This is a genomic window from Streptomyces sp. CBMA291, assembly GCF_014596525.1.
In the GTDB taxonomy this organism is placed as follows: Bacteria; Actinomycetota; Actinomycetes; order Streptomycetales; family Streptomycetaceae; genus Streptomyces.
In genome coordinates, this window is sequence record NZ_MSJP01000110.1 from 1 (window position 1) to 57671 (window position 57671).

Annotated in this window: 53 protein-coding genes (1 of these 53 running past the window's edge); 39 read left to right on the forward strand and 14 right to left on the reverse strand. The window is 73.0% G+C overall.

The annotated features are described in order from the left end of the window. Window positions 1–938 precede the first annotated feature (938 nt). Window positions 939–2726 (forward strand): glyoxylate carboligase, encoded by a 1788-nt coding sequence (gcl, locus tag BU197_RS26770; RefSeq protein ID WP_188270882.1) that lies wholly within the window; start codon window positions 939–941, stop codon window positions 2724–2726. 128 nt (window positions 2727–2854) lie between these two features. Here the strand turns inward: gcl and BU197_RS26775 are convergent, their stop codons facing one another. Beyond that, on the reverse strand, window positions 2855–3841 hold the full coding sequence (locus tag BU197_RS26775) for an ArsR/SmtB family transcription factor (RefSeq protein ID WP_188270883.1): 987 nt from the start codon (window positions 3839–3841) through the stop codon (window positions 2855–2857). A 142-nt stretch (window positions 3842–3983) separates the two neighbouring features. Between BU197_RS26775 and BU197_RS26780 the strand changes: the two genes are divergently transcribed. Next, window positions 3984–5216 carry an MFS transporter gene (locus BU197_RS26780; RefSeq protein ID WP_188270884.1) on the forward strand — a complete coding sequence of 411 codons (1233 nt, stop codon included), beginning with the start codon at window positions 3984–3986 and terminating at the stop codon, window positions 5214–5216. A 418-nt stretch (window positions 5217–5634) separates the two neighbouring features. Here BU197_RS26780 and BU197_RS26785 read toward each other — a convergent pair whose 3' ends face one another. From BU197_RS26785 to BU197_RS26795, 3 genes are all read right to left on the reverse strand, one after another. Continuing rightward, window positions 5635–7092, reverse strand: coding sequence for a catalase (locus BU197_RS26785; RefSeq protein WP_188270885.1), 1458 nt, complete (start codon window positions 7090–7092; stop codon window positions 5635–5637). Between the two features lie 191 nt (window positions 7093–7283). Then, window positions 7284–8174 carry a 2-hydroxy-3-oxopropionate reductase gene (locus BU197_RS26790; protein ID WP_188270886.1) on the reverse strand — a complete coding sequence of 297 codons (891 nt, stop codon included), beginning with the start codon at window positions 8172–8174 and terminating at the stop codon, window positions 7284–7286. Between the two features lie 77 nt (window positions 8175–8251). Beyond that, window positions 8252–9103, reverse strand: coding sequence for a TIM barrel protein (locus BU197_RS26795; protein WP_188270887.1), 852 nt, complete (start codon window positions 9101–9103; stop codon window positions 8252–8254). Window positions 9104–9243: 140 nt separating this feature from the next. Between BU197_RS26795 and BU197_RS26800 the strand changes: the two genes are divergently transcribed. The 8 genes from BU197_RS26800 (at window position 9244) to BU197_RS26835 (ending at window position 16538) form a co-directional block, all read left to right on the forward strand. Beyond that, on the forward strand, window positions 9244–9513 hold the full coding sequence (locus tag BU197_RS26800) for a hypothetical protein (RefSeq protein ID WP_188271005.1): 270 nt from the start codon (window positions 9244–9246) through the stop codon (window positions 9511–9513). 44 nt (window positions 9514–9557) lie between these two features. Beyond that, on the forward strand, window positions 9558–9896 hold the full coding sequence (locus tag BU197_RS26805) for a helix-turn-helix domain-containing protein (protein WP_188271006.1): 339 nt from the start codon (window positions 9558–9560) through the stop codon (window positions 9894–9896). A gap of 155 nt (window positions 9897–10051) precedes the next feature. Continuing rightward, a complete protein-coding gene (gene uraD, locus BU197_RS26810) occupies window positions 10052–10567 on the forward strand; it encodes a 2-oxo-4-hydroxy-4-carboxy-5-ureidoimidazoline decarboxylase (RefSeq protein WP_188270888.1) in 516 nt (171 codons plus the stop codon). After that, the gene (uraH, locus tag BU197_RS26815; protein ID WP_188270889.1) at window positions 10564–10953 is read left to right on the forward strand and encodes a hydroxyisourate hydrolase; all 390 of its coding nucleotides are present in this window, start codon (window positions 10564–10566) and stop codon (window positions 10951–10953) included. The genes uraD and uraH overlap by 4 nt, the downstream gene beginning before the upstream one ends. Before the next feature lie 5 nt (window positions 10954–10958). Further along, window positions 10959–11882 carry a factor-independent urate hydroxylase gene (gene pucL, locus BU197_RS26820; RefSeq protein WP_188270890.1) on the forward strand — a complete coding sequence of 308 codons (924 nt, stop codon included), beginning with the start codon at window positions 10959–10961 and terminating at the stop codon, window positions 11880–11882. 72 nt (window positions 11883–11954) lie between these two features. Then, window positions 11955–13364: a nucleobase:cation symporter-2 family protein gene (locus BU197_RS26825; RefSeq protein WP_188270891.1), complete on the forward strand. Its 1410-nt coding sequence runs from the start codon at window positions 11955–11957 to the stop codon at window positions 13362–13364. Window positions 13365–13412: 48 nt separating this feature from the next. Beyond that, window positions 13413–14801, forward strand: coding sequence for an 8-oxoguanine deaminase (locus BU197_RS26830; protein ID WP_188270892.1), 1389 nt, complete (start codon window positions 13413–13415; stop codon window positions 14799–14801). A gap of 300 nt (window positions 14802–15101) precedes the next feature. Next, complete coding sequence (locus BU197_RS26835; protein ID WP_188271007.1) at window positions 15102–16538, forward strand: nucleobase:cation symporter-2 family protein; 1437 nt, start codon at window positions 15102–15104, stop codon at window positions 16536–16538. Window positions 16539–16657: 119 nt separating this feature from the next. Here BU197_RS26835 and BU197_RS26840 read toward each other — a convergent pair whose 3' ends face one another. Further along, the gene (locus BU197_RS26840; protein WP_188270893.1) at window positions 16658–17272 is read right to left on the reverse strand and encodes a hypothetical protein; all 615 of its coding nucleotides are present in this window, start codon (window positions 17270–17272) and stop codon (window positions 16658–16660) included. Window positions 17273–17662: 390 nt separating this feature from the next. On the opposite strand from BU197_RS26840, the gene BU197_RS26845 reads away from it, so the two are divergent. Then, the gene (locus tag BU197_RS26845) at window positions 17663–18628 is read left to right on the forward strand and encodes a fibronectin type III domain-containing protein (RefSeq protein ID WP_188270894.1); all 966 of its coding nucleotides are present in this window, start codon (window positions 17663–17665) and stop codon (window positions 18626–18628) included. A gap of 154 nt (window positions 18629–18782) precedes the next feature. Beyond that, on the forward strand, window positions 18783–20570 hold the full coding sequence (locus BU197_RS26850; RefSeq protein ID WP_188270895.1) for a hypothetical protein: 1788 nt from the start codon (window positions 18783–18785) through the stop codon (window positions 20568–20570). A 145-nt stretch (window positions 20571–20715) separates the two neighbouring features. Here BU197_RS26850 and aceB read toward each other — a convergent pair whose 3' ends face one another. Together aceB and BU197_RS26860 are read right to left on the reverse strand one after the other, a co-directional pair. Then, window positions 20716–22347, reverse strand: a complete 1632-nt coding sequence (gene aceB / locus BU197_RS26855; RefSeq protein ID WP_188270896.1) for a malate synthase A — start codon at window positions 22345–22347, stop codon at window positions 20716–20718. Window positions 22348–22575: 228 nt separating this feature from the next. After that, window positions 22576–23322, reverse strand: coding sequence for an NTP transferase domain-containing protein (locus BU197_RS26860; protein ID WP_188270897.1), 747 nt, complete (start codon window positions 23320–23322; stop codon window positions 22576–22578). Between the two features lie 250 nt (window positions 23323–23572). Between BU197_RS26860 and BU197_RS26865 the strand changes: the two genes are divergently transcribed. Further along, the gene (locus BU197_RS26865) at window positions 23573–23896 is read left to right on the forward strand and encodes a DUF5955 family protein (RefSeq protein ID WP_188270898.1); all 324 of its coding nucleotides are present in this window, start codon (window positions 23573–23575) and stop codon (window positions 23894–23896) included. Between the two features lie 80 nt (window positions 23897–23976). On the opposite strand, the gene BU197_RS26870 is transcribed toward BU197_RS26865, so the two are convergent. Next, window positions 23977–24603, reverse strand: coding sequence for a response regulator (locus BU197_RS26870; RefSeq protein WP_188270899.1), 627 nt, complete (start codon window positions 24601–24603; stop codon window positions 23977–23979). Next, window positions 24600–25931, reverse strand: coding sequence for a sensor histidine kinase (locus BU197_RS26875; protein WP_188270900.1), 1332 nt, complete (start codon window positions 25929–25931; stop codon window positions 24600–24602). Before BU197_RS26875 ends, BU197_RS26870 begins: the two co-directional genes overlap by 4 nt. A gap of 112 nt (window positions 25932–26043) precedes the next feature. Here BU197_RS26875 and BU197_RS26880 point away from each other — a divergent pair, with 112 nt between their 5' ends. Together BU197_RS26880 and BU197_RS26885 are read left to right on the forward strand one after the other, a co-directional pair. Continuing rightward, on the forward strand, window positions 26044–27123 hold the full coding sequence (locus tag BU197_RS26880; RefSeq protein WP_188270901.1) for an FtsX-like permease family protein: 1080 nt from the start codon (window positions 26044–26046) through the stop codon (window positions 27121–27123). Further along, a complete protein-coding gene (locus BU197_RS26885) occupies window positions 27120–27800 on the forward strand; it encodes an ABC transporter ATP-binding protein (protein ID WP_188270902.1) in 681 nt (226 codons plus the stop codon). Before BU197_RS26880 ends, BU197_RS26885 begins: the two co-directional genes overlap by 4 nt. 85 nt (window positions 27801–27885) lie before the next feature. On the opposite strand, the gene BU197_RS26890 is transcribed toward BU197_RS26885, so the two are convergent. After that, a complete protein-coding gene (locus BU197_RS26890) occupies window positions 27886–28689 on the reverse strand; it encodes an IclR family transcriptional regulator (protein ID WP_188270903.1) in 804 nt (267 codons plus the stop codon). A 340-nt stretch (window positions 28690–29029) separates the two neighbouring features. Between BU197_RS26890 and allB the strand changes: the two genes are divergently transcribed. Further along, the gene (gene allB, locus BU197_RS26895) at window positions 29030–30364 is read left to right on the forward strand and encodes an allantoinase AllB (RefSeq protein WP_188270904.1); all 1335 of its coding nucleotides are present in this window, start codon (window positions 29030–29032) and stop codon (window positions 30362–30364) included. Window positions 30365–30618: 254 nt separating this feature from the next. Here the strand turns inward: allB and BU197_RS26900 are convergent, their stop codons facing one another. Together BU197_RS26900 and BU197_RS26905 are read right to left on the reverse strand one after the other, a co-directional pair. Next, a complete protein-coding gene (locus tag BU197_RS26900) occupies window positions 30619–31359 on the reverse strand; it encodes an SDR family NAD(P)-dependent oxidoreductase (protein WP_188270905.1) in 741 nt (246 codons plus the stop codon). Between the two features lie 177 nt (window positions 31360–31536). Continuing rightward, the gene (locus BU197_RS26905) at window positions 31537–31758 is read right to left on the reverse strand and encodes a hypothetical protein (protein ID WP_188270906.1); all 222 of its coding nucleotides are present in this window, start codon (window positions 31756–31758) and stop codon (window positions 31537–31539) included. A gap of 145 nt (window positions 31759–31903) precedes the next feature. Here BU197_RS26905 and BU197_RS26910 point away from each other — a divergent pair, with 145 nt between their 5' ends. Both BU197_RS26910 and BU197_RS26915 read left to right on the forward strand, forming a co-directional pair. Continuing rightward, the gene (locus BU197_RS26910; protein WP_188270907.1) at window positions 31904–33112 is read left to right on the forward strand and encodes a sensor histidine kinase; all 1209 of its coding nucleotides are present in this window, start codon (window positions 31904–31906) and stop codon (window positions 33110–33112) included. Continuing rightward, window positions 33109–33807, forward strand: a complete 699-nt coding sequence (locus BU197_RS26915) for a response regulator (RefSeq protein WP_188270908.1) — start codon at window positions 33109–33111, stop codon at window positions 33805–33807. The genes BU197_RS26910 and BU197_RS26915 overlap by 4 nt, the downstream gene beginning before the upstream one ends. On the opposite strand, the gene BU197_RS26920 is transcribed toward BU197_RS26915, so the two are convergent. Next, on the reverse strand, window positions 33797–35494 hold the full coding sequence (locus BU197_RS26920; RefSeq protein ID WP_223182660.1) for an MFS transporter: 1698 nt from the start codon (window positions 35492–35494) through the stop codon (window positions 33797–33799). The two genes, BU197_RS26915 and BU197_RS26920, sit on opposite strands and share 11 nt — an antisense overlap. Before the next feature lie 89 nt (window positions 35495–35583). Between BU197_RS26920 and BU197_RS26925 the strand changes: the two genes are divergently transcribed. The 3 genes from BU197_RS26925 (at window position 35584) to BU197_RS26935 (ending at window position 37980) form a co-directional block, all read left to right on the forward strand. Further along, window positions 35584–36006 (forward strand): winged helix-turn-helix transcriptional regulator, encoded by a 423-nt coding sequence (locus BU197_RS26925; protein ID WP_188270909.1) that lies wholly within the window; start codon window positions 35584–35586, stop codon window positions 36004–36006. 23 nt (window positions 36007–36029) lie between these two features. Then, the gene (locus BU197_RS26930; protein ID WP_188270910.1) at window positions 36030–37208 is read left to right on the forward strand and encodes a cytochrome P450 family protein; all 1179 of its coding nucleotides are present in this window, start codon (window positions 36030–36032) and stop codon (window positions 37206–37208) included. 223 nt (window positions 37209–37431) lie between these two features. Continuing rightward, complete coding sequence (locus BU197_RS26935) at window positions 37432–37980, forward strand: hypothetical protein (RefSeq protein ID WP_188270911.1); 549 nt, start codon at window positions 37432–37434, stop codon at window positions 37978–37980. Window positions 37981–38097: 117 nt separating this feature from the next. Here the strand turns inward: BU197_RS26935 and BU197_RS26940 are convergent, their stop codons facing one another. Further along, window positions 38098–39090, reverse strand: a complete 993-nt coding sequence (locus BU197_RS26940) for a Gfo/Idh/MocA family oxidoreductase (protein WP_188270912.1) — start codon at window positions 39088–39090, stop codon at window positions 38098–38100. 101 nt (window positions 39091–39191) lie between these two features. Here BU197_RS26940 and BU197_RS26945 point away from each other — a divergent pair, with 101 nt between their 5' ends. The 18 genes from BU197_RS26945 to BU197_RS27030 form a co-directional block, all read left to right on the forward strand. Further along, entirely contained in the window at window positions 39192–39950 is a 759-nt protein-coding gene (locus BU197_RS26945) for a GntR family transcriptional regulator (RefSeq protein ID WP_188270913.1), read from the forward strand. A gap of 123 nt (window positions 39951–40073) precedes the next feature. Continuing rightward, complete coding sequence (locus BU197_RS26950) at window positions 40074–41093, forward strand: sugar ABC transporter substrate-binding protein (protein WP_188270914.1); 1020 nt, start codon at window positions 40074–40076, stop codon at window positions 41091–41093. Then, window positions 41090–42139 carry an ABC transporter permease gene (locus BU197_RS26955; RefSeq protein WP_188270915.1) on the forward strand — a complete coding sequence of 350 codons (1050 nt, stop codon included), beginning with the start codon at window positions 41090–41092 and terminating at the stop codon, window positions 42137–42139. Before BU197_RS26950 ends, BU197_RS26955 begins: the two co-directional genes overlap by 4 nt. Further along, window positions 42106–42939 (forward strand): ATP-binding cassette domain-containing protein, encoded by an 834-nt coding sequence (locus BU197_RS26960; RefSeq protein ID WP_188271009.1) that lies wholly within the window; start codon window positions 42106–42108, stop codon window positions 42937–42939. Before BU197_RS26955 ends, BU197_RS26960 begins: the two co-directional genes overlap by 34 nt. 37 nt (window positions 42940–42976) lie before the next feature. Next, window positions 42977–44155: an ROK family glucokinase gene (locus tag BU197_RS26965; protein ID WP_188270916.1), complete on the forward strand. Its 1179-nt coding sequence runs from the start codon at window positions 42977–42979 to the stop codon at window positions 44153–44155. Beyond that, window positions 44152–44730, forward strand: a complete 579-nt coding sequence (locus BU197_RS26970) for a hypothetical protein (RefSeq protein WP_188270917.1) — start codon at window positions 44152–44154, stop codon at window positions 44728–44730. The genes BU197_RS26965 and BU197_RS26970 overlap by 4 nt, the downstream gene beginning before the upstream one ends. A gap of 422 nt (window positions 44731–45152) precedes the next feature. Next, window positions 45153–45356 (forward strand): cold-shock protein, encoded by a 204-nt coding sequence (locus BU197_RS26975; protein WP_030939356.1) that lies wholly within the window; start codon window positions 45153–45155, stop codon window positions 45354–45356. Window positions 45357–45605: 249 nt separating this feature from the next. After that, window positions 45606–47117 (forward strand): DEAD/DEAH box helicase, encoded by a 1512-nt coding sequence (locus BU197_RS26980; protein ID WP_188270918.1) that lies wholly within the window; start codon window positions 45606–45608, stop codon window positions 47115–47117. A gap of 660 nt (window positions 47118–47777) precedes the next feature. Next, window positions 47778–48116, forward strand: coding sequence for a MerR family transcriptional regulator (locus tag BU197_RS26985; protein WP_188270919.1), 339 nt, complete (start codon window positions 47778–47780; stop codon window positions 48114–48116). Between the two features lie 740 nt (window positions 48117–48856). Further along, window positions 48857–49078, forward strand: a complete 222-nt coding sequence (locus BU197_RS26990; protein ID WP_188270920.1) for a hypothetical protein — start codon at window positions 48857–48859, stop codon at window positions 49076–49078. A gap of 1036 nt (window positions 49079–50114) precedes the next feature. Next, a complete protein-coding gene (locus BU197_RS26995; protein WP_188270921.1) occupies window positions 50115–50372 on the forward strand; it encodes a hypothetical protein in 258 nt (85 codons plus the stop codon). Between the two features lie 86 nt (window positions 50373–50458). Then, window positions 50459–51733, forward strand: a complete 1275-nt coding sequence (locus tag BU197_RS27000) for an NAD(P)/FAD-dependent oxidoreductase (RefSeq protein ID WP_188270922.1) — start codon at window positions 50459–50461, stop codon at window positions 51731–51733. A 73-nt stretch (window positions 51734–51806) separates the two neighbouring features. Continuing rightward, window positions 51807–52121, forward strand: a complete 315-nt coding sequence (locus tag BU197_RS27005) for a (2Fe-2S)-binding protein (protein ID WP_188270923.1) — start codon at window positions 51807–51809, stop codon at window positions 52119–52121. Then, window positions 52102–53748, forward strand: a complete 1647-nt coding sequence (locus BU197_RS27010) for an NAD(P)/FAD-dependent oxidoreductase (protein ID WP_188270924.1) — start codon at window positions 52102–52104, stop codon at window positions 53746–53748. Before BU197_RS27005 ends, BU197_RS27010 begins: the two co-directional genes overlap by 20 nt. Next, on the forward strand, window positions 53745–54653 hold the full coding sequence (locus BU197_RS27015) for a dihydrodipicolinate synthase family protein (RefSeq protein WP_188270925.1): 909 nt from the start codon (window positions 53745–53747) through the stop codon (window positions 54651–54653). Before BU197_RS27010 ends, BU197_RS27015 begins: the two co-directional genes overlap by 4 nt. A gap of 100 nt (window positions 54654–54753) precedes the next feature. After that, window positions 54754–55758, forward strand: a complete 1005-nt coding sequence (locus tag BU197_RS27020) for a proline racemase family protein (RefSeq protein WP_188270926.1) — start codon at window positions 54754–54756, stop codon at window positions 55756–55758. Window positions 55759–55867: 109 nt separating this feature from the next. Further along, window positions 55868–57253 carry an aldehyde dehydrogenase family protein gene (locus tag BU197_RS27025; protein ID WP_188270927.1) on the forward strand — a complete coding sequence of 462 codons (1386 nt, stop codon included), beginning with the start codon at window positions 55868–55870 and terminating at the stop codon, window positions 57251–57253. A 47-nt stretch (window positions 57254–57300) separates the two neighbouring features. Next, window positions 57301–57671: the 5' portion of a GntR family transcriptional regulator gene (locus BU197_RS27030; RefSeq protein ID WP_188270928.1), read on the forward strand. Its footprint extends 307 nt past the window's final position; the window shows 371 of its 678 coding nt (coding positions 1–371); its start codon is at window positions 57301–57303; its stop codon lies beyond the right edge, outside the window.

Below are 57671 nucleotides of genomic sequence, written 5' to 3' on the forward strand. Positions count from 1 at the left end.
CCTCCAGTCGACGCCCCCTGGTTCGCCTTCGAACGCGGGGTGGTACGCCGGGGACGGTAGGGAGACCGGGTGACGGGAAGGAGACCTGACGGGAGCATGACGGTGAACGTTGACGGGAACGCGCCGGGGCGGCGGACGAGGGCGGGGTCCGCGCCGAGGTCGAGCCCCGGCCCGGGATCCCCGGTCGGGGCACCTGGCGCCTCCCGGCCCGTACGGGGTTCCCCGGGGTCGCCCGGGGGCGTACCGGGCGTACCCGTAGGGGATCCGTCGGGTACGTACGGGCCCGTGCCCGGACTTGTAGGGGACCCGTTCGCCGGAACCTGACCCGTAGGGGATCCGTCCACCGGGCCCGGACCTGGGCCCTGACCCGTAGGGGATTCCCCCGCCGGAGCCGGACCCGGACCCGGGCCCGTAGGGGACCTGTCCCCCGGAGGCGGCCGTCGTACCGGAATCCGCAGGATCGTCCCGCAGGAACAGCCCAGTTCAGGGTGGGGCCAGTCGTCCTCGCGGCCGCAGGAGGAGCAGCGGACGGTGACCCATTCGTCCGACCAGTTCCGGCGGGTGATCGGTTCGGCCGGAGTGCCGGGCAGCAGGGGCGGCGCGACCGGGTTTCCGCACGGGCAGGGATAGGCGGGAGCCGCGTACGACTGCGTCCGCAGGCACGCGGGGCAGCGCACCGGTACCGAATCACTCACGGCCAACCCCCTGTCGTTCCGCCCCATCGTCCTCCCCGTGGGCCGTCGGAGGAGGGTGTTCGGCCACTTCCGTGACCCTGTCGGGGGTCGGAGTCGGGGCCTCTCTTGACGGCTCTTCGAAGCCCCACCTACATTGCTTCCGTATCGCAGAACAGTATTTCCGCATTACGGAAACAAGTCGTCCGGGGTTCTTCGAGCCGACCGGTGGGCTTGCATCCGCCCGGCCGAAGCAGGAGCACTCCCATGCCTCGTATGACCGCCGCCGCAGCGGCCGTTGAGATCCTCAAGCGCGAAGGCGTCACCCAGGCCTTCGGCGTCCCCGGCGCGGCCATCAACCCCTTCTACCGCGAGCTGAGGAACGTGGGCGGCGTCCGCCACACGCTCGCCCGGCACGTCGAGGGCGCGTCCCACATGGCCGAGGGCTACACGCGGGCCAAGGCAGGGAACATCGGCGTCTGCGTCGGCACCTCGGGGCCCGCGGGCACCGACATGATCACCGGCCTGTACTCGGCGATCGCCGACTCCATCCCGATCCTCTGCATCACGGGCCAGGCGCCCGTCGCCAAGCTCCACAAGGAGGACTTCCAGGCCGTCGACATCGCGACCATCGCCCGGCCGGTGACCAAGGCGGCCACCACCGTCCTGGAGGCCGCGCAGGTCCCCGGCGTCCTCCAGCAGGCCTTCCACCTCATGCGTTCCGGCCGCCCCGGGCCGGTCCTCGTCGACCTCCCGATCGACGTCCAGCTGACCGAGATCGAGTTCGACCCCGAGACCTACGAGCCGCTGCCCGTCCACCGGCCGAAGGCCACCCGCGCCCAGGCCGAGAAGGCGCTGGGCTTCCTCCTGGGGTCCGAGCGGCCGCTGATCGTCGCGGGCGGCGGAGTCGTCAACGCCGACGCGACCGATCTGCTCGTCGAGTTCGCCGAACTGACCGGCGTCCCCGTCATCTCCACCCTGATGGGCTGGGGAACCATCCCCGACGACCACGAACTGTCCGCGGGCATGGTCGGCGTCCAGACCGCGCACCGCTACGGCAACGCGACCTTCCTGGAGTCGGACTTCGTCCTCGGCATCGGCAACCGCTGGGCCAACCGCCACACCGGCTACAACCTCGACGCGTACACCCGGGGCCGCACGTTCGTCCACGTCGACATCGAGCCCACCCAGCTCGGCAGGATCTTCGCCCCGGACTACGGCATCGCCTCCGACGCCAAGGCGGCCCTGGAACTCTTCGTCGAGATCGCCAGGGAGCTGAAGGAGGCGGGCGGACTGCCCGACTTCGGAGCCTGGGCCGCCTCCGCGCAGGAGCGCAAGGCCACGCTCCAGCGCCGTACGCACTTCGACGCCGTCCCGATGAAGCCGCAGCGCGTCTACGAGGAGATGAACAAGGTCTTCGGCCGGGACACGCGGTACGTCACCACCATCGGTCTCTCCCAGATCGCCGCCGCCCAGTTCCTGCACGTCTACAAGCCGCGCCACTGGATCAACTGCGGTCAGGCGGGCCCGCTCGGCTGGACCATCCCGGCCGCGATCGGCGCCGCGACGGCCGACCCGGACACCCCCGTCGTCGCGCTCTCCGGCGACTACGACTTCCAGTTCATGATCGAGGAACTGGCGGTCGCCGCCCAGCACAAGGTGCCCTACGTCCACGTCCTGGTGAACAACGCCTATCTGGGCCTGATCCGCCAGGCGCAGGTGGGCCTCGGCATCGACTTCCAGGTCAACCTGGAGTTCGAGAACGTCAACACCCCCGAGATCGGCGTCTACGGAGTCGACCACGTCAAGGTCGCCGAGGGCCTGGGCGTCAAGGCGATCCGCGTCACCGACCCCGAGGAGCTGGCCGAAGCCCTGGAGCGGGCCCGGAAGCTGGCCGTCGAGCACCAGGTCCCCGTCGTCGTCGAGGCCATCCTGGAACGCGTCACCAACATCGCCATGAGCAGGACGGCCGACATGAGCGACGTCACCGAGTTCGAGGAACTGGCGACCGAGCCGGGCCACGCGCCGACCGCGATCAAGGCCCTCCGGGTCTGACCGGCGGGCCCGTCATGGGCCCGGCGAGGGGCCGACCGCCGCCCCCCGGTCGACGGCGGGGAGCCGGCCGCCGTCCACCCCCGGTCGGCGGCCCTCGCCGGGCCCGTCCCCGGTCGGCCCCGGCCGGCTCACCCCCGGTCGGCTCCCCGCCGGGCCCGTACGAGGACCTCGCCCGCCGCCGTCCAGCTGTAGAGGACCGAACGGCCCGCCCGGTCCCGCCGTACGAGACCGGCGTCGAGCAGCACCTTCAGATGCCGCCCCACCGAACCGAGGCCCTGCCCGGTGAGCGCCACCAACTGACTGGTGGACGTGGGAGATCCGAGCCGTATGAGGACCCCGGCGCGGGCCTTGCCGAGAAGCGCGCCCAGCGCCTCGGGCACCACGGGGCCCGTCGTGTCCGCCAGGGCGCCGGAGCACGCGTACACGATCGCGTGCCGCCGCGAGCCCTCCCAGGACACCCACCCCTGACGGGGTGTCACCGGGACGAAGAGGAGCCGTCCTCCGTCGATCCTCCGGGGCGGATACGCCCGGGGGTTGACCTGGAGGCGTCCGTCGCCCAGCCAGCGCAGCTTCCCTGGTTGCAGCTCGTCGAGTGCCGCCGCCCAGCCGTCCCGGGCCAGGCGCGCGGTCCGCGCCACCACGTCGGCCTCCAGGATCCGGCGCCTGCGCTCCCAGTCGGGCAGCACCGTCTCCCGCCACACCCACTCCAGGACACCCGCCATCCGCTGCGGCAGGTCCTTCTCCGACCGCAGCGGCTCTCCCACCCTGCCGCCCACCGCCACCTCCAACTGGGCGACCGCGTCCGCTGGTTCGGCCTCCCGGACGGCCTCGACCTCCTCCTCGAAGGACCTGCCCGGCTCGCCCGTCGGCGTCGGGGTCACGAAGTCGGCGTTCCAGGTGGGCCCGAGGGCCGCCTTGACGAGGAGCCCGTCGAGCGGTTCGGCGGCGATCCGACGCCGGTAGGCGGGCAGCCGGGCGGTGAGCCAGGCGCGCTCGCCCGGATGGGCGGCCGACGCGTGGTGCAGCGTCTTCAGGGCGGCGATCGTCTCGGCGAGCGGCGAGACGACGAACCGGCACCCGGCCAGCGAATCCGTGCCGATCTGCCACCAGCCCACGCCGTCCGCCCGTCTTCGTGCCGTTGCCGCCACCCGAGGGCGGCCGTCCTCGCGCGGAGTCCGCCGGAGCCCCGCGCGCACGCCCTTTCGCGGGTGCGCGAAACAGTACCGGGCGCCGGGGGCCGGGCCGAGACTCCCCGGCATGGCCCGTTACCGCGATCTCTTCCGTACCCCCGAGTTCACCCCGCTCTTCCTCACCGGCGCCGCCCACAGCGCCGCCCAGACCGTCGCCGGTCTCGGGCTCGCCACGCTGGTGTACCGCGTGACCGGCTCCCCGTTCCTCTCCGCTCTCGCCCTGTTCGGCCCCGCGCTCGCCCAGTTGGCCGGCGCGGTCACGCTGCTCTCGGCCGCCGACCGGCTCCCGCCGCGCGCCGCGCTCGGCGGGATCGCCCTCTTCTTCGCCGCGGCCACGGCCGTCCTCGCCGTCCCCGGGCTGCCGACCGGGGCGGTCTTTGCGATCCTCTTCGCCGAGGGGCTCGCGGCTTCCCTCGGCGGCGGGGTGCGCTACGGGCTCCTCGACGAGATCCTGCCCCGCGCCTCCTATCCGCTGGGCCGCTCGATCGTCAACATGGCCACGGGCGTCTGCCAGATCGCCGGATTCGCGACCGGCGGCCTCCTCGTCGTCCTGCTCTCGCCGCGCGGCGCGGTCCTGGCGGGCGCGGGCTGCTACCTGCTCGCCGCGCTCCTCGCACGCGGCGGGCTCGGCGCCCGGCCGCCGCGCGCCGGCGGCCGGGCGTCGGTCGCCGAGACCTGGCGCACCAACCGGCGCCTCTGCTCCACCCCCGCCCTCCGCCGCTGCTATCTGGCCCTCTGGGTGCCCAACGGGCTGATCGTCGGCTGCGAGTCGCTGTTCGTGCCGTACGCCCCCGAGCGCGCCGGACTCCTCTTCGCCTGCGGCGCGTTCGGGATGCTGGTGGGGGACACCGCGGTGGGCCGCTTCGTGCCGACGCGGCTGCGCGGACGGCTCCGCTTCCCGCTCCAGGCGCTGCTCGCCGCCCCGTTCCCGCTGTTCGCGCTGGACCCGCCGCTGCCGCTCGCACTGGGCGCGGTGACGGTCTCGGCGATCGGGTACGGGGCGAGCCTGCTGCACCAGGAACGGCTGATGGCCCTGGTGCCGGAGGAACTGAGCGGTCACGCGCTCGGGCTGCACGCCTCGGGGATGCTCGCCTTCCAGGGAGTGAGCGCGGCCCTGGCCGGGGCGCTCGCCCAACTCGCCTCGCCCCGCACGGGGATGACCCTCCTCGCGGTCGCCTCCCTGGCGGTGACGTACGTCCTGGCGCGGGCGGACGCGGGCGGAGGGCCGGTCGGCGCGGGGCCCGCCGACGCGGGGCCCGCCGACGCGGGGCCGGTCGACGCGGAGTCCGGGCGGGGGTGAGGCCAACGCGCAGACGGCCGCGCACGGAGGGAAGCGCGTCCGGGAGTGCGGGGTGCGCGGGGCGGGACGGAGGCGCGCACGCGGAAAGAGCGCGGGGCCAGGGACCGTATACCTGGTTCCGCACTCTTTCCTCGGTGGCCGCCCGGCGGCACGGGGTCGGCGTGACAGGAGTCCATGCCGCCGGGCGGAGTCTCGGGGGGCGTGGGGACCGCGGCGGCACCGACGGGCGATCGGCACCTGCCTCCCTCGGGTCGGGAAGAAGGGGCCTCGCGTCCTTACCACCGCACTGGCTCGGAGCCACCGCGGTCCTCATGCTGTCCGGAGCACCGGCCACCCCTCATTCGGGCCGGTGTGCCGGACCGCGTACGGCGGGGACCTCCCGTCACCTGCCGTACGCCGTCTGGGTGATGCCGTCCGCTCAGTCCTCGCGCAGGGCGCGGACGGCCGAGGCCACGCGCTTGCCGTACTCCGGGTCGGCGGCGGCGAAGTGCGCGAGGTTCCTCTCGATGACGTCCTCGCGGGACACCTGGGACAGACCGCCGGCGATGTTGGCGACCAGACGGCCCTTCTCGTCCTCGGACATGAGCCGGTACAGCTCGCCCGCCTGGAAGAAGTCGTCGTCCTTGGTGTGCTGCGGGGCCGCGTGGGTGCCGGTCCAGCCGTGGATCGCGAGCGGGGCGGAGAGCGCCGTGTCCGTCTGGGCCGGGCCCCGGTGCGAGTTGGGCTCGTAGTTCTTGTCGTGGCGCGAGCCGTTGCGGGTGGCCATGAGACCGTCCCGGCCGTAGTTCTCCGCCACGGTGGCCTTGGGGGCGTTCACCGGGAGCTGGGTGTGGTTGACGCCGAGGCGGTAGCGGTGGGCGTCGGCGTAGGCGAACAGGCGCCCCTGGAGCATCTTGTCCGGCGAGGGGCCGATGCCGGGGACGAAGTTGTTCGGGGAGAACGCGGCCTGCTCGACCTCGGCGAAGACGTTGTCCGGATTGCGGTCGAGGACCAGCCGGCCCACGCGCTGGAGCGGGTAGTCGGCGTGCGGCCACACCTTGGTGAGGTCGAAGGGGTTGAACCGGTACTCCGCGGCCTCGGCGGCGGGCATCACCTGGACGTAGAGGGTCCAGGAGGGGTTCACGCCGCGCTCGATGGACTGGAGCAGATCGGTCTGGTGCGAGGAGGCGTCCTTGCCGACGAGTTCGGCCGCCTGCTCGGCGGAGAGGCAGCGGACGCCCTGGTTCGTCTTGAAGTGGTACTTGACGAAGAAGGCCTCGCCCGCCTCGTTGGTCCACTGGTAGGTGTGGGAGCCGTAGCCGTTCATATGACGGTACGAGGCCGGGATGCCCCGGTCGCCCATGAGCCAGGTGACCTGGTGGGTGGCCTCGGGGGCGTGCGCCCAGAAGTCCCAGACGTTGTCCGGCTCCTGCCTGCCCGTGAAGGGGTCGCGCTTCTGTGAGTGGATGAAGTCGGGGAACTTGATCGGGTCCTTGATGAAGAACACCGGGGTGTTGTTGCCGACGAGGTCGTAATTGCCCTCCTCGGTGTAGAACTTCAGGGCGAAACCGCGCGGGTCGCGGACCGCGTCCGCGCCGCCGAGCGAGTCGGCCACGGTGGAGAAACGGACGAACGTCTCGGTCCGCTTGCCGACCGCGCCGAGGAAGTGCGCCTTGGTGTACGCGGTGACGTCGTCGGTCACCTCGAAGAAGCCGTACGCGCCGGAGCCGCGGGCGTGGACCACGCGCTCCGGGATCCGCTCACGGTTGAAGCGCGCGAGCTTCTCGAACAGGTGCTGGTCCTGGAGGAGGAGAGGGCCACCGACGCCGGCGGTGGCGGAGTTCTGGTTGTCGGCGACGGGGGCGCCGGACTCGGTCGTAAGCACGCGCTTCGACATCGTGACCTTCCGTACGGGAGCTCTGCTGAGATCCGTGGAGCCTAGGTTCGGCTCGAACAAGACGTCAACAGTTTGTTGAAAAGGGAGGTGGGGTGTTCCGGCCGGCGGCGACGCCTGGGCGCGACAGGACAGGTTGTCAGCGCCGCCGCCGGCCGGAAGTCGATGGCCCCGGCAGCCGCCGGGGGCGGGGGTCAGACCTGCGGGCCGGAGAGGCGCTCGACGGCGCGAAGCAGGGCCGAATGGTCGAGACCGCCGTCGCCCTGGGCGCGCAGCGAGGCGACCAGCTGGGCGACGACCGCGCCGACCGGGAGGGCGGCGCCGACGGTGCGGGCGGCCTCGGTGACGATGCCCATGTCCTTGTGGTGCAGATCGATCCGGAAGCCGGGCTTGAAGTCCCGGTTCAGGAAGTTGTCCTTCTTGCGGGTCAGCACGGTCGAACCGGCCAGTCCGCCGTTGAGGACATCGAGGGCCGCGTTCAGGTCCACGCCCGACTTCTCCAGGAAGACCACGGCTTCGGCGCACGCCTGGATGTTGACCGCGACGATCAGCTGGTTGGCGGCCTTCACCGTCTGGCCCGAGCCGTGCGGACCGCACAGGACGATGGTCCTGCCCAGCGCCTCAAGGAGGGGAAGGGCCTCGTCGAAGTCGGCCCGCCTGCCGCCGACCATGATCGACAGAACGGCCTCGACGGCACCGGCCTCGCCTCCGGAGACCGGGGCGTCGAGGACGCGCAGGCCCTTCTCGGCGGCGTTCACGGCCAGATCGACCGAGGTCTGCGGGGTGATGGAGGACATGTCGACGATCAGGGCGCCGGGCCGGGCGTTCTCCAGGATGCCCTCGGGTCCGTAGGCGATCGCCTCGACCTGCGGGGAGGCGGGCACCATCGTGACGATGACGTCGGCGTCCCGGACGGCCTCGGCGATCGATCCGGCGACGGTGCCGCCCGCGGCGGCGAGCCGGTCTAGCTTGTCCTGCTCCAGGGTGTAGCCGGTGACCTGGTAGCCGGCCTTCAGCAGGTTCTCGGACATGGGGGAGCCCATGATGCCGAGGCCGATCCACGCGATCGTGGGAAGAGTGCTCATGGTGAGGGTGCCTCTCGGGACGAGGGGGTACGGGAGGGGGCCGGACCGGGCGGCGGGTGCCGGTCCCGCGCCCCGGGTCAGTGGGCCGGGCGGTCCTCGGCCGGGAGCCAGTCGAAGGACGCGGCGGTGTCGGCGGCCTTGTACTCCAGGCCGATCCAGCCGTCGTAACCGGCCTTCCGCAGCTCGTCGAGGTACCGGCCGAGCGGCAGGTCGCCAGTGCCCGGCGCGCCCCGGCCCGGGTTGTCCGCGATCTGGACGTGGCCGGTCCTGTCGGCGTACTCCGCGATGATCCGGCCGACGTCCTCGCCGTTCATCGACAGGTGGTAGACGTCGAGGAGGAACCTGGCGTTGCCGAGGCCGGTGGCCGCGTTGACCCGGTCGACGACCTCGACGGTGGCCTCGGCGCTCACCAGCGGGTAGAGCGGCGACTCCGGCTCGTTGAGGGTCTCGACGAGGAGGATCGCACCGACGCGGTCGGCGGCGCGGGCGGCGAGCACCAGGTTCTCCAGGGCGAGCGCGTCCTGGACCGCCGGGTCGACGCCCTCCACGCGGTTGCCGTAGAGCGCGTTGAGCGCGGTGCAGCCGACGGAGGCGGCGAAGTCGGCCGCGACCTCGATGTTGGCGCGGAAGCGGTCGGACTCCTCGCCGGGTACGGAGAGGGCGCCGCGATCGGGGCCGGGCAGCCGGCCGGCGTAGAAGTTCAGGCCCACCAGCCGGGTCCCGGCGTCGTCGAGGGCCTTCTTGAGGGCGTCGAGTTCGCTCTGCTCGGGGGTGGCGGTGTCGGTCCAGGGCCACCACAGCTCGACCGCCGTGAAACCGGCGGCGGCGGCCGCCGCCGGGCGTTCCAGGAGCGGAAGTTCGGTGAAGAGGATCGACAGGTTCACATCGAAGCGCTGGTCCGTGCCTGCGCCTACCGGGAAGCGGGCCATGAAGGGCGGCGCTCCTTCCGTATAGCGGAAGTTTGTTTCTGTCTGACGGAATGCTGCAAGGTGGGCGAGGCGCTTGTCAAGGGGTCCCCGCAGGTCCGGGGCTCCCCAGGGCTCGGGCGGGGCCGTAGCGTGGGGCCATGGTGCGTTTGAGAGTGGAGTTCACGACCGAGCCGTTCGACCTCGACGAGGCCCCGGCGCACGCGGTCGTGGCCCGTGAGGTCATCCAGTCCGCCGAACTGGACGCGGTCGACGTCGGCCCCTTCGGCAACACGGCGGAAGGCGGCTCCGAGGAGGTCCTCGGCGCGGTCGGCGAGCTGCTGCGCCGCTCCCTGGCGGCCGGTGCCACCCGGGTCTCCCTCCAGGTCAACGTGATAGGCGGGGCCGACGAGGCGGGGGAGGCCGGGAAGTGAGCGAACACCCGCTCGTCGCCGCCGTGAAGCCCCTGGCCGACGCCATGGGGGCCGAGCTGCTCGCCCCCGGAAGGGCGGAGGGCGACGACGTGGTCCTGTCCTGGGAGGGGGAGGAGGTGCTCGCGGTACGGCTGCCGCAGCTGTCCGAATCCCTCGGTCGCATTCTGGCCGCGATGGAGCGCCGGCACGGCAGGCCGCTGGCCGAGCTGGACCGCAAGGCCAAGCAGGAGGCGGTCCGGCTGCTGGAGGCGCGCGGCGCCTTCTCCGTACGCCATGGGGTGGAGACGGTCGCGGGGGCGCTGGGCGTCTCCCGTTTCACGATTTACAACTACCTCAACAGAGAGACCGCCCTGAACAGGGAAAAGGCCGCCAACGACGACTAGTTGGGCCTCTTGTGACGCGAGCCGCCGCCCGGATGTCGGGGCGGCGGCTTTTGCGTGACCGAGTTTTCAACAAAGTGTTGACGTCGTGTTGCGGAGGGCGTTAGCTATCCGCAGCCCGTCCGACGCACAGCGAAAAACAGCCACGGAGGCTTCCCGTGACTTCAGGTACGACACCGGGCCTCACCCGGTTCAACACCTCCGCGGAGAGCGAGGCCGCGGCCGTGCTCCACGAGGTGTGCTCCAGTTCGGCGTGGGGGAGGGCGATCCTCGTCCGGCGCCCGTACGCCACCGCCGAAGCGCTCTTCCTCGCCAGTGACGCCGCCATGGCCGAACTGACCGCCGAGGATCTCGCCGAGGCGATGGCGGGACACCCGCCGATCGGGCGCCCGAAGGAAGGGGACCCGACCTCCTCCCGCGAGCAGAGCGGGATGGCCGGCGCATCCGAACGGCTCAAGGCCGAGTTGCTCGACCTCAACCTGGCCTACCAGGAGAGGTTCCGCCATGTCTTCCTCATCTGCGCCACCGGCAGAACCGGCGAACAGATGCTCGACGCGCTCAGGGAGCGGATCGGGAACCCGCCCGAGACGGAGCGGGAGATCGTCCGCACCGAACTGGGCAGCATCAACCGTATCCGGCTCACCCGGCTCGTAGAGGAAGAGGACTCCGCATGAGTACCGACACCACGGCATCGGTGTCCACGCACATCCTGGACACCAGCGTCGGCCGCCCCGCCGAGGGCGTGCCCGTCACGCTCTCGGCCCGGTCAGGCTCCGGCGCGCGGTGGGTCACGCTCGGCGGCTCGGCCACCGACGCGGACGGGCGCTGCAAGGACCTCCCGGCCCTGCCGGAAGGCACCACCCATGTACGCCTCGACTTCGAGGTCGAGACGTACTTCTCCACGAAACAAGCCGAGGCGCAGCAGGACGCCCCCCGCGTAAGGGACAGCGGTGCGTTCTTCCCGGAGGTGGCGATCACGTTCGCCGTCACCCCGGGCGAGCACTACCACGTACCGCTGCTGCTCAACCCGTTCGGCTACTCCGTATACCGAGGGAGCTAGCAGACATGCCCACGATTCTCGGCCAGAACCAGTACGGCAAAGCGGAGAACCGCGTCGTCAGGATCACGCGGGACGGCGACACCCACCACATCAAGGACCTCAACGTATCCGTCGCCCTCTCCGGCGACCTCGAAGACGTCCACCTCTCCGGCTCCAACGCCCACTGCCTCCCCACCGACACGACGAAGAACACCGTCTTCGCGTTCGCCAAGAAGTACGGCATCGAGTCCGCCGAACAGTTCGGCATCCACCTCGCCCGCCACTTCGTGACGAGCCAGGAGCCCATCCGGCGCGCCCGCATCCGGATCGAGGAGTACGCCTGGGACCGGATCGCCACCTCCGAGGCCAACTCCAAGTTCATCGGCGCCGACGAGGTCAACCACTCCTTCGTCCGCCAGGGCCAGGAGACCCGCGTCACCCAGATCACCTACGACGGCAGGAACTGGGAGGTCGTCTCCGGCCTCAAGGACCTCGTCGTCATGAACTCCACCAACTCGGAGTTCTGGGGCTACATCAAGGACGAGTACACCACCCTCCAGGAGGCCTACGACCGCATCCTGGCCACCCAGGTCTCCGGTCGCTGGCGGTTCAACTGGACCGACGACGACCAGCGCATGCCCCACTGGGAGCGGTCCTACGCCGAGACCCGGAAGCACATGCTCCAGGCCTTCGCCGAGACCTACTCGCTCTCGCTCCAGCAGACGCTCTACCAGATGGCCTCGCGGATCATCGACCACCGCTCCGAGATCGACGAAGTCCGCTTCTCGCTCCCCAACAAGCACCACTTCCTCGTCGACCTCGAACCGTTCGGCCTGAAGAACGACAACGAGGTCTACTACGCCGCCGACCGCATGTACGGCCTCATCGAGGCCACCGTCCTCCGCGACGGAGCCACGGCGCGGATCCCGGTCGACATGACCAACCTCTAAGCGGCATCTGAGTGAACGGCCCCCGTCCGCCCCGCGGCCCGGCGGGGGCCGCGCCAGACCGGAGGGAATTCCATGGCACTGCCAGCAAAGGGGCCGGCACCCGCCGAAGGCCCGTGTTCCACCCTGCCGGACACCCCCGGCCAGGTCCATCCGGTGGACGAGAAGCTCCCCGCCTCACGGCTCGTCCCCGCGGCACTCCAGCACATCGCCGCCATGTACGCGGGCGTCGTCACCCCTCCGCTCATCATCGGCCAGGCCGTCGGCCTGGACGCGGCCGGGATGACCCGGCTCATCGCCGCCGGACTGCTCATCGCCGGCTGCGCGACCATCCTCCAGACCCTCGGCGTCGGACGCCTCGCCGGAAACCGGCTCCCGTTCGTCAACGCCGCCTCCTCCGCGGGCATCGCCCCGATGCTCGCCATCGCCGAGACCAGCGCCCCCGGCCACCAACTCCCCGCCATCTACGGGGCGGTGATGGTCGCCGGAGTCTTCTGTCTCGCCGTCGGACCCTTCTTCGGCAGGCTCCTGCGCTTCTTCCCGCCGCTCGTCACCGGCGTCGTGATCACCCTCATCGGCGTCACCCTGATGCCCGTCCCCGTCGGCTGGGCCCAGGGCGGCGACCGGACCGCCGCCGACTTCGGCTCCACACGACAGCTGGCGCTCGCCGGGTTCACCCTCGCCGTCATCCTGCTCTTCCAGCGCTTCGGCAAGGGCTTCGTCAAGCAGATCGCCCTGCTGCTCGGCCTCTTCATCGGCACCCTCGCCGCGATCCCCTTCGGCATGGCCGACGCCGACGCCCTCCGCCAGGCACCCGTCGCCGCCCTGCCCACCCCCTTCGCCTTCGGCGCCCCCGAGTTCCAGCCCGCCGCGGTCCTCTCCCTGTGCATCGTCACGCTCGTCCTCATGACCGAGTCCAGCGCCGGAATGCTCGCCCTCGGCGAGATCTGCGAGCGGCCGAGCGACGGCCGGACCATCACCCGGGGTCTGCGCACCGACGGCATCGCGACCCTCCTCGGCCCCGTCTTCGGCGGCTTCCCCACCTCGGCCTTCGCCCAGAACGTCGGCGTCGTCTCACTGACCAAGGTGCGCTCCCGGTACGTGGTCGCCGTCGCGGGCGGCGTCCTGCTGGTCCTCGGCGCCTTCCCCGTCCTCGGCGCCGTCGTCTCCCTGGTCCCGATGCCCGTCCTCGGCGGTGCCGGCATCGTCCTCTTCGGCTCGATCGCGGTCTCCGGCATCCGCACCCTGGCGGAAGCCGGACTCGACGACAGCTCCAACATCATCCTGGTGGCCGTCGCCCTGGGCGCGGGCATCATCCCGCTCGCCGCCCCCACCTTCTACGCCGGGTTCCCCGCCTGGGCGCAGACGGTCCTGGGCTCCGGCATCAGCGCGGGCGCGCTCGTCGCCGTCCTCCTCAACCTCTTCTTCCACCACCTCGGCACCCGGAGCCGCGCCACGGCGGGCCCGGCACTCGAATCCTCCTAGGGTCCTGCCGTGCCCACTTCGCCCCAGAGGAATGAAGGAACCACCGCCATGGCAGCACCTCCGGCAGCCCCGCGCATCGTCGTCGAGAACGCGGCGATCGCCACCGTGGACGCGGACGGCACCGAGTACGCCTCGGGCCACCTCGTCGTCGCGGGCAACAGGATCGAGTCCGTCGGCGCCGGGAAGGCGCCCGAAGGGCTGGAGAACGTGGTCCGGCGCATCGACGCCACCGGCCACCTCCTCACCCCCGGCCTGGTCAACACCCACCACCACTTCTACCAGTGGCTCACCCGGGGCCTCGCCACCGACCACAACCTCTTCGACTGGCTCGTCGCCCTCTACCCCACCTGGGCACGGATCGACGAACCGATGGTGCGCGCCGCCGCCCGGGGCTCGCTGGCCATGATGGCCCGGGGCGGTGTCACCACCGCCATGGACCACCACTACGTGTACCCGGTGGGCTCCGGCGACCTGTCGGGCGCCATCATCGGCGCCGCCGCGGAGACGGGCGTGCGCTTCACCCTGGCCCGAGGCTCCATGGACCGCAGCGAGAAGGACGGCGGGCTGCCGCCGGACTTCGCCGTCGAGACCACCGAGGGCGCGCTGGCCGCGACGGAGGAGACGGTCCGCAGGCACCACGACGCCTCCTTCGACGCGATGACCCAGATCGCCGTGGCCCCCTGCTCGCCGTTCTCCATCTCCACCGGACTCCTCCGGGAGGGCGCCGCGCTCGCCCGCCGCCTCGGCGTGCGGATGCACACCCACGGCTCGGAGACCGTGGAGGAGGAGCGGTTCTGCCACGAACTGTTCGGGATGGGCCCGACGGAGTACTTCGAGTCCACCGGCTTCCTCGGCGAGGACGTGTGGATGGCGCACTGCGTCCACATGAACGACTCCGACATCGCCGCGTTCGCCCGCACCGGCACCGGGGTCGCCCACTGCCCGTCCTCCAACGCGCGGCTCGGCGCGGGCATCGCCCGGGTCCCCGACATGCTGAAGGCGGGCGTCCCCGTCGGCCTCGGCGTCGACGGCACCGCCTCCAACGAGACCGGCGAACTCCACACCGAGCTGCGCAACGCGCTCCTCGTCAACCGGCTCGGCGCCCACCGCGAGAGCGCGCTCACCGTCCGGCAGGCCCTGCGCCTCGGCACCCACGGCGGCGCCCGGGTCCTCGGCCGCGCCGACGCCGTCGGCTCCCTCGAACCGGGCAAGCTCGCCGACTTCGTCCTCTGGAGGATCGACGGGCTCGGCCACTCCACGATCGCCGACCCGGTCGCCGCCCTCGTCCTCGGCCCGCCCGCCCCGGTCACCGCCTCCTTCGTCGACGGCCGGCAGATCGTCGAGAACGGGCGACTGCTCACCGTCGACGAGGACACCCTCGCGCGCGAGGCACGCACGGAGGCCCGGCGCCTGGCCCGCCTCACGGCCCAGGGCTGACCCTCCCCCAGGAGTCCGGCCGAGGGGAACGGCCCTCGACCGGCCGCCGTGGACCCGAGCCGGACCCACGGCGACCGGGCCGGGAGACGCCGTACGCCCGCCGCGTACGGCACCTCCCGGCCCGGCTACCCACGCCCGCCCCCATCGGGTGCCCGTCCCGCGCGCCGCACCCCCTCCGCGCGCGCACCGCACCACCCCGGCAAGGAGCCGCACCTCCTGCTTCGCACCGCATCGCACCACCTCCCTGACACCCGCGTCACCGCCGACGCGTACCCGACCGGAGGAACCGCCGTGGCCGCCATGCCCCAGGTTCGCAATGCACAAGACGCAGGCTCCGCTTCCGACCGCGAGACGCATCCGGTCGACGAGACGCTGCCCCCACTGAAGATGCTCACCAGCGGCCTCCAGCACGTGGCCGCCATGTACGCGGGCGTCGTCGCCCCGCCCCTGATCGTCGGAGCGGCCGTCGGCCTGTCCGGCACCGAACTCACCTTCCTGACCGGCGCCAGCCTCTTCACCGCCGGGCTCGCCACCTTCCTCCAGACCCTCGGCGTCTGGAGGATCGGCGCCCGGCTGCCATTCGTCAACGGCGTCACCTTCGCCGGGGTCGCGCCGATGCTCGCCATCGTCGACACCACCGACGACAAGTCCGACGCCCTCCCGGTGATCTTCGGCGCGATCATCGTCGCCGGACTCCTCGGCTTCCTCGCCGCCCCCTGGTTCTCCCGGCTCGTACGGTTCTTCCCGCCGGTCGTCACCGGCACCGTGATCACCCTCATCGGGGTCTCCCTCCTGCCCGTCGCCTTCGGCTGGGCCCAGGGGCCGAACCCCAAGGCCGCCGACTACGGTTCGACCACGTTCCTCTCCCTGGCCGGGATCACCCTGGTCGTCGTCCTGCTGCTGCGCCGTTTCACCCGAGGCTTCCTCAAGCAGATCGCCGTCCTCGTCGGCCTCCTCGTCGGCACGCTGATCGCCATCCCGTTCGGCGTCACCGACTTCTCCCCGGTGACCGGCGCCGACCTCGTCGGCTTCCCCTCGCCGTTCCACTTCGGCGCCCCGCGGTTCGCCCTCGCCGCGATCATCTCCCTCTGTGTGGTCATGCTGGTCTCCATGACGGAGTCGACCGCCGACATGCTGGCGCTCGGCGAGATCGTCGACCGGCCGGCCGACGAGAAGACCATCGCGGCCGGACTGCGCGCCGACACCCTGGGCTCCGCGATCAGCCCGCTCTTCAACGGCTTCATGTGCAGTGCCTTCGCGCAGAACATCGGCCTGGTCGCCATGACCCGCATCCGCAGCCGCTTCGTCGTCGCCTGCGGCGGCGGCTTCCTGGTCCTGATGGGGCTCTCCCCGGTCGCCGCCTCGCTGATCTCGGTCGTCCCCCGGCCGGTCCTCGGCGGCGCGGGCGTCGTCCTCTTCGGCTCGGTCGCAGCCAGCGGCATCCAGACCCTGGTCAAGGCCGGTCTGGAGAAGGACAACAACGTCCTCATCGTGGCCGTGTCGCTGGCCGTTGGCATCATCCCGATCACCAAGCCGGACTTCTACCACGCCTTCCCGGAGACCGCCCAGATCATCCTGGACTCGGGCATCTCCACCGGCTGTGTCGCCGCCGTCCTGCTCAACGTGGTCTTCAACCACATCGGCCGGGGCAGGGACGCCGACGAGGTCACCGCGCCGATGGAACCGGCCGAGGAGATCTCCGGCGCCCGCACGGGCAAGTCGACACCCAACCGCTGAACCCACCCGCGCGCCCACCGCCCGCGCGCCCACCGCCCGCGCGCCCACCGCCCGCGCGCCCACCGGCCGGGCCCGCCCCACGGGCCCGGCCGACCCCACCCCTCCGCTTCGCCCCGCCCTCATCCCTCGACCGCCATCCGGCGCCCGCACTCCCGGGCCAGCGGCGGGTAGGCGGCGGCGATCGCCTCGTACAGGCGCCGCCGGAGCAGCCGCTCGGCCTCGCCGCGCCCGGTCTCCCCGTACAGCCCGTCGAGCAGGGCCTCGTACCGGGCCAGGCAGTGCCGCAGATAGCTCACCTGCCACCGTACGAGCGAGCCCTCGGGCGGGCCCGAGCGCGGTCCGCCCGGCGCGCGGTTCCGGGGACCGCCGGGACTCCGGGCCTCCAGGAGCCGCCGGTGGAGCACCGCCCTGCGCTCCAGTTCGGGTCCGGGCAGCCGGGGCACCTCGACGGGGGCCGTGCGGACGGCGGCCAGGACCGCCGTCCTGCGCTGCTCGGCATAGGCCCCGGCGGCGGCGGACCGGCCCGGGGCGAGGACCGTGGCACCGGCGAACTCCGGCGTCCGCTCCACCGCTTCGACCCGGGCGAGGAGATAGAGCCGGACGGGCGCGAGGGACCAGCGGCGTGGATCCCGGCCCTGGACGTCGGGCGAGCCGAGCAGCTGCCGCACCATCGTGTCGGTCCAGCCCCGCCGCCGTACCCCGGCGTGCGTCACATATGTCGTACGGTCCGTCATGATTCCCCCTGGGTCGACTACGGAGAGTGATGGATCCAGTGAAGCGCACCCCACTGACAACGCCTCCGCGAGTGACGTGAACGCCGCCGCGAGCGCCTCCGTGCGGGGGCGCGAGCCCTGCCGAGGGCACCTATGCGGCGTCACGCGCCCCACCCCCCCCCGTGGCGCCACGCGCCCCACCTACGCGGCGCCACGCGCCCACCCTCCACGGCGCCACGCGCCCCACCCCCGTGGCGACCCGCGCGCCCCACGGACGGCACCCGTCACCGCCGACGCGCGCCCCACCCGTCACGCCCTCCTCGGCATCGCTTCCCCCCCTCGCCCCCTTGCCGGAGCCGTCCCCCCTGTGTCATATAGGTCTGGACCATTCCGAAGGACGGAGGCCGGATCGTGCAACGCCCGCTCCCCACAAGCCTGTTGACGACCCTCGCGCTCGCACTCACCCTCACCGGCTGCTCCGCCGCAGCCGCGCCCGAACCCAAGGACACCCGCCCGCCCACCGCCCCGACCGGGGTCACCGCCACGGCGGGCAGCGCACGGACGGTCCACGTCATGTGGAGCGCCGCCACCGACGACCGCGCCGTCACCGGCTACGCGGTCTACCGCGAGGGCCGCAAAGTCAAGGAACTCCCCGCCACCACCCTGATGACCGACGTGACCGGGCTCGCCCCCGCCAGCCGTCACCGCTTCACCGTCCGCGCCCACGACGCCGCCGGAAACGTCTCCCCGGACAGCGCCGCCGTCACCGCCACCACCCTCCCCCCGGCCGCCGAGGACCGCACACCCCCCACCATCCCGACCGGACTGCGGGTCACCGCCGACGGCAGCCGCGCCGCCACCCTCAGCTGGCGCCCGGCGAAGGACGACACCCGGGTCACCGCGTACGACGTCTACCAGGCCGACACCCGCATCCACACCGTCCCGGGCGCCGACACCACCGCCCACGTCACCGGACTGCGCCCCGGCACCGCCTACGCCTTCACCGTCCGCGCCCGCGACGCCGCGGAGAACTCCTCCCCGGACAGCACCCCCGTCGACCTCACCACCGCCTCCGCCCCGGGCGCCCCCGCCAACACCGCCCCCTCCGCCCTCGTCGCCACCTTCGCCAAGGGCGAGATCACCGTCAGCTGGCTGCCGCCCGTCACCGGCGCCCCCGTCACCCACCACGAACTGCACCTGAACGGCCGCTTCGCCACCACGATCGTCTGGGGCGGCGCCCCGCCCCCCGGCCGGGCCACCTACACCTTCCCGGTCCAGGACCCGCCGGGCACCCGCTACACCCTCACCCTGCGCGCCCAACTCCCCGACGGCACCTGGGGCGACTTCTCGGCCCCGCGCACGGTGGTGGTGCGCTGACACCAGGGCGCCACCCGGCGCGCCCCCCCCGGACCGCCTGCCCGATCCATCACCCGTCCGGCCCAGCGCCCGCCTCCTCCACCCCCTCCTCCGCGCGCTCCACCACCCCTCCGCCGCCCGTCCGATTCGTCCCGGTCGAACTACCCTGGGAAGCGTGGCCGAGACCGTTCTCACGAACACCGGACTCGACAGCTTCCTCGACGGAACCGCCGAGCACCGCGATCCCGTCTTCACGCGCGCAGCGGAGGCGGTGCTCGGGCTCCTCGCCCTGCGCGGGGCCGACCGGGGCAGCGGGCTGCCCGAGCCGACCCCCGCCCTCGTACGGCGGCTGCTCGTCGAGGACCTGCCGACGTTCGTGTACGCGCCCCCCGGCGACCTCCCCGCCTTCCCCGCCGTGCTCACCCGCCTCGCCGCCCGCTTCGACGGCGGCGCGGGCGAGCGGATCGGCACCGCGCTGCGCGAGTCCGCCGCCGACTTCGAACGGGCCATGACCGACCCCGGCAACCTCACCTGGCACCGCTGGTACGCCTCCCTGCTGCGCACCTGCGGCGCCGACCTCGGCGACCCCGAGGACGTCCGGCGCAGGCTCGCCGCGCTCGACGGCGCCCCCCTCCCCGACGGGGTGCACCGCGCCGACCTCATGGGCCGGACGGCCCTCGCGGACGTCCTCCTCTCCGAGGCGCTCACCCACGCGTACGTACGGGACGCCGAGGACCCGCCCGCCTCGGGGCCGCTGCTCACCGATCACGCCGTCGCGACCGGCATCGGGCGGGTGGCGGCGGCGCTCCAGGACCGGTGGACGGCCGCCGGGCTCGCCGACCAGCTCTCCGGGCCGTACGCCCGCTTCGCCCCGGGCCCCGAGGTCTTCCCGCACCTCGTCCTGGCCGACGCGCTCCTCGGCGAGCACCTCGACCACTACGGGGACCCCGCCGTGCCCGCGCCCCCGCCGTCCACGATCGAGTACGGGCCCGTCGAGGCGGACGCGGACACCCTGACCGCCGCCGTCGAGGACCCGGCGGGGGAGGAGTCCGGACCCTACGCGGGAGAGGCCCCGCATCTGCTGTACGTGGTCTACCGGCGCGGCTGCTCGGCGGATTCCGTCGCCCGCAAGGCCGCCGAGTACGAGGACTGGACCGTCGACCCCGACCTGGAGGACCTGCCGGTCCCGGTCCCGGCCGAGGCGTCAGGCCCGTACGCGCTCCCGCCCCTGCCCGAACTCGCCCGGCTCCTCGGCGGCGCCGCGCCGACCGAGGCCGACCGCGCCCTCCTGGAGCGGCCCGCCCGCGACCTCGCGCACGTCCTCGACCGGCTCGCCGCCACCGGTCTCGTCTTCCGCACCGGCGACGCCTTCGGGCTCACCCCGCGCGGCGCGGGCGCCGTCCGCTATCTGCTCGGGGTGCGCGGGGTCGTCGCCCCGGACGCCGCCGAGGTCAGGGCGTGGGCCGCGTCCGCCGTGGTGGCCGCCGCCACCGGCTGGCCCGACTGTGTGGCCGCACGGGTGCTCGCCGACTGGCTCCACGCGCGCGGGGACACCGCCGACGCCTGGTCCACGCTGCTCGGCGCACTCGGCACCGTCCGCGCCGGAACCCCCGAAGCCGCCGCCACCCGCGCCCTCTTCGGTGTCCTGGACACGGCGCACGCCCCGCCCGACGCGCTGCGCGGGGCCGTCGGCGACCCCGTGATCGGCGCGTACGCCCACCAGGCCCTGCGGGCGCGCGGCGAGACCGACGACCCGCTCCGGGTACGGACCTCGGCGCGGGCCCTGTTCGTCCTCGACGCCCTGCCGGGGAAGAAGGGGCCCCTTGAGTCCCGCCGTACCGCCTTCGACGAGGCGGCGGCGGGCTGGCCGGGCGGCTCGGCCGCCCTGCTCCGCGCCATGACGACGGCGGACCGCCATGAGACGGCCCGGGTCCTCGGCCCGCTCGGCCTCACCCCGAGGTGACGGCGCCCCCCGGCCCGCGGTCGGCGCGTGGGCCGGGCCTCTCGGCTCGCGGTGGAAACGACAGGGTCCCGGCTCCGGCGCACGCGTGGCGGCGGAGCCGGGACCCTGTCGGGGCGTGGTCGGCGCGGTCGGCCCTGTCGTCCCCTCAGCCGGTCAGCTGCTCGTACGCGGGCAGCGTGAGGAAGTCCGCGTAGTCCGCGTCGAGCGAGACGTGCAGCAGCAGGTCGTGGGCCTGCTGCCACTTCCCCGCCGCGAAGGCCTCCTCGCCGATCTCCGCGCGGATCGCGGCCAGTTCACCGGCGGCGACCTCGCGGGCCAGTTCCGGCGTGGCCCGCACGGTCCGGCCCTCGTGCTCGAACTCGACGCCCGCGTTGATCCACTGCCAGATCTGCGAGCGTGAGATCTCGGCGGTGGCGGCGTCCTCCATCAGATTGAAGATGGCGACGGCGCCGAGCCCGCGCAGCCACGCCTCGATGTAGCGGACGCCGACCTGCACCGCGCTCACCAGACCGGCGTACGTGGGCCTGGCGTCCAGCGAGTCGATGGCGATGAGGTCGCCCGCCGCGACGGAGACGTCCTCGCGGAGCCGGTCCTTCTGGTTCGGCTTCTCGCCGAGGACCGCGTCGAAGGAGGCCATGGCGATCGGGACCAGGTCGGGGTGGGCGACCCAGGAGCCGTCGAAGCCGTCGCCGGCCTCGCGGTCCTTGTCGGCCTTGACCTTCTCGAAGGCGACCTTGTTGACCTCGGCGTCGCGGCGGGACGGGATGAAGGCGGCCATGCCGCCGATCGCGTGCGCTCCGCGCTTGTGGCAGGTGCGCACGAGCAGTTCGGTGTACGCGCGCATGAATGGCGCGGTCATCGTGACCGCGTTGCGGTCCGGCAGGACGAACTTGGCTCCGCCGTCACGGAAGTTCTTGACGATGGAGAAGAGGTAGTCCCAGCGGCCCGCGTTCAGCCCGGAGGCGTGCTCGCGCAGTTCGTAGAGGATCTCCTCCATCTCGTACGCGGCCGTGATGGTCTCGATGAGGACCGTGGCGCGGACGGTGCCCAGGGGAAGGCCCACGTACTCCTGGGAGAAGACGAAGATCTCGTTCCAGAGGCGGGCCTCCAGGTGCGATTCCGTCTTCGGCAGGTAGAAGTACGGGCCCTTGCCCAGGTCCACGAGCCGCCGGGCGTTGTGGAAGAAGTACAGGCCGAAGTCGACGAGCGCGCCGGGCACGGCCCGTCCGTCGAGGACCAGATGGCGCTCGTCCAGGTGCCAGCCGCGCGGGCGCATGACGACGGTGGCGAGTTCACCGGCCGGCTTGAGGGCGTACGACTTGCCCGAGCGCGGGTCCGTGAAGTCGATGTTCCGGGTGTACGCGTCGATCAGATTGAGCTGGCCAAGGACGACGTTCTCCCAGGTCGGCGCGGAGGCGTCCTCGAAGTCGGCGAGCCAGACGCGGGCGCCGGAATTGAGCGCGTTGATCGTCATCTTGCGGTCGGTCGGGCCGGTGATCTCGACACGGCGGTCGTTCAGAGCCGCCGGGGCGGGCGCGACCTTCCAGGAGTCGTCGGCGCGGATCGCGGCGGTCTCGGGCAGGAAGTCCAGGGTGGACGTGCGGGCGATCTCGGCGCGGCGCTCCGCCCGGCGGGCGAGAAGCTCGTCCCGGCGCGGGGTGAACCGCCGGTGCAGTTCGGCGACGAAGGCCAGGGCGGCGTCGGTGAGCACCTCTTCCTGGCGCGGCAGGGGCTCGGCATCGACGACGGCCAGGGGGGACGGCTCTGGTGTGGACATGAACTGTCACTTCCTTCAGCGGACTTCACGGGCGGTGACTGGCGGCCGCCGAGCGTCACGGGGGGCGGCACGGAGTGCCACGGGCGCCGGGATACGGCCGCGGGCGCCCGCTGGAACAGCAGGGGCTTCTGAACAGTGGATACTAGTTTCCTCATGGTGGAAGTTCAATGGACTGTTGATGTCGAGACTCCCCGGATCGACCCGCCGTGGCCCCCGGTGCCGCGCCCCTCACTCCCGATACGGCTCCCGGCGCGACTTCCGATACGGCTCCCGGCGCGGCTCCTGACGTGACTCCTGATGTGACCCCTGGTGTGACTCCAGACGTGTCAGATCCTTCTCGGTGTCGATGTCGTAGGGCTCGGCCACATCCGAACAGTCCACCGGGGTGATCGCATCCCGGTGCGCCGCCAGATAGTCCCGGGCTCCCCGGTCACCCGTCGCCAGCTCCGCGATCCCCGCCCAGTGCGCGGCCCCGAACAGCACGGGACGGTCCCGCACCCCGTCGTACACGGCCGCCACGAGCGCCTCCCGGACCGTGCGCGCCTCAAGGTCCGCGTGCGGCCCGCGCCCCGTGCCCGCCTCCCGGACCCGGGTCACCGCCGCCGCCCCGATCCCCGGCTGGTCGACCAGCAGGACGAGCACCGCGTCCACCCCGCGCGGGTCGGCGGCCAGCGAGGCGAGCCCCGCCCGCAGCGAGGAGCCCATGCCCTCGGCCCACTCCGGGTTGTCCACCAGGACGCATCCGGGCAGCTCGGCCCGCTCTCGTACGGCCTCCGCCGAGGCGCCCAGGACCACGTGCACCACCTCGCAGCCACCCGCGCGCAGCGTCGCCACCGCGTGCTCCACCAGGGGCCTGCCCCGATGGGGGAGGAGCGCCTTGGGGCGCCCCCCGAGCCGTCGCCCGCCCCCGGCGGCGAGCAGCAGACCCGCCACCACAGGGGGGTGTTCACCCGTTCGGTCAACCGTGGTTGTCATAAGGAGTGCATACCTCGGCAGGGGAAGGGGAATCCTCGCCCGAATCACCCTCGCGGAGGGTGGCGCGTCGGACACGTAAAGGAGTTAACTGACCCGCGACCCCGGCGCCTGACCATCGCCCGAGGGGGTCGTGCGCCGCGCCCGGGGTGTCCGGGCGGTCGGCGGAGTGCCCGCAGTTCCCAGAGTTCATGCGGTTCATGGAGTTCGGACAGCGAGTTTCGCGCGGGGAACCGCGCGAGGGGGAGAAACCGTGTTGCGAAGCGTGGGACAGAGACGAGCGGCCGAGGAGGGGACGGACCCCCGGGCGGCCGGACTGAGGGCGGCCGTCTCCCGGCTCCGTCGCGAACTGGCGGCCCATCGGGTCGAGTTCGCCGACCGGGACGTAGCGGAAGAGGAACTCGCCGCCCTCGACGCGCTGGCCCTCGGCGACACCCCCGAGGTATGGCGGCTGCGCCGCTCCCTGCTGCTCGTCGCCGGATCCGTGGGCTCCGTCAGCGCCCTCGCCGGAGGACTCGCGGAAGTGCGCGAGGCGGTGGAACTCTTCGGCCCGCCACCCGGGGGAACGCTCGGCTGACCGGGCGTACGGGAGGGACGTACGGGACGGGCGTACGGGCCCGCCGTCCCCGGGCGGGACGAGGGACGGGCGGCGGGCGCCTACCGTCGGATCAGGCGCCGTGCCGTCGCCGCCGCGACCGCCGCCGTACGCGAGTCGACGCCCAGCTTCGCGAACACATGCACCAGATGGGACTTGACCGTCGCCTGGCTCAGGAACAGCGCCTTGCTGATCTGCTGGTTCGACAGGCCCTCGCCGACCAGCTGGAGCACTTCCAGCTCCCGCTTGGTCAGCGCCTCCGCCGGGGTCCGCATCCGGTCCATCAGCCGGTGCGCCACCGCGGGGGCCAGCGCCGACTGCCCGGCCGCAGCCGTCCGCACCGCCGCCGCCAGCTCCTCCGGCGGCGCGTCCTTCAGCAGATAGCCGGAGGCGCCCGCCTCCACCGCCGCCAGGATGTCCGCGTCCGTGTCGTACGTCGTGAGCACCAGCACCTTCGGCCCGCCGGGCGCCGCCGCGATCGCCGCCGTCGCCTCCGAACCGTGCATGCCCGCGCCGAACTGGAGATCCATCAGGACCACGTCCACACCCCCGGCGGCGGCCAGCTCCACCGCGCGCTCGGCGGTCGCCGCCTCCGCCACGACGGCGAAGTCCGGTTCCGTGTCGAGGACCGCGCGCAGCCCGGCCCTGACGACGGGGTGGTCGTCGGCGAGAAGGAGACGGATGGTCATGGGCGGACTCCGGCGGGAAGAGGGAGGGAGACGGCGACGGCGGTGCCCTGGCCGGGCGCGGACTCGACGGTGAACGTGCCACCCAGCGACTCCGCGCGCGAGCGCATCGCCGGAAGCCCGAAACCGCCGTCGGACGAGGGGCGAACGGCCCCGGGATCGAACCCCGCGCCGTCGTCGACCACGTCCAGGGTCACGGAGGAGCCCATGAACGACAGGGTGATCTCCGCCCGGGAGGCGGCCGCGTGCCGCACGGTGTTCGCGAGCGCGGACTGCGCGATCCGCAGCAGCGCCACCTCGTAGGGGGTGGGCAGCTCGACCGGCGCCCCGCTCACCGAGAACCGCACCCGGGGCCCGCCCCCCGCCCCGGGGGCCCCGGGACCACTCGCGTCGGCCGGCTCCCCGCTCGCCCCCGCGCCCCCGGGACCGCCCGTCGCCGCCTGACCCGCCGTGACCTCCTGCGATACGGGCTCCGCGCCCGCGCCGTACGGAGTGGCGGAGGGGCCCGCCGCGTACAGCCCCGCCCCCGCCCCCGGTTCGCAGAGGCGTTCGAGGGCCGCTGCGAGGGAGCCGTGTTCCAGGTCCGGCGGGGCCAGCGCGCGGACGAAGCGGCGGGCCTCCGCCAGATTGTCCTGCGCCTCCCGGCGCGCCCGGTCGATGTGCCCGGCGGCCGGGGAACCGGGCGGCAGCGCCCGCTCCGCAGCCCGCAGCAGCAACTGGATGGAGGACAGGCCCTGCGCCAGGGTGTCGTGGATCTCCCGGGCCAGCCGCTCCCGCTCGGCGAGCGTCCCCGCGTGCCGCTCCGCCGCCGCGAGTTCCGCCCGGGTCGAGATCAGCTCCTCGATGAGCCGCCGTCGACGCTCGCTCTCCCGGTACAGCGCCTGATAGCCGAGGACCGTCGCCACCGCGACCGCCGCACCGAGCAGGGGCCCGATGAACACCCCGGGATTGAGCGGGGCGCCGTGCCCCACGTACGCGAGGATCGCCGCGCCCGCCGTCAGCGCCACGACCGGCAGGGACCAGCGGGTGGGCAGCAGATGCAGCTGGAGGAAGTAGAGCGGGAACGCCACCCAGAGCGCCTCCGGCGTCAGGCAGAGCATCACCAGCCAGGCCCCGCCCAGGACCGCAAGCCATCCGGCCGCCGCCCGCCGCGACCTCCGCACCACCGCAAGCCGCGACCCGGCCGCGTAGACGCCCCCCGTCACCAGGGCCGCCGCGACCCCCGCCCCCGAATGCGCCCGCACGGCCGCGAGCGCGAGCAGCCCCGCCGTCAGCAGGTCCAGACAGAGACGCGGCAGACGCGGGGCGGGGGTGAGGGTACGCGCATCCATGATTCCCCCAGCCTAGGCCGAGCGGACAATCCGGACCTCAACCAAAAGTTTGACCCCGGAGCCATCCGTGGCGCGATGCCCGGACGCCCTCCCGGGGACCACTCTGGTCAGCATGTTCGTGGCATGGAGAGACCTCAGGTTCGCCAAAGGGCGGTTCGCGCTCATGGGTGCGGTGATCGTGCTGATCACGCTGCTCGTCGGGTTGCTTTCGGGGCTGACCGCCGGGCTCGCGCGGGAGAACGTCTCCGCGATCACCGGGCTGCCCGCCGACCGGCTGGCCTTCGCCGCGCCGCCCGCCGGGCAGTCGGCCTCCTTCACCAACTCGACCGTCTCCGAGAAGCAGTGGCGGGAGTGGGCCGGCCGGCCCGGGGTGAGCGCCGCCGCACCCCTCGGCATCCGTACGCTCAACGCCGCCTCGGGGGACCGCACCGCCGCCGTCTCCGCCTTCGGCGCCGACCCGGACGCGGGGCTCGCGCCCGGTGCCGTCGGGCCCGGCAAGGCCGTCCTCTCCGAGTCCGCCGCCGAGGAGCTGGGCGTCTCGACGGGCGGCGCCCTGCGCCTCGGCCCCCTGGAGCTGAGCGTCGCGGGCGTCGCCGGTGACGCCTCGTACAGTCACACCCCGGTGGTGTGGACCTCCCTCGACGACTGGCAGAAGCTCGGCCACGGCGGCACGACCCCCGAGGAGCAGGCCACCGTCATCGCCCTGCGCGGGGACGGCACGGCCGACTGGACGGCCGGAGACCGGGCCCTCGGCACCGAGGCGCGGACCCTCGACAAGGCCCTCACCGCCATAGGGTCCTACCAGGCGGAGAACGGCTCGCTCCAGCTCATGCGCGGCTTCCTCTTCGTCATCTCCGCCCTGGTCATAGGGGCCTTCTTTACGGTCTGGACCATCCAGCGCAGCGGTGACGTGGCCGTCCTCAAGGCACTCGGCGCCTCCACCCCGTACCTCCTCAGGGACGCCCTCGGGCAGGCCGTCCTCATGCTGACCGCCGGGACCCTCGCGGGCACCGCGCTCGCCGTCGGCACCGGCTTCCTGATCAGCGGCGGAGACGTGCCCTTCGTCCTGGAACCGCTCACCGTCCTCGGGCCCGCCGCCGTCATCGTGGTGCTCGGCGTGCTCGGCTCGGCCCTCTCCATCCGGCGGATCACCGCCGTCGACCCCCTCACCGCCCTCGGGAGCGCCCGATGAGTCTCGTCCTCGACGCCGTCACCCTCACCTACCCCGACGGCGACGGGCGTCTGACCGCCCTCGACACCGTCTCCCTCGACGTCCCCGCCGGGACGCTCACGGCGGTCGTGGGGCCCTCCGGCTCCGGCAAGTCCAGCCTCCTCGCCGTCGCCGCCACCCTGGTCGTCCCCGACCGGGGCGGGGTCGCGATCGCCGGTACGGACACGGCGGCACTGGACGCGTCCGGCCGGGCGCGGCTGCGGCGGGAAAGGATCGGGATCGTCTTCCAGCAGCCCAACCTGCTGCCCTCGCTCACGGTGGCCGAACAGCTCCAGGTCATGGCGCACCTCTCCGCCCGGCCGCCGAAGGAGGCCCGGAGCCGGGCCCTCGCACTCCTCGAAGCGGTGGGCCTCGCCGACCTCGCGGGGCGGCGCCCGCACCAGCTGTCCGGCGGCCAGCGCCAGCGCGTGAACATCGCACGGGCGCTGATGAACGACCCCTCCGTGCTCCTCGTCGACGAGCCGACCAGCGCACTCGACCACGAACGGGGCGAGGCGGTCGTGGAACTGCTCGCGCGGCTGACGGAGGAGCGCGGCACGGCGACGGTCCTCGTCACCCACGACCGTACGCACCTCGCCCGCGCGGACCGGGTGGTCACGGTCCAGGACGGGCGGCTGACCGAGCAGGTCACGGCCTGAACCCCGCACGGCCCGGACATGGAGACGGCGGAGGGCCCCCGGGCATGTGCCCGGGGGCCCTCCCGCCGTACGGGTCCCGCGCGGCTCAGGCCCCGCCGCCCGAGGTGTTCGCCAGGGCCGCGGAGAGTTCGCGGGCCACCTGCTGGAGGACCGGGACGATCTTCTCGGTGGCCGCCTCGGTCACCCGGCCCGCCGGGCCCGAGATGGAGATCGCGGCGGCGGTGGGGGAGTCGGGCACCGACACCGCCAGGCAGCGGACCCCTATCTCCTGCTCGTTGTCGTCGACCGCGTAACCCGCCTCGCGGACCACGGCGAGCGCGTCGAGGAAGCCCTCGGGTGTGGTGATCGTCTTCTCCGTCGCGGAGGGCATGCCGGTACGGGCGAGCAGCGCGCGCACCTCCTCCGCCGGGGTGTGCGCGAGCAGCGCCTTGCCGACCCCCGTCGAGTGCGGCAGCACCCGTCGGCCGACCTCGGTGAACATGCGCATGGAGTGCTTGGACGGCACCTGCGCCACGTAGACGACCTCGTCGCCGTCGAGGAGTGCCATGTTCGCCGTCTCGCCGGTCTCCTCGACGAGCCGCGCCAGATAGGGCCGGGCCCAGGTGCCGAGGAGGCGGGAGGCGGACTCGCCGAGCCGGATGAGCCGGGGGCCGAGCGCGTACCGCCGGTTGGGCTGCTGGCGTACGTACCCGCAGGCGACCAGGGTGCGCATCAGCCGGTGGATGGTGGGGAGGGGGAGTCCGCTGCTGGCGGAGAGTTCGCTCAGCCCGACCTCGCCCCCGGCGTCGGCCATCCGCTCCAGGAGGTCGAAGGCACGCTCAAGGGACTGGACGCCCCCGCTCGCGGCGGGCTTGGCGGCGTCGGTGGTGCTGGCGCTGGACGTCGGCACGTCAACGGTCCTTTCGGGGCAGGCGGGCAAGGCAGCAGCCTACCGGGCGCCCCCGGCCGGGGCACACGGTCCCGGGGTCGGCTTCCGCGCCGGTCAGGGCGGGTCCGTCCGGTCACGAGGACGGCCCGGGGTGCTCTTCCTCGGCCCCGCGGGCACGGGGCCGAGTTCTACCTTACGAAACTTGGCTTCCGCCTTGTGGAAGCACTCAAGTGTGGGGTGTGGGGGCTCGACGGGGGAGACCCACCCTTGACGGCCCGTCGTCCGGGCGTGAAACTCCTTCAACAGTTCGTTGAATTCCTATGGGGCGGATTCCGCCGAAACACTGCAAGAAGGGGTACGGGTGGACGTCAACCTGGTCCTGCGCTCGACGCGTGTCATCACCCCCGGGGGGACGCGCCCGGCGTCGGTCGCCGTCTCCGGAGGGACGATCGCCGCCGTCCTGCCGTACGACGCCGAGGTGCCCGCCGGCGCCCGGCTCGAAGACGTCGGCGACGACGCCGTCCTGCCCGGACTCGTCGACACCCACGTGCATGTGAACGACCCCGGCCGCACCGAGTGGGAAGGCTTCTGGACCGCCACCCGCGCCGCCGCCGCCGGAGGCATCACCACCCTGCTCGACATGCCCCTCAACTCGCTGCCCCCCACCACCACCGTGGCCAACCTGCGGATCAAGCAGGAGGTCGCCCGCGCCAAGGCGCACGTCGACGTCGGCTTCTGGGGCGGCGCCCTGCCCGACAACGTCAAGGACCTGCGCCCCCTGCACGACGCCGGGGTCTTCGGCTTCAAGTGCTTCCTCTCGCCGTCCGGCGTGGAGGAGTTCCCCGAGCTGGACCAGGAGCGCCTCGCCGCCTCGCTCGCCGAGGTCTCCGGCTTCGGCGGACTGATGATCGTGCACGCCGAGGACCCGCACCACCTCGCCGCCGCACCGCGGAAGCAGGGCCGGGCGTACGCCGACTTCCTCGCCTCCCGCCCCAGGGACGCCGAGAACACGGCGATCGGCAACCTGATCGCCCAGGCCCGCAGGCTCGACGCCCGCGTCCACGTCCTGCACCTCTCCTCCTCCGACGCGCTGCCGCTGATCGCCGCCGCCAAGGCCGAGGGCGTCAAGGTCACCGTCGAGTCCTGCCCGCACTTCCTCACCCTCACCGCCGAGGAGATCCCGGACGGCGCCACCGAGTTCAAGTGCTGCCCGCCCATCCGGGAGGCCGCCAACCAGGACGCCCTGTGGCGGGGCCTCGCGGACGGCACGATCGACTGCGTCGTCTCCGACCACTCGCCGTCCACCGCCGACCTCAAGACCGCCGACTTCGCCTCCGCGTGGGGCGGCATCTCCTCCCTCCAGCTCGGACTGCCCGCCCTCTGGACCGAGGCGCGCCGCCGGGGCCACACCCTGGAGGACATCGCCCGCTGGATGTCCGAGGGTCCCGCGCGGCTCGCCGGACTCCGCCGCAAGGGCGCCGTCGAAGCGGGCCGGGACGCCGACTTCGCCGTCCTCGACCCGGAGGCCACCTTCACCGTCGACCCGGCGGAGCTTCAGCACCGCAACCGGATCACCGCCTACGCGGGCCGGACCCTCAGCGGCGTCGTCACCTCCACCTGGCTGCGCGGCGAACGGATCGCCGACCGGGGAGCCCTGGCCGAGCCCCGTGGCCGCCTCCTCGGAAGGGACGGCTGAGGGGCCCCGGGGCACGAGTCCCGTTCCCGGGAACGGCCGCCCCACCCGGGACACGGGGCCCTTCGCCGGGGGCACCGGCCGGGGCCCGGCACCGGGCCCGCTCGCAGGGCCTACGACGCCGGGCCCGGCCCGCTCACAGGGCCTACGGAGCCGGGCGGGCGACGCGGGTTCTACGGCGCGGGTTCTACGGCCCCGGGCATGCGGCGCGGGTTTTACGGCCCCGGGCCCGCCGCCCCGGGCCCGCCGCCCCGGGCTCAGGCCGCGTGTCCTCCGTCCACCGAGAACTCCGCGCCCGTCACGTACCGGCCCTCGGGACCCGCCAGGAAGGCGATCATGGCGGCCACCTCCTCCGGGGTGCCGAAGCGGCCGAGCGCCGTCATGGCCCGCTGGCCGTCCGCGTACGGGCCGTCCGCCGGGTTCATATCGGTGTCGACCGGGCCCGGGTGGACCAGGTTCGCCGTGATGCCGCGCCCGCCGAGATCCCGCGCGAGCCCCTTGGTCAGACCGCTCAGCGCCGCCTTGCTCAGTGCGTACAGCGTCCCGCCGGGACCCGGCACCCGCTGGGTCATGCAGCTGCCGACGGTGACGATCCGCCCGCCCTCGGGGAGATGCCCGGCCGCCGCCTGCGCGGCGAGGAAGGCCGCCCGGACGTTCACCGCGAGGACCCGGTCCACATCGGCGAGCGTCAGCGTCTCCAGCGGGCCGAGGACGCCGACACCCGCGTTGTTCACCAGGACGTCCAGCCTGCCGAGCCCGTCCACCGCGCGGCCGACCGCGCCCGCCGCGTCCCCGGCGTCGGCCGCGTCCGCCCGCAGGGGCAGCGCCCGCCGTCCGGCCGCCTCGACCAGGGCGGCGATCTCCTTGGCGCGCTGCTCGTCCCGGACGTAGGTGAAGGCGACATCGGCGCCCTCCCTCGCCAGCCGGACGACGGTGGCCGCGCCGATCCCCCTGCTGCCGCCCGTCACCAGGGCCGCCGTGCCGTTCATCGTGGACATCCCGAACCTCCATGGAAGAAGCCGTCATCGATCGCGGCTTCCATGGAAGCGGCCGGCGGCCCGGCGAGCTGGCGGGAAACGGACCCCTACCCCTACCCCTACCCCTATACGAGCCCCTGGGCGGCCGGAGGCCCGACACGGCGAGTCCCCGAGCCCCCGCCGGTATCTGAGCCCCCGTCAGGACTTGGGCACCCGGTCCGACACGACCATCAGGACCAGACCGAGGACCGCGACCACGATGTTCGTGAACAGCTCCCGGCCCTCCAGGAACCCCACGTGCTCGGTGAGGAACCTCGTCGCCCCGAGGAACGAGAACCAGCCGCCCGTCAGCTCGCGGACCACCCCGGCGACACCGAACAGCGCGAGCAGAAACCCCGTGACCTCAAGAAATCGCTTCATGAAGTGATCATGACCCGGGCGGGGGAGCGGCCGCGTCCGCCTCCCGTCCACGGCACGGCTACCGAAGTATCGACCCCTGCGACTTCGGTAGCGTCCCCGCCTCCCGCACCCCGCCGGCCGCCCCCCGGCCGCTTACATTGCCGGTATGACTCGTACGGACCGGCAGCGCTGGCTGTTCCCCTCCCACCTGGTCGCACCGGGCGGGAGCGGGGCGCCCCGGCCCCGCCGTACCGTCCGCGACTGGATCGTGGACACCTCGCTCTTCCTGCTCGCCGCCTTCGTCGGACTCCTCGCCGCCGACGCAGGCGCCCAGTACACCAGCGCGACCGTCACCCTCGTCGACCAACTCGTCGGCGCCGCCGCCTGCTGCGCCCTCTGGCTGCGCCGCCGGTGGCCCGCCGGACTCTCCCTCGCCCTCTCCCTGGTGAGCGTCGTCGCCCCGGTCGCGGCGGGCGCGGTCCTCGCCGGCCTGTTCAGCGTCGCCGTGCGCCGCCCCTTCCGCCAGGTCGCCTGGCTCGGAGCGCTGGCCGTCGCCGCCTCCGCCGCCCAGGCCGTCATCCGGCCCGACCCCACGGTCAACGTCGGGCTCTCGATCGCCGTGAGCTTCGTCCTCATCCTGCTCGTCACCGCCTGGGGCATGCTCGTCCGCTCCCGCCGCCTCCTCGTCGAAGCCCTCAGGGAGCGCGCCCGGCGCGCCGAGGCCGAGGCGGAACTCCGCGCCGAACAGGCCCAGCGGCTCGCCCGCGAGGCCATCGCCCGCGAGATGCACGACGTCCTCGCCCACCGCCTCACCCTGCTCAGCGTGCACGCCGGAGCCCTGGAGTTCCGCCCCGACGCCCCGCCCGAGCAGGTCGCCCGCGCCGCCGGGGTCATCCGCGACAGCGCCCACGAAGCCCTCCAGGACCTGCGCGAGATCATCGGTGTCCTGCGCGCCCCCGACGACGGCGACGGCCACCGCCCGCAGCCCACCCTCGGCACCCTCGGCGCGCTCGTCGAGGAGTCCAGGGAAGCCGGGGCGGACGTCGTCCTCGACACCACCGTCGAGGATCCGGCCGCCGTGCCCGCCGCCACCGGCCGCACCGTCTACCGCATCGCCCAGGAGGGCCTGACCAACGCCCGCAAGCACGCCCCCGGCGCCACCGTCACCGTCACCGTGCGAGGCCGCCCCGGCGAGGGCCTGACCGTCGACGTCCACAACCCGGCCCCCGCGGGACCCGCCCCGCACGTCCCCGGCTCCGGGCAGGGGCTCATCGGCCTCACCGAGCGCGCCGCCCTCGCCGGGGGCCGGATGGAACACGGACCGGCCCCCGACGGCGGCTTCTCGCTCCACGCCTGGCTACCGTGGCCCCCATGACCATCCGGCTGCTCATCGTCGACGACGACCCCCTGGTCCGCGCGGGCCTCACCCTCATGCTCGGCGGCGCCGGGGACCTGGAGATCGTCGGAGAGGGCGCCGACGGCGGAGAGGTCCCCGGACTCGTCGCCCGGCTCGCCCCCGACGTCGTCCTCATGGACATCCGCATGCCGGGCGTCGACGGGCTCACCGCCACCGAACTCCTGCGCGCCCGGCCCGGCGCCCCCGAGGTCGTCGTCCTCACCACCTTCCACGCGGACGAGCAGGTCCTCCGAGCGCTGCGCGCGGGCGCCGCCGGGTTCGTCCTCAAGGACACCCCGCCCGCCGAGATCGTCGCCGCCGTACGCCGGGTCGCGGCGGGCGATCCCGTGCTCTCCCCGGCCGTCACCCGCCAGCTCATGACCCATGTCGCCGGGCAGCCGGAGACCTCCCCGCGCGCGGCGGCGGCCGATCGCCTCGCCGGACTCGCCGACCGCGAACGGGAGGTGGCCGTCGCCGTCGGCCGGGGCCTCTCCAATGCCGAGATCGCCGCCGGGCTCTACATGAGCGTCCCCACGGTCAAGACCCATGTCTCCCGGGTGCTCGCCAAGCTCGGTCTCAACAACCGCGTCCAGATCGCCCTGCTCGTCCACGACGCGGGCCTCCTCGGCACGAGCCCCCTCGACCAGGGGCCGGGGCCGGGAGCTACGACCTAGACCGCCGTCTTTCGAGGGCGTTCCCTTTCGGTCCCCCCCGGCGGGGGGACCGGGGCCGCAGCAGAGCCCCCGCCATCAGGGCCGTACCGGCCAGGCCGACCGCCGCGATCACCGAGACCGCCGTGAAGCCCCGGTCGTACGCCTGCCGTGCCGCGTCCAGCACGGTGTGGGCGGTCCGGGGCGGCAGCCCGGCCAGGACGTCCTCCGCCGAGGCGAACGACTCGCGGGCCCTGGCCTGTTGCTCCGGCGAGAGGCCGGGCACCTCGGGGAGAGCCGTGCGGTACACGGCGGCCAGGACGGTGCCGAGGACGGCGACGCCGAGCCCCGCGCCGAGTTCGAAGGAGGTCTCCTGGACGGCGGCCGCCTCGCCGGACCGCTCGGGCCGCGCGGCGCTCATGAGCGCGTCGGCGCCCAGGGTCATGACGATGCCCGCGCCGTATCCCGCGGCGAGCAGCGGGACGAGCAGTGCGCCGTACCGCCCGGGGTCACCGACGACCGCGATCGCGGCGAACGCGACGGCGAAGAGGGAGAGTGCCCCGGTGAGCGCCCGGCGTTCGCCCCAACGGCCCGCCGCCCAGGGGGCCGTGATCGCCCCGACGGCGTTGGCGCCCGCCAGCGGCACCAGAGCCAGCCCGGCACGCACCGGTGTGTAGGCGCCCACCTGCTGGAGCCACTGGGTGAGGAAGAACAGCAGGGCCACATAGCCGCCGAAGCAGCCGATCACACAGAGCGTGGCGGTGGTGAAGCGACGCTCACGGAACAGGGCGAAGTCGAGGAGCGGTTCGGGGATACGGCGCTGGCGCCGTACGAAGGCGAAGAGCAGAGCGCTTCCGGCGAGGGCCGTGAGGACGGCCGCGCCGTTCACCCCCGCGTGCTCGCCGGCCTGCTTGAGCGCGTGGACCACCCCGGTCAGCCCGGTCACGGAGAGCGCGACGCCGACCACGTCCCAGCGGCGGGGCGCGGGGTCGCGCGACTCGGGGACGACCCGGGCGCCGACGGCCAGAAGGACGGCGATGACGGGGGCGTTGAGGAGGAACGCGGCTCCCCAGCCCCACCGTTCGGTGACAAGCCCACCGGCCAGTGGCCCGACCGCGGCCCCGACGCTGTGCGCGGAGGTCCAGACACCGATCGCGAGGGCGCGCTCACGGGCCTCGGGGAAGACGACCCGGATGATCGCCACGGTGGACGCCATGATCATGGCCGCACCGGCCCCCAAGGCGGCGCGGGCCGCGACGAGTTGGAGGGGCGAGGTCGAGAAGGCAGCCGCCGTCGAGGCGAGACCGAAGAGCAGGAAGCCGCCGAGCACCATACGCCTCCGGCCGAAACGGTCCCCGAGGGTTCCGCAGGTCACGAGGAGGGCGGCGAGAGCCAGCGAGTAGACGTCGACGATCCACAGCGACTGGGCGGGGCTCGGCTCCAGTTCACGGCTCAGGCTCGGCATCGCGACGTGCAGGACGGTGAGGTCGATCCCGCACAGGAAGAGGCTTCCCGACAGAACGGCCAGCACCAGTCGGCGCCGTCGCGGGGGAAGGGCCGGGCCGTCGGTACCCCCGGAGCCCTTCGCGAGCGACGGCCACGCCGCCCGGCCCGGATGCTCCGCCCGCTCCGCCTGCCCTGCCCGCTCCGCCCGGTGCACCTGCTCTTGCCCGTCGGCCGTTCCGGCGGCGGGTGCCTCGCTCCCTGTCATAGGGTCAGCTTCCGGAGGTACCCGCGCGGGCCGCAAGTACGGTCATTTCCGTCCCCTGGTGCCACTCCGTATACCCATGGAGGTCAAGGGTGCGTTCCAAGGTCGAGGAAACACCGGATCACTGCGCGGTCGAGTTCGCCATGGAACTCCTCGGCGGACGCTGGAAACTGGCCATCCTCAAGCAGCTCGCCTCGCGCACCCACCGGTTCGGCGAACTGAGGCGGTCCCTGCCGGGCGTGACCCAGCGGATGCTGACCCGCCAGTTGAGGGAGCTGGAGGCGGACGGCCTGGTGGAGCGGACGGTGTACCGGGAGGTGCCGCCGAGGGTCGAGTACGCGCTCACCGAGGTCGGCCACACACTGGACCCCCTCACGGAGCGACTGGACGCGTGGGGGCGCTGGTACCGCGACAGGATCCAGCGGCAGCCGTCCGGCCTCGGCGACTCCGGCCTCGGCGACTCCGGCCCCGGCGACTTCGGCCCCGGCGACTCCGACCGGCCCGAGTCCGGCTGACGGTGCCGGGCTAGGCTGGGCCGATGTCCGTCATCGAACTGGGTGAATACGGCGCGGACTTCACCGCGAACCCGTACCCCTTCTACGCGAAGCTCCGCGAATCCGGTCCCGTCCATGTGGTGAGGAATCCCGACGGCTTCCACTTCTGGCTGGTCGTCGGCCACGAGGAGGGGCGGGCCGCGCTCGCCGATCCCCGGCTTGCCAAGTCCCCGTCCGTGGTGGGCGTACGGACGCCCGAGGAGGACGTCATCGGCGTCCATCTGCTCGGCGCGGACGCCCCCGACCACACCCGGCTGCGGCGCCTGGTCACCGGAGAGTTCACCGCCCGCCGGGTGGAGGCCCTGCGGCCCCGCATCGAGCGGCTCGCCTCCGGCCTCGCCGACGCCATGGAGCCCGCAGGACGCGCCGACCTCGTCGACGCCTACGCCTATCCGCTGCCCATCACCGTCATCTGCGAACTCCTCGGTGTCCCCGCCGAGGACCGCGACACCTTCCGCGCCTGGTCGAACGAGCTGGTCTCGTCGGACGACGAGCCCGCTCTGGAGAAGACGCTGCGGGACTTCGCCGCGTACCTGGACAGCCTCATCGAAGACAAGCGCGCGAGCGGTCCCGCCGACGACCTGCTCTCCGGGCTGATCGCCGCCCGCGCCGAGGACGGCGACCGGCTCTCCCTGGCCGAACTGCGCGCCATGGCCTATCTGTTGCTCATCGCCGGACACGAGACGACCGTCAATCTGATCGCCAACACCGTCCGCAACCTGCTCACCCACCCCGAACAGCTCGCCGCCCTGCGCGCCGATCCCACCCTCCTCGACGGCGCCATCGAGGAGTCCCTGCGGTACGACGGGCCGGTGGAGACCAGCACCCTCCGCTTCACCCGCGAGCCCGTCGTCATCGGCGGCCGGGAGATCCCGGCCGGTCAGGGCGTCCTCGTCGCCATCGGCGCGCTCGACCGCGACCCCGCGCGCTTCCCCGTGCCCGACCGCTTCGACATCCGCCGGGACACCCGGGGCCACCTCGCCTTCGGGCACGGCATCCACTACTGCCTCGGTGCCCCGCTGGCCCGGCTGGAGGGCCGGATCGCCCTGCGGACCCTCCTCGACCGCTTCCCCCGGCTGGAGCTGGACCCGGAGGCGGCCCCCTGGGAGTGGCTGCCCGGTCTGCTGATCCGGGGCGTCCGGCACCTCCCGGTCCGCTGGTGACCCGGTTCGCGACCGAAGGAACCCCACGGTCGCGAACCGCTCCGGGAGGATCCCCACGGTCGCGAACCATGCCCGAAAGGTCCCTCTGCCCCTGAGTCGTACCCGAAAGGTAGCTCTGGTCCTGTTTTCTTCGCCGGGGCGCTCGAACGGCCTTGCCGACAAGGCGTTCCGGTGCCCCGCCCCCCGTTTTTGAACGCGTTCAGAGTGGGCGTACGCTGCCCCCATGAGCGACCCGAACGGGCCCGGGGCCCTTCTCACGCGCATTCGCGTCTGGCTGATCCTCTTCGTCGTCTGTCTGGTCCTGAGCGGGGTCACCGCCTTCCCGCTCGTCACCGAACTCCGCTTGCTCGACCAGGCCCTGGACGGCTGGGCAGCCCCCGTCGCCGAGGCCCTGCCCGCACTCGCCGAGTGGACCCACCGGGTGGCCGCCGGGATCGCGACCGCCGGTTCCGATTCTCCGTACCTCCTCTACGGCACCGACTGGCTCGCCTTCGCCCACCTCGTCATCGCGGTCGCCTTCTACGGCGCCTACCGCGACCCCGTCCGCAACATCTGGATCGTCGAGTTCGGCATGATCGCCTGCGTCGGCATCATCCCGCTCGCCCTGATCTGCGGGCCGATCAGGGACATCCCCTTCTGGTGGTCGGCGGTCGACATGGCCTTCGGAGTGATCGGCATCCTGCCCCTGCTCCACGTCCGCCGCCTGATCAAGCGGCTGGAGGCGACGGCCGACGTGGCCTTCCCGACCACCCACCGGATCTCGCCCGTCTGACCCCGGCGCTCCGGTGGGGCCCCGGGCGGCCCCACCATCCGGCCCGACCGAGACCGTCCCCCCCGTAAAGACTCAAGCCCCCACCCGTACGGACTCAAGCCCCCCACCCGTACAAGCTCAGGCCCCCACCCGCACCGGCCCCCGCTCCGCGCGCGAGCGCTCGCACGCCTCCGCGACACGCAGGGCCGCCAGGGCCTCCCGGCCGTCGCACGGGTTGGGGGCCTCCCCCCGGACCAGGCCGACGAAGGCGTCCAGCTCCGCGCGGTACGCGGGGGCGAACCGTTCGAGGAAACCGGGCCACGGCCTCTCCGGCGCCGCCGGGCCGTGCGGTTCCACCGAGGCGAGCGGGGTCCGGTCGTCCAGGCCCACCGCGATCTGGTCACGGTCGCCCGCCAGCTCCATCCGTACGTCGTACCCGGCGCCGTTGCACCGGGTCGCGGTCGCCGTGACCAGCGTCCCGTCGTCCAGGGTGAGCAGCGCGGCGGCCGTGGACACGTCACCGGCCTCCCGGAACATGCCGGGACCCGCGTCCGAGCCCGTCGCGTACACCTCCACGACCTCCCGCCCGGTCACCCAGCGGACCACGTCGAAGTCGTGCACCAGACAGTCCCGGAAGAGACCCCCGGAGAGCGGCAGATACGCGGCCGGGGGCGGCTGCGGGTCGGAGGTCGCCGCCCGTACGGTGTGCAGCCGTCCGAGCCGTCCCGAGCGCACCGCCTCCCGCGCCGCCCGGTACCCCGCGTCGAAGCGGCGCATGAACCCGATCTGAAGCTCCGTGCCCGCATCGGCCACCGCCGCGAGCGCCGCCCGCGTGCCCGGCACGTCCAGGGCGATCGGCTTCTCGCAGAAGACCGGCAGACCCGCCCGCGCCGCCCGGACGATCAGCCCGGCGTGCGAGGCGGTCGCCGAGGCGATCACCACGGCGTCGGGACCGAGACCGAGGAGAGCTTCCACGTCCGGCACCGCCCGCACCCCGAGCGCGCGGGCGACCTCCGCCGCACGGGCGGTGTCCGCGTCGGTGACGAACAGCGCCCCGACCCCCGGATGGCGGGCCAGCACCGCCGCGTGGAAGCTCCCGATCCGTCCCGTACCGATGAGTCCGATGCGCATGGCCCCACCGTGGCGTCGGCCGCCCCCGGTGTCAAGGATTTGTCAGGACAACCGGACGTCACGACTTCCCGTCAACAACACCCCGGGGCTACGCTCGCTCCGTGTCCAAGCAGTCCGGTTCCCCCCTGCCCCCGCTCTCCGTGGACCGCACCAGCCCGGTCCCGCTCTACTACCAGCTGGCCCGGCAGCTGGAGAGCGCCGTGGCGGACGGGACCCTGCCCCCGGGCACGCTCCTCGGCAACGAGATCGACCTGGCCACCCGCCTCGGCCTCTCCCGCCCCACCGTCCGCCAGGCCATCCAGAGCCTCGCCGACAAGGGCCTGCTGGTCCGCCGCCGGGGCGTCGGCACCCAGGTCGTGCACGGCGCCGTCCGGCCCGGACCGGAACCGAGCAGCCTCTGGGACGAGCTGGAAGCCGCCGGGAAGAGCCCCGCCACCCGCGTCCTGGTCGACCGGCTCGAACCCGCCTCCGGGCCGGTCGCGGCGGCCCTCGGCATACCGGAGGGCAGCGAGGTCCGCTATCTGGAGCGGCTCCGCACGGCCCACGGCGAGCCCCTGGCGTACCTGCGCAACCACCTGCCGCCCGGACTCCTCGGCCCGGACACCCCCGACCTGGAGCACACCGGCCTCTACCGGGCCCTCCGCTCGGCCGCCGTCACCCTGCACAGCGCCCGGCAATCCGTCGGCGCCCGCGCCGCGAGCCCCGGGGAGGCCGCGCTGCTCGACGAGCGGGAGGGCGCGCCCCTGCTCACGATGGAGCGCGTCGGCTACGACGACACGGGCCGGGCCGTCGAGTACGGTTCCCATCTCTACCGGGCCGCCCGCTACTCCTTCGAGTTCCGGCTGATGGCCCGTCCGTAGGGTGGGGCGGGCCGCCGCGCGAGGTCCGTCCGTAGGGTGGGGGCGGGCCCCGTGCGCGTGCCATGCCCCCGCATGACCGATACTGCAATGCACGCAGAAGGACACAAAGGAGGGCACGGCCTCGTGACCAGGCTTCGGACAGGAGGGGTACGCGCCGTCATCGGTGCCGTGCTCGCGCTCGCGCTCACAGGGGCGCTCGCCGGGTGCAGCAGCACCGGCGGCAAGCGGGCGGAGGACGCCCGCAAGGCGGCCGAGGCCCAGGGCAGGGCGGCCGTCGACACCCCCCGCTGGACCTTCGCCATGGTGACCCACTCGGGTGACGGCGACACCTTCTGGGACATCGTCCAGAAGGGCGCCAGGCAGGCCGCCGTCAAGGACAACATCAACTTCCTGTACGCCCACAGCGACGAGGCCCAGCAGCAGGCCCAGCTGATCGACTCGTACATCGCCAAGGGCGTCGACGGGCTGATCGTGACGCTCGCCAAGCCCGACGCGATGAAGGCGTCCGTCGAGAAGGCCGTCAAGGCGGGCATCCCGGTGATCACCGTGAACTCGGGCGCCGAGCAGTCCAAGGCGTACGGCGCGCTCACCCACGTCGGCCAGGACGAGATCATCGCGGGCGAGGCCGTCGGCGAGGAACTGGACAAGCGGGGCCGCAAGAAGGCCCTCTGCGTCCTGCACGAGCAGGGCAACGTCGGCCACGAGCAGCGCTGCGCCGGAGCCAAGAAGGCCTTCGGCGGCGAGATGGTCAATCTGTACGTCGACGGCACCAACATGCCCGACGTGAAGGCGTCCATCGAGGCCAAGCTCCAGTCCGACAAGAGCGTCGACGCCGTCGTCACCCTCGGCGCCCCCTTCGCCGACGCCGCCGTCCAGGCCGCGAAGAGCGCCGGGAGCAAGGCCGAGATCGACACCTTCGACCTCAACGCGAAGGTCGCGGGCGCCCTCAAGGCCGGCACCCTCGGCTTCGCCGTCGACCAGCAGCCCTACCTCCAGGGGTACGAGGCCGTCGACCTGCTCTGGCTGTACCGCTACAACGCCAACGTCCTCGGCGGCGGCAAGCCGGTCCTCACCGGCCCGCAGATCATCACCGAGAAGGACGCGGGCAGGCTCCTCGAATACGCGGAGCGTGGCACCCGATGACCCCCACCGCCCCCTCGGGCATCGACCACGTGGACGAGCGGCTGCTGCGCACCACCCCCCTGAAGAAGCTCCTCGCCCGCCCCGAGCTGGGCTCGGTCGTCGGCGCGCTCGCCGTCTTCGTCTTCTTCGCGCTGGTCGCCGACAGCTTCCTGCGCGCCGCCAGCCTGGGGACCGTGCTCTACGCGGCCTCCACCATCGGGATCATGGCGGTCCCGGTCGCCCTGCTGATGATCGGCGGCGAGTTCGACCTGTCGGCCGGTGTGCTGGTCACCAGCTCGGCCCTGATCTCCTCGATGTTCAGCTACCAGATGACCGCCAACGTCTGGGTCGGCGTCGGCGTCTCGCTGCTCGTCACCCTGGCGATCGGCGTCTTCAACGGCTTCATGCTGACCCGGACGAAGCTGCCCAGCTTCATCATCACGCTCGGCACCTTCCTCATGCTGACCGGCCTGAACCTGGGCCTGACCAAGCTGGTCAGCGGCACCGTCTCCACGAAGACCATCGCCGACATGGAGGGCTTCTCCTCCGCCCGCGCCCTCTTCGCCTCGCAGCTGACGATCGGCGGCGTCGAGTTCAAGGTCACCATCCTGTGGTGGTTCGCCCTGGTCGCGCTCGCCACCTGGATCCTGCTCCGCACCCGCTTCGGCAACTGGATCTTCGCGGTCGGCGGCGACGACGACGCGGCCCGCGCGGTCGGCGTCCCGGTCTACCGGACGAAGATCGGCCTCTACATGGGCGTGGCGTTCTGCGCCTGGGTCTCGGGGCAGCACCTGCTGTTCTCGTTCGACGTCGTGCAGTCGGGCGAGGGCGTCGGCAACGAGCTGATCTTCATCATCGCGGCCGTCATCGGCGGCTGTCTGATCACCGGCGGCTACGGCTCCGCCATCGGCTCGGCGGTCGGCGCCCTGATCTTCGGCATGACCAGCAAGGGCATCGTGTACGCCGAGTGGAACCCGGACTGGTTCAAGTTCTTCCTGGGCGCGATGCTCCTCCTGGCGACCCTGCTGAACGCCTGGATCCGCAAGCGCGTGGAGGCCACCAAGTGACGACTCCCCCAAGCCCCGCCGCCCCCCTCGTCGAGCTGGACGAGGTCAGCAAGTACTACGGGAACATCCGCGCCCTCGAAGGGGTCTCCCTGGAGGTCGGGGCGGGCCGGATCTCCTGTGTCCTCGGCGACAACGGCGCGGGCAAGTCCACCCTCATCAAGATCATCGCGGGGCTGCACCGGCACGACGCCGGAACCTTCCGCATCGAGGGCGAGGAGGTCACCCTCGCCAATCCGCGCGACGCCCTGGACCGGGGCATCGCCACCGTCTACCAGGACCTCGCGGTCGTCCCCCTGATGCCGGTGTGGCGGAACTTCTTCCTCGGCTCCGAGCCCACCAAGGGCACGGGCCTCCTCAAGCGCCTCGACGTCGCCCTCATGCGGGACACCACCCGGAAGGCGCTGCTCGGCATGGGCATCGACCTGAGGGACGTCGACCAGCCCATCGGCACGCTCTCCGGCGGCGAGCGGCAGTGCGTGGCGATCGCCCGCGCCGTCCACTTCGGCGCCAAGGTCCTCGTCCTCGACGAGCCGACCGCCGCCCTCGGCGTCAAGCAGTCCGGGGTGGTCCTGAAGTACGTGGCCGCCGCCCGCGACCAGGGTCTCGGCGTGGTCCTCATCACGCACAACCCGCACCACGCCTATCTCGTCGGCGACCGGTTCGTCCTGCTCAAGCGGGGCGCGATGGCCGGCAGCCACACCAAGGACTCCGTCACGCTCGACGAGTTGACCCGGCAGATGGCCGGCGGCACCGAGCTTGAGGACCTGCGCCACGAACTGGAACGGCCCTCGGCGACGTAACGGCCCCCGCCCACCCCACCTGGCAGAATCGGAGCCGATGAGTACCTATCGTGACCTCGCCGCGCACCGCGGCTCCGCCCGCGGCACCGTGCTGCGGACCGTCGGCACCCGGGAGCGGCGCTCCCATCTGACGGCGCCCCGGGTGCCGACCGTCGGCATCGACATCGGCGGTACGAAGGTGATGGCCGGTGTCGTCGACGCCGACGGCAACATCCTGGAGAAGCTCCGCACCGAGACCCCCGACAAGTCCAAGAGCCCCAAGGTCGTCGAGGACACCATCGTCGAGCTGGTCCTGGACCTCTCCGACCGGCACGACGTGCACGCGGTGGGCATCGGCGCGGCGGGCTGGGTGGACGCCGAGCGCGCCACGGTCCTCTTCGCCCCGCACCTGGCCTGGCGCAACGAGCCGCTGCGGGACGCCCTCCAGAGCCGCCTCGCCGTCCCCGTGATGGTCGACAACGACGCCAACACCGCCGCCTGGGCCGAATGGCGCTTCGGCGCCGGGCGCGACGAGGACCACCTCGTCATGATCACCCTCGGCACCGGCATCGGCGGCGCCATCCTGGAGGGCGGCCAGGTCAAGCGGGGCAAGTACGGGGTGGCCGGCGAGTTCGGCCATATGCAGGTGGTCCCCGGCGGGCACCGCTGCCCCTGCGGCAACCGGGGCTGCTGGGAGCAGTACAGCTCGGGCAACGCGCTGGTCCGCGAGGCCAGGGAGCTGGCCGCCGCCGACTCCCCGGTCGCCTTCGGCCTCATCGAGCGCGTCAAGGGGAACATCCCCGACATCACCGGCCCGCTCATCACCGAGCTGGCCCGCGAGGGCGACGCCATGTGCGTCGAGCTGCTCCAGGACATCGGCCAGTGGCTCGGCGTCGGCATCGCCAATCTGGCCGCCGCCCTCGACCCCTCCTGCTTCGTCATCGGCGGGGGCGTCTCGGCCGCCGACGACCTGCTCATCGGCCCCGCGCGGGACGCCTTCCGCCGCCACCTCACCGGCCGGGGCTACCGCCCCGAGGCCCGGATCGCCCGCGCCCAGCTGGGCCCCGAGGCGGGCATGGTCGGCGCCGCGGACCTCGCCCGGCTCGTCGCCCGCCGCTTCCGCCGCGCCAACCGGCGCCGGGTGGAGCGCTACGAACGGTACGAGCGGTACGCCCAGGCCCTGCGCAGCGGAAACCCGGGCCGGGGCGTCCGTACCCCCGAGGAACCGTCCGCATGACCCCGCCCCACCAGCCCGCCCCACCGCACGTGCCGCGAGAGCGGATGCCGGAGGAGCACCGGCACATGATCCGGCGCCGCTGGCTGACGGCGGTCATCATCGTGCTGCTCGTCGGCATCCCCGCCGGGTACCTCGTCATCTCCGCGGGCCAGAGCCGGGACAGCGGACGGGACAAGGAACGGGAGTCCTCGGCCGCCGGGCTCCAGGAGAACCGGCCCTCGCTGATGAAACGCCGGGTCTTCGAAGTGCCCGTCCCCGCCGGGGCGTGGGACGTCGCCTACTACGAGACCAGCAACTGGAAGACGAGCCGCCTCTACGTCGAGTTCCACACGGACGCCGCCGGGCTCGACGCCTTCCTCGCCGAGTCGGGAACCAGCCGCGCCGCGCTCACCCCGGGCCGGATCACGGTGGGGGAGCGGGAGGCGGAGATCGCGGGCTGGACCTTCACCGAGGGCATGAGCTGGGCGGGCACCACGGTGACACGCGAGGAGCCGCGCCCGAGCACCCACATCACGGTCGACCTCACGGACCCGGCGTTCCCCCGGGTGTACGCGGTCTCGACGACGAGCCCCTGACCTTACGGGGGCTCCGACTTCGCGGGGCCCTGACCTTGCGGGGCCCTGACCCTCCCAGGCTCATGGCGCGGGTTCCGCCGGCTGCCGACACCCCGGTCCGGTCGACCGCCTCGCTTCCGAAACGCCGCATTGGGAGTGCACGAATACCTGCGTTCGCGGCCTGAGATTTTAACGACCACCGCAGGCAGAGTTTTTACCGGCGACACACAGGGAGAAATGTTCGCGGCACGCAGGCCGCGGCGACGTGCTACTGTCGAAGTCAGTTGCAGTTTTGGTACCCAAAGACTTCAAGTGCCCCCGTCGGCCGCGTGCCGCACGGAAGCGCTTTGTATTTCCGGTCATTTTCCGGGCAGGGCATCATCGCGGCGACACGGCATCCGTAAGGTGCGGATTCCGTCGTACTTGCCCAGAGGAGAAATGACATGGCTACTGGCACCGTGAAGTGGTTCAACGCGGAAAAGGGTTTCGGCTTCATCGAGCAGGATGGTGGCGGCCCTGACGTGTTCGCCCACTACTCGAACATCGCCGCGCAGGGATTCCGTGAGCTCCAGGAGGGCCAGAAGGTCTCCTTCGACATCGCGCAGGGCCAGAAGGGCCCGACGGCCGAGAACATCGTTCCCGCCTGACGCTGACACGCGATACTCAGCTGGGGCCCGCATCCCTCGGGGTGCGGGCCCCAGCTGTATTCATTCGCAGGGTCCTCACACGCGGCCATGCCACCCACGGTTATTTCGCCGACCGACGGCGTGTCGTCAATTCCTCGCCCTGGCCGAGCCGCTCGCTTACTCATTTCATTCGGCCGTCCCCGTGATTCCAGAAGCTGTTCACCCGCTACCGGAATTAATCGATACGTGCCGTTTCCAGGAAGGTTCTGAATGAACCCCACACGCACGAACGGCCGCGCCTCCCGCACCCGCCGCAACGGCGGCCACGCGTACGACTCCGCCGCCGGAACGAACCGGAGCGGTCGCCCCGGTTCGTCCGCCGCGAGCCGATCGGGAGGTCCGAGCCGGTCGGGCGGGTACGGCAGGCGCCCCGCCGCCGTGCAGGGGGAGTTCGCTCCGCCGAAGACGATCACTCCGGCGCTGCCCGCCGTCGAGACCTTCGCCGCCCTGGCTCTGGACCGGCGCCTCCTGGCCGCGCTCACCGCGCAGGGGGTGTCCGTCCCGTTCCCCATCCAGGGCGCGACGCTGCCGAACTCCCTGGCCGGCCGTGACGTCCTGGGGCGTGGCCGGACCGGCTCCGGCAAGACCATCGCCTTCGGCCTGGCCCTGCTGGCCCGCACCGCCGGACAGCTCGCCGAGCCCCGTCAGCCGCTGGCGCTGGTACTGGTCCCCACCCGGGAACTCGCCCAGCAGGTCACCGACGCCCTCACCCCCTACGCCCGCGCCGTGAAGCTGCGTCTGGCCACCGTCGTCGGCGGAATGCCGATCGGCCGCCAGGCGAACGCGCTGCGCAGGGGCGCCGAGGTCGTCGTGGCCACCCCCGGTCGCCTCAAGGACCTCATCGACCGCGGCGACTGCCGACTGGACCGGGTCGCGATCACCGTCCTCGACGAGGCCGATCAGATGGCCGACATGGGCTTCATGCCACAGGTCACCGCGCTCCTGGACCAGGCTCGCCCCGAGGGCCAGCGAATGCTGTTCTCGGCGACCCTGGACCGCAACGTCGACCTGCTGGTCCGCCGCTACCTCACCGATCCCGTCGTCCACTCCGTCGACCCCTCCCAGGGCGCGGTCACCACGATGGAGCACCACGTCCTGCATGTGCACGGCGCCGACAAGCACCGGCTGACGACGGAGATCGCGGCACGCGACGGTCGAGTGATCATGTTCCTGGACACCAAGCACGCCGTGGACCGCCTCACCGAGGACCTCCTCGCCTGCGGTGTCCGGGCCGCCGCCCTGCACGGCGGAAAGTCGCAGCCGCAGCGCACCCGCACCCTCACCCGCTTCAAGACGGGGCACGTCACCGTCCTGGTGGCGACGAACGTCGCCGCGCGCGGCATCCACGTCGACAACCTCGACCTCGTCGTCAACGTGGACCCGCCGACGGACCACAAGGACTACCTCCACCGCGGCGGCCGTACCGCGCGCGCCGGCGAGTCCGGCACGGTCGTCACCCTGGTCACCACCAACCAGCGTCGCGGGATGACCCGGCTCCTCCAGGACGCCGGCATCGTGCCGAAGACCAGTCAGGTCCGCTCCGGCGAGGAAGCGCTCCGCAGGATCACCGGCGCCCAGGCCCCGTCGGGCGTGCCCGTGACGATCACCGCGCCACCGGCCGAGCGGCGCAAGGGCGGCACGCCCTCCCGTGGTCGGCGCGGTTCCTCTTCGGCTGCCCGGCACGGGAGCGCGCGACGGTCCGCCGTCGGCACGGCAACCTGATCCCCACGTCGACCGAAAGCCGACCCGTCTCTTCAGGAGGCGCGCGGTGACGTTGTTCCCGATGCGGCGCCGGCTGTGACGGCAGGTACTCGTACCGGCCACCTGCTCGGCGCTTCGGCGGCGGCCTGACCGAAATCCGCGAGCGAACGTGAGCTGACTCCGGTCAGCCGAGAGGGCCCGACCGGCACACACCGGTCGGGCCCTCTCGCGTACCGGATGAATGACCGTGCCCTGCGCGCGGCTGCGCGGGGGCCGACCTGGCGATGGACGCTCCGCGACTCTCCGCGCCGCCCGCCGAGGTCGATTACCTACGCACCGGACACATGAAAATCTATGTCGGCCAGAGTAGACATCGAATGGTGGCCCAGTTAGGGTTTCTCTCGTAGCCCAGAGATAAAGTGATGCCTGACAGAGAGGAACGCGGCGCCATCAGGATCGCCCGGCCGGAACTTTCGAGTCCGGGTACCGCAGGACATCGATAGTGAGGTGGTCTCCGGTCAAGCAACCGCGATCCCCGCGAACCCGACAGTCACTGGGTCGGTTCAGCGGACACAGAAGGCCGGCGCGGGATCAGGGCCGGCAGGTGGTGTAGTAGTTCCTTCGGGGCCCTGGTGCCGTGTGGCATCGGGGCCCCTCTACGCGTTTCACAGAGAGGTGCAAATGACAGCAGACGACTCGTACGGGCGTCTCGACGACGACGACTACCCCGCCTACACCATGGGCAGGGCTGCCGAAATGCTCGGCACCACCCAGGGTTTCCTCCGCGCCATCGGCGAAGCCCGCCTCATCACCCCGCTCCGCTCCGCGGGCGGCCACCGCCGCTACTCCCGCTACCAGTTGCGCATCGCCGCACGCGCCCGGGAACTCGTCGACCAGGGCACCCCCATCGAAGCCGCCTGCCGCATCATCATCCTCGAAGACCAACTCGAAGAAGCCCAGCGCATCAACGCCGAGTACCGCCGTGCCGCGGAATCGGCCCCGCCACCGGCCTCGGACTGAGACGGGGTCGCCTGCCGGCGATTCCGCCGGGTTTGACGGAGAACCACCCGAGCGCGAATGCGCGGGCGAGGCCGTCGGTATCAGTGCCGCGTGGCCCAGGGCCGTCCATTCGGCGACCCGTCCAACGCTGCCGGTGCTGCTCGGACCGGCACGCACGGATCCGGCTCCGGGGTGCGAGCCGGGCCGGTTCCGGGGTGCGAGCCGGGCCGGCTCCGCCGACGGACCGGTGACACCACCGGGTCCACCTCGGCCACCGCCCGCCCGCACCCGAGGCGACCCGGGCAAGTGAGCACCGCGCGACGGACACGGTGCGGTCGATCAGTCGTCGTGGTCGGGGGTGTCGAGCGACCGTCCACGGCGACGTGCGGCCCGCCCCGTCCGGCGGACGGCCTCGCACACCGCTGTCCGTACCGGTGCCGGGAGCCCGCCGAGACCGCGCGGGCCGGAAGACGGGCGGTGCCACGTCGTCGATCCGGGGCAGGGGCCTGGTCGACGTCACCTCTTCGGGCAGGGCCGCGGACGCCTCGGCCACCGCAGGGTGCGGGAAGCGCGGAATGACCTCGGTGACCTCCGGGTCACCCTGCGGCCGCCACCCTTGGCCCGTACCCTGCCGAAACTCTTAAAACCGCTGGTCAGCGACCTGGACCTGTTGTTTTCGTCGAGACCTTCCTCGGCTGCCTGGCGCTGCGGACGTGAACGGCCACAGCGAACGGGTGCGTGGGGGGCGCATACTGGCGACAATGACAAAGCCCAGTGCACCGAAGCGTTATTTGCCCACCAGTCCCTTCAAAGCCCCGGTCACGCTGCCTCCCCGGCAGTTCGCCGTAGGCGACCAGGTCACACACGACGTGTACGGCCTCGGCCGGGTCATCGGCATCGAGGGCGGGATCGCGGCGCTCGTGGATTTCGGCTCGACGCAAGAGCGGATCCTGAGTCCGTACGCCAAGATGAGCAAGTTGTAGGGCCGCCGCCGTGCCCGGTCACGGCATACCGAAGCCACTCGTCCCTTCCGAACACAGGACTTCCGGGAGGTCGAGACCGCCTCCGTCTCCTTCCGCGGCATGCGCCGACCGGCTCGGAGACGGCGGCGCGTGGGCAGGCGTACCCGGACCGCACCGCGTACCGCAAGGAGCACGAAGGCACGCCCGCCGGGGCGGTACGGCCGGAAAGGCGTGCCACAACGTGCCAGCAGACCCGTGCGATCCGTTCGATCCGTGCGGCCCGCCGGTCCTGCGGGCGACGGTCGTGAGCCGTGCGGGCGCGACCCGGATGGCCGCGGACCGTCGGCGTGACGCGCGGGATCGGCGCGTGTGGCGGCGGCGGGGGATCGGCCGCCGATCCCAGGGTGCGACGATGCGAGACGTACGCGTACGCGCCCGGCCGCCGTCACCGGTGCCGCTTCCGCCCTGCTCCTGCCGCTCCTCCTGGCCCCGGTGCAGGCGTTCCCCGCCGGTCCCGGGCATCCCGGCGGCCCCGACCCGCGCGACCGCCCGTCCCCGGCCGGGAGCGAGGTCGTCCCGGGCCACGCGGGAACCGCGCGCCAGGAGGCACAGGAAGCACCCCGGCCCTATGCCAAGCCCGGCACGGTCTCCCGGCTGACCGGCCATCTGAGCCACGACGGCCGGCGGTACAGCGCCTCGGTCCTGGACTCGCCCTCGGGCACCCTGATCCTCACCTGCGGGCACTGCGCCGAACGCAAGAAACTGATCCAGGGCGACGAGGGCGGCACCTGGACGTTCCGGCCCGCGTGGGGAAGCGCGCCGGGCGAGGGCTGCTCCGCGTCCTCGTGGGCGTCCGAGCGGGTCTGGACGCCCCGAGCCTGGGCCACCCTGGGCCACCCTGGGCAACGGCGACAACCAGTTCTCGGACATCGCGATCATCGAGCCGGCCCGGGACGCGCGGGGCCGCACCATCGAGGAGGCGGCGGGCGGCGGCCTCACCCCCGGACTCGACCCGACCGCGCCGTACCGGGACCTGTCCCTGTTCGGCTACCCGTCGGTGCTGGGCCGGAAGCAGGGACCTGCCGCGACACCGACGTACAGCGCGAGAAGGCCCCCGCCGGACGCGAGGGCACCCGCCTGTGGTCGCCGAACTGTTCGATGCGGCAGGGCGGCAGCGGGGCCCCTGATCCACCTCGGCAAGACCGACACCCGGCACACCTTCGACCCCGGCACCGTCCGGCCGCCCTGCCGGATCGAGCTGAAGGCGCAGCACAACGCCTGGTACTCCGCCCCGGCGATCACCCTCGGCGGATGACGACGGGAGCGCCGTCGTCCGGCCCCTTGGCACGGGCCGCTGTCCGACCCCTTGGCACCGTAAGTGCAATGTGAAATATTACTGATGTGCCCACGAGAGAAACCTCGGACGTCATCGTCATAGGCGCAGGCATGGCCGGTGCGGCCTGCGCCTACTACGCGGCCCTCGCCGGCCTCTCCGTCACCGTCGTCGACCGGGGCTCCGTCGCGGGCGGCACGACCGGGGCGGGCGAGGGAAACCTCCTGGTCTCCGACAAGGAACCGGGGCCCGAACTCGAACTCGCCCTCCTCTCCCTCGCCTTGTGGACCGAACTCGCCGACCAACGGGGCGGAGCACGCTTACGCGGAGGGTACGGAGAACGGGACAGGCGCGGAGAACGGGGAGGGGGCGACGAGCGAGGGCGCGGGGAGCGCCGGGTGCGCGGGGCGCGGCCTCCGCTCCCGCCGTCCGTCGAGTACGAGGCCAAGGGCGGCCTCGTCGTCGCCTCCGATACGCCCGGACTGCACGCCCTGCGCACGTTCGCGGCCCGGCAGGAGAAGGCGGGCGTCCATGCGCGCGAAGTGCCCGCCGACCGGCTCCACGACCTGGAACCCCACCTCGCCCCGGACCTCGCGGGCGGCTTCCACTACCCCCAGGACGCCCAGGTGATGCCCGCCCGCGCCGCCGCCCACCTCCTGGGCGTCGCCGGAGACCGGGTCCGCCTCGCCCTGGGGGAGGAGGTCACCGGAATCCTCACCGGCACGGGCGGAGCCGTCCGGGGCGTACGGACCGCCACCCGCGAACTCCACGCCCCGCAGGTGGTGAACGCCGCCGGGACCTGGGGCGGCGCCGTCGCCGCGCTCGCCGGAGCCGACCTCCCGGTCCTGCCCCGCCGAGGCTTCGTCCTCGTCACCGAACCCCTGCCCCGCGTCGTCCGCCACAAGGTCTACGCCGCCGACTACGTGGCCGACGTGGCCAGCGGCTCCGCCGGGCTCCAGGCCTCCGCCGTCGTCGAGGGCACCCCCGCGGGGCCCGTCCTCATCGGAGCCAGCCGGGAACGCGTCGGCTTCGACCGGAGCCTCTCCATCGAGGCGCTGCGCCGCCTCGCCGCCGGGGCCACCGCGCTCTTCCCCGTCCTCGGCACCGTACGCGCCCTGCGGACCTACCTCGGTTTCCGCCCCTATCTGCCCGACCACCTGCCCGCCATCGGGCCCGACCCGCGCGTCCCCGGACTGCTGCACGCCTGCGGACACGAGGGCGCGGGCATCGGCCTCGCCCCCGCCACCGGACGGATCGTCGCGGACTGCCTCACCGGAGCCGAACCGCCCCTCGACATCCACCCGTTCCGCCCTGACCGCTTCACCGCCCCCGCCGCCGTCTGAGGCGCACCTCCGCCCCCGTCGCCTGAGGCGCGCTCCCGCCGCCTGAGGCGCCGTCGTCCCGAGAGGAGGGACCGTGGCCCGCACCCCCGCCGACCTGGCCGGCGCCCGACCCCGGCCAGCGTTCGACATCACCTTCGACGGCCGCGCGGTCGCCGCCCTGCCCGGCCAGACCATCGCCGCCGCCCTGTGGAGCGCGGGCATCCTGGCCTGGCGCACCACCCGCGACGGCGCCCGCCCGCGCGGTGCCTTCTGCGGCATCGGGCAGTGCCACGACTGCCTGGCCACCGTCAACGGCACCCCCAATCGCCGAGCCTGCCTGCTCCCGGCCCGCCCCGGCGACACGGTCACGACGCAGAAGGGACACGGCCATGACGTGCTCGGGGTGTGAGGACGGGGGAGCGGGAGACCGGAGGGGAGAGCCCGGCGCCGTTGGTGCCGCCCGGGGCTCTGCCGACGCCGGACACCTCCGGGACTCCGCGCCCGCCACCGCACCGACCCCTGCGTCCGCAGCCCCCGCCATCGCCGACCTGGCCGTCATCGGGGCCGGGCCCGCCGGGCTCGCCGGAGCCGTCGCCGCCGCCGAACTCGGCCTCTCCGTCACCCTCCTGGACTCCGCAGATCAGCCCGGCGGCCAGTACTACCGCCATCCGGCCCCCGCTCTCGGCGCCACTCGCCCCGAGGCCCTGCACCACGACTGGCCCGCCTTCGCCGACCTGAGCCGACGCCTGACGGGCAGCGGCGTCACCTGTCTGATGCATCATCACATCTGGTCTGTGGTACGGGAATCCGACGGCACCTGGAGCGTCCACGCCCTGACCGGCGCCGACGCCACCGCAGGCGCGCCCGTCCGGATCCGGGCCCGCGCGCTCCTGCTGGCCACCGGCTCCCACGAACGCCAACTTCCCTTTCCCGGCTGGACCTTGCCCGGAGTCGTGGGTGCCGGGGGAGCACAGGCCATGCTGAAGTCCGGTCTCGTCCTGCCCGGTCGCCGGATCGTCGTGGCGGGAAGCGGCCCCCTGCTGCTCGCCGTGGCCGCCTCCCTGGCCTCGGCCGGGGCGCGGATCCCGGCCGTGGTCGAAGCCGCCGGATACCTGCGGTACGCCCGTACGCCCCGCGCGCTCCTCGCCAACCCGCGCAAGGCCGTCGAAGCCCTGACGTACGGCGCCGCGCTCGCTCGCCACCGGGTGCCGGTACGGTCGCGCGGCGCGGTGACCGAGGCGCACGGTACCGACCGGGTGGAGGCCGTGACGGTCTCCCGGCTGGACCGCGACTGGCGGCCTGTGCCGGGGACGGGCCGCAGGATCGCCTGCGACGCGCTCGCCGTCGGCCATGGCCTGGTGCCGCAGATCGAACTCGCCACGACGGTCGGCTGCGCCACCCGGACCCTGCCCGACGGAACCCTCGGCCTCGCTCTCGACGCGTTCCAGGAGAGTTCGGTGCCCGGACTGTGGGCGGCGGGCGAGACCGGCGGTATCGGGGGAGCGGAACTCGCTCGTATCGAGGGCGAGTCGGCGGGTCGGGCGATCGCCGCCCGGCTCCTCGGCCGCCGTGCCGGGGGCCCTGCCGTGGACGCCCTGCGCCGCCGCGGGGACCGGCTGCGCGCCTTCGCCGCCGCCATGTCCGCCGCGCACGCCCCCGGTCCCGGCTGGACCGGCTGGCTGACCGGCGACACGGAGGTCTGCCGCTGCGAGGAGGTTCCCGTGGAACGGATCCGAGAGGCGGTCGACGAGTTGGGCGCGCGCGACGCCAGGACCGTCAAGCTCCTCACCCGGGCCGGAATGGGCTGGTGCCAGGGCCGGATGTGCGGGACGGCCGTGGCGTGCCTGGCGTCCGGGGGCGGGGTCCCCGAACCGCCCGCCGTCCGCCGCCCGTTCGCCGCACCCGTACCGCTTTCGGTGCTCGCGAGGCTCGACGAGGCCGACGATCCGGCGGGCTCGCACCAGGGTCAGGCCCTCTCCCCAGCCGCCCCGACACTTCATGAAATGTCACACCTTACTGAAAGGTCGTCGAGATGAACGCCACCAACTGGACCACCGACCGGCCCTGGCGCGGCATCATGGTCGCCACCACCCTGCCCTTCAAGGACGACCTCTCCGTCGACTACGACGCCTACGCCGAGCACGTGGCCTGGCTGATCGCCCAGGGCTGCGACGGCGTCGTCCCCAACGGCTCCCTCGGCGAGTACCAGACCCTCACCCCCGACGAACGCGCCCGGGTCGTCCGTACGGCCGTCGAGGCGGCGGGCGACGGCGCGCGCGTCATGCCCGGCGTCGCCGCCTACGGCAGTGCCGAGTCCCGCCGCTGGGCCGACCAGGCGGCCGAGGAGGGCTGCGGATCGGTCCTGCTCCTGCCGCCCAACGCGTACCGCGCCGACGAACGCGCGGTCGTCGCCCACTACGCCGACGTGGCCAGGACGGGCCTCCCGGTCGTCGCGTACAACAACCCCTTCGACACCAAGGTCGACCTCGTCCCGAGCCTGCTCGCCCGGCTCCACGGCGAAGGCTCGATCGTGGCCGTGAAGGAGTTCAGCGGCGATGTCCGCAGGGCGTACGAGATCGCCGAACTCGCCCCGGAACTCGATCTGTTGATCGGCGCCGACGATGTCCTCCTGGAACTCGCCCTCGCCGGTGCCGTCGGCTGGATCGCCGGGTACGCCAACGTCTTCCCCGAGAGCTGCGCCGAGCTGTACCGGGCGGCCGTGGCGGGCGACCTCGCCACCGCCCGCCCGCTCTACACCTCGCTGCACTCCCTGCTGCGCCGGGACTCCAAGACCGAGTTCGTCCAGTCCATCAAGCTGTCGATGGACATCGCGGGACGCGAGGGCGGCCCCTGTCGCCCGCCGAGGCTCCCGCTCGCGACGACCGCCGAAGCCGGGGTGCGCACCGCCACGGAGAAGGCACTGGCGGCAGGGCACCACTGACCCCGACCGGGCGGAGGCCCGATCCGCCCGAGGGCAGGGCCGAAGAACAGGAGGCCCGAAGCCCGCCCGCACCGTCGCTCCCACCCCCGAAAGGACCCCCGTGCGTACGCGTCACGTCTTCCACGCCGTCGACTCCCACACCGAGGGCATGCCCACCCGGGTCGTCACCGGTGGCGTCGGTGTCGTCCCCGGCGCCACCATGGCCGAGCGCCGGCTCCACTTCGCCGAACACCTGGACCACCTCAGGACCCTCCTGATGTACGAGCCGCGCGGGCACGCGGCGATGAGCGGCGCGATCCTCCAGCCGCCCACCCGCCCCGACGCCGACTACGGAGTCCTCTTCGTCGAGGTGTCGGGCCTTCTGCCGATGTGCGGGCACGGCACCATCGGGGTCGCGACCGTCCTCGTCGAGACCGGCATGGTCCCGGTGACCGAACCCGTCACCACCGTACGGCTCGACACCCCGGCGGGTCTCGTCTCCGTCGACGTCCTGGTGGAGGACGGCGCCGCGAAGTCCGTCACCCTCACCAACGTGCCCGCCTTCAGCATCGGCCTCGACCGGGTCGTGGACGTCCCCGGCCACGGGAAAATCACCTACGACCTCGCCTTCGGCGGCAACTTCTACGCCTTCGTCCCCCTCGACGCCCTCGGACTGCCCTTCGACCGCGCCCGCAAGGACGACCTGCTCGCCGCCGGACTCGCCGTCATGGACGCGATCAACGCCTCCGCCGACCGCCCGGTCCACCCCACCCGACCCGAGATCGCCGGACTCAAACACGTCCACCTCACCGCCCCCGGCTCCGACGCCACCCACTCCCGGCACGCGATGGCCATCCACCCCGGCTGGTTCGACCGCTCCCCCTGCGGTACGGGCACCAGCGCCCGCATGGCCCAACTGCACGCCAGGGGGGAACTCCCGCTCGGCCGCGACTTCGTCAACGAGTCCTTCATCGGCACCCGGTTCACCGGCCGGCTCCTCGCGGAGACGGAGGTCGGTGGGATGCCCGCCGTCGTCCCCACCGTCACCGGCCGCGCCTGGATCACCGGCACCGCCCAGTACTTCCTCGACCCGGAAGACCCCTTCCCCGGCGGCTTCCTCCTCTGACCACCGGCAAGCACCTGGCGACTTCCCCCCCCACGGCCACGGCCACGGCCACCGGCTTTCCCGGGGGCCCGACCCGTATGACCACCGACTTCCCCGGAGGCTTCCTCCCGTGACCACCGACGCGGCCACCCTCGTCTCCCGCAACCCGGCCGACCCGGACGACATCGTCGTACGCCTGCGGCCCCCCGGCGCCCACGCCGCCGCCGAAGCCGTCGAACGGGCCCGCGCCGCCCAGCCCGGCTGGCTTCGAGGCGGCGGCGCCGCCCGCGCCGCCGCCCTCGGAGCCGTCGCCACCGCACTGGAGGCGGCGGCCGGGGAACTGGCCGACCTCGCCGTCCGCGAGGTCGGCAAACCCCTCGCCGAGGCCAGGGCCGAGGTCGCGCGTACGGTTGCGATCTGGCGCTACTACGCCCAGGCCCCGTACGCCCCCACCGGGGCCGTCCACGAGCCGGCGGCGGGCGGCGGCCTGCTCCTGAGCCGCCGCCGCCCGCACGGCGTCGCCGGTCTCGTCACCCCCTGGAACTTCCCCTTCGCCATCCCGACCTGGAAGGCCGCCCCCGCGCTCGCCGTCGGCAACACGGTCGTCCTCAAACCGGCCCCCGAGGCCACCGCCTGTGCGCAGCGGCTCGCCGAGATCGTCCAACAGGCCCTGCCGGAACGGGTGTTCACCCTGCTTCCCGGCGGTGCCGTCGAAGGTGAGGCGCTGATCGAGACCGCCGACGTCGCCTCCTTCACCGGCTCCACCCCCGTCGGCCGGGCCGTCGCCCACGCGGCGACCGCCCGGGGCATCCCCGCCCAGACGGAGATGGGCGGACTGAACGCGGCGATCGTCCTGCCCGACGCCGACATGGGCAGGGCCGCCGCCCACATCGCCGCCGCCGTCGCCGGGTTCGCGGGCCAGAAGTGCACCGCCACCAGCCGGATCATCGCCGTCGGCGCCGCCCTCGAACCACTCCGCGAAGCCCTCGCCGAAGCCTTCCGCGCGCTCCCGGTCGGCGACCCCGCCGACCCGGCGACGGTCTGCGGACCGCTCGTCGCCGCGAACGCCCGCGACCGGGTGGTCGCGTCCTGGCAGGGGCTCTCCGCCCTCGCCGGGGCCACCGTCCCGGACTCCCCCGGCTGGTACGCGGCCCCCACCCTGGTGGAGAAGGTCCCGCCGGGCCACCGGCTGCTCACCGAGGAGGTCTTCGGCCCCCTCGCGGCCCTGCTGCCCGCCGACGACCTCGCACACGCCGTACGCATCACCAACTCCGTCCCGTACGGCCTCGTCACCTCGGTCCACACGGGCGCCCTCGACGCCGTCCTGTACGGGCTCGACCTCGTCGACACCGGCATGATCCGGGTCAACGCCCCTTCCACGGGCGTCGACTTCCACCTGCCGTTCGGCGGCACCAAACACTCCGGGCACGGACCCAGGGAACAGGGAGGAGCGGCCCTGGAGTTCTACACGTCCTCCCGGACGTACACGCTGGCACCCGAGGACACCGCAACGTGACATTGTACGGTGGTGAGCGAGTCCGACCCGAAGGGATCACCACCGTCATGGGGCACCTGACCCACCGCGATCTGAACGCCTCCCGAGAGCGGCTGCGCGACCAGGTCGCCCACGCGCTGCGCGCCGCCCTGATCTCCGGCGAACTGCGTCCGGGCGTGGTGTACTCGGCGCCCACCCTGGCCGAGGACTTCGGGATTTCCGCCACCCCCGTCCGCGAGGCGATGCTCGACCTGGCCCGCGAGGGCCTCGTCGAGCCCGTCCGCAACAAGGGCTTCCGCGTCACCGAGGTCGACGAACGGGACCTCGACCAGTTCACCGAGATCCGCGCCCTCATCGAGATCCCCACGGTCGTCCGCGTCACCCGCACCGCCACCCGCGAACAGCTGGAGGCCCTGCGCCCCGTGGCGGAGGACATCGT

Coding starts and splice junctions, on each gene's coding strand:
- BU197_RS26910 (WP_188270907.1), top strand. CDS start 31,904: ATGACTCGTACGGACCGGCAGCGCTGGCTGTTCCCCTCCCACCTGGTC.
- BU197_RS26990 (WP_188270920.1), top strand. CDS start 48,857: ATGACAAAGCCCAGTGCACCGAAGCGTTATTTGCCCACCAGTCCCTTC.
- BU197_RS26915 (WP_188270908.1), top strand. CDS start 33,109: ATGACCATCCGGCTGCTCATCGTCGACGACGACCCCCTGGTCCGCGCG.
- pucL (WP_188270890.1), top strand. CDS start 10,959: ATGCCCACGATTCTCGGCCAGAACCAGTACGGCAAAGCGGAGAACCGC.
- BU197_RS26840 (WP_188270893.1), bottom strand. CDS start 17,272: ATGACGGACCGTACGACATATGTGACGCACGCCGGGGTACGGCGGCGG.
- BU197_RS26900 (WP_188270905.1), bottom strand. CDS start 31,359: ATGTCCACGATGAACGGCACGGCGGCCCTGGTGACGGGCGGCAGCAGG.
- BU197_RS27010 (WP_188270924.1), top strand. CDS start 52,102: ATGACGTGCTCGGGGTGTGAGGACGGGGGAGCGGGAGACCGGAGGGGA.
- BU197_RS26805 (WP_188271006.1), top strand. CDS start 9,558: ATGGGGGCCGAGCTGCTCGCCCCCGGAAGGGCGGAGGGCGACGACGTG.
- gcl (WP_188270882.1), top strand. CDS start 939: ATGCCTCGTATGACCGCCGCCGCAGCGGCCGTTGAGATCCTCAAGCGC.
- BU197_RS26780 (WP_188270884.1), top strand. CDS start 3,984: ATGGCCCGTTACCGCGATCTCTTCCGTACCCCCGAGTTCACCCCGCTC.
- BU197_RS26875 (WP_188270900.1), bottom strand. CDS start 25,931: ATGGATGCGCGTACCCTCACCCCCGCCCCGCGTCTGCCGCGTCTCTGT.
- BU197_RS26965 (WP_188270916.1), top strand. CDS start 42,977: ATGAGTACCTATCGTGACCTCGCCGCGCACCGCGGCTCCGCCCGCGGC.
- BU197_RS27015 (WP_188270925.1), top strand. CDS start 53,745: ATGAACGCCACCAACTGGACCACCGACCGGCCCTGGCGCGGCATCATG.
- aceB (WP_188270896.1), bottom strand. CDS start 22,347: ATGTCCACACCAGAGCCGTCCCCCCTGGCCGTCGTCGATGCCGAGCCC.
- BU197_RS26980 (WP_188270918.1), top strand. CDS start 45,606: ATGAACCCCACACGCACGAACGGCCGCGCCTCCCGCACCCGCCGCAAC.
- BU197_RS26940 (WP_188270912.1), bottom strand. CDS start 39,090: ATGCGCATCGGACTCATCGGTACGGGACGGATCGGGAGCTTCCACGCG.
- BU197_RS26785 (WP_188270885.1), bottom strand. CDS start 7,092: ATGTCGAAGCGCGTGCTTACGACCGAGTCCGGCGCCCCCGTCGCCGAC.
- BU197_RS26825 (WP_188270891.1), top strand. CDS start 11,955: ATGGCACTGCCAGCAAAGGGGCCGGCACCCGCCGAAGGCCCGTGTTCC.
- BU197_RS26955 (WP_188270915.1), top strand. CDS start 41,090: ATGACCCCCACCGCCCCCTCGGGCATCGACCACGTGGACGAGCGGCTG.
- BU197_RS26860 (WP_188270897.1), bottom strand. CDS start 23,322: ATGACAACCACGGTTGACCGAACGGGTGAACACCCCCCTGTGGTGGCG.
- BU197_RS26970 (WP_188270917.1), top strand. CDS start 44,152: ATGACCCCGCCCCACCAGCCCGCCCCACCGCACGTGCCGCGAGAGCGG.
- BU197_RS26795 (WP_188270887.1), bottom strand. CDS start 9,103: ATGGCCCGCTTCCCGGTAGGCGCAGGCACGGACCAGCGCTTCGATGTG.
- BU197_RS26905 (WP_188270906.1), bottom strand. CDS start 31,758: ATGAAGCGATTTCTTGAGGTCACGGGGTTTCTGCTCGCGCTGTTCGGT.
- BU197_RS26790 (WP_188270886.1), bottom strand. CDS start 8,174: ATGAGCACTCTTCCCACGATCGCGTGGATCGGCCTCGGCATCATGGGC.
- BU197_RS26985 (WP_188270919.1), top strand. CDS start 47,778: ATGACAGCAGACGACTCGTACGGGCGTCTCGACGACGACGACTACCCC.
- BU197_RS26975 (WP_030939356.1), top strand. CDS start 45,153: ATGGCTACTGGCACCGTGAAGTGGTTCAACGCGGAAAAGGGTTTCGGC.
- BU197_RS26930 (WP_188270910.1), top strand. CDS start 36,030: ATGTCCGTCATCGAACTGGGTGAATACGGCGCGGACTTCACCGCGAAC.
- BU197_RS26885 (WP_188270902.1), top strand. CDS start 27,120: ATGAGTCTCGTCCTCGACGCCGTCACCCTCACCTACCCCGACGGCGAC.
- BU197_RS26880 (WP_188270901.1), top strand. CDS start 26,044: ATGTTCGTGGCATGGAGAGACCTCAGGTTCGCCAAAGGGCGGTTCGCG.
- BU197_RS26920 (WP_223182660.1), bottom strand. CDS start 35,494: ATGACAGGGAGCGAGGCACCCGCCGCCGGAACGGCCGACGGGCAAGAG.
- BU197_RS26835 (WP_188271007.1), top strand. CDS start 15,102: ATGCCCCAGGTTCGCAATGCACAAGACGCAGGCTCCGCTTCCGACCGC.
- uraH (WP_188270889.1), top strand. CDS start 10,564: ATGAGTACCGACACCACGGCATCGGTGTCCACGCACATCCTGGACACC.
- BU197_RS26935 (WP_188270911.1), top strand. CDS start 37,432: ATGAGCGACCCGAACGGGCCCGGGGCCCTTCTCACGCGCATTCGCGTC.
- BU197_RS26830 (WP_188270892.1), top strand. CDS start 13,413: ATGGCAGCACCTCCGGCAGCCCCGCGCATCGTCGTCGAGAACGCGGCG.
- BU197_RS26870 (WP_188270899.1), bottom strand. CDS start 24,603: ATGACCATCCGTCTCCTTCTCGCCGACGACCACCCCGTCGTCAGGGCC.